Below are 55476 nucleotides of genomic sequence, written 5' to 3'. Positions count from 1 at the left end.
GGTCATGACGGAAATTCTTGTGCAGGTGGGTTCGGAGGAGCAGGTTCCTCCCGTGACCAGGGTGGTCGAGCACCCGGCGTGGCCCGTGCTCAAGGATTCCGTGGAGCGGATCCGGCCATGGCAGTCGAAGGACGGGGCGATCGACTTCGAGGCCGAGGACGCGCCCGCGCGGGCCGACGCCGAGGCGGCCGTACGGCGTGTCGTCGAGGCCGTGGAAGAGCTGTCCCCGCTGCTCCCGCACGACGCCGCCTACCACCGCGCGCTCGCGGCGGACCTGCGGCGCTGGGCCGACGGCGGCTTCCAGGTGCCCGACTTCCTCGACTCCCTGCTGGCCTTCCAGCCCGCCGCGGGCCGCGCGGACGGCCTCCAGCACCTGGTCGTCTTCCCGATGTACACGCAGAACGGCAACCCGGACCGCAACCTGGAGGCGGTCGTGCTGCGGATGGTCTGGCCGGACTGGCTGGCCGAGCTGGAGCGCACCCGCTACGACAACCCGCTGTTCTGCGGCATCAAGTTCGAGGACTTCACGGCCGGGTACGACACCAACTCCGCCGTCCTCTTCCCGGAGACCATCGCCGTACGCGAGGCGCCGGAACGATTCTCCTGGGGCGGCATCTTCTGTGACCGCGAAGCCGCCCGCTTCCGCCGGGTCACCGACGCGGCCGTCGGCATCCTCGGCCTGAACCTGCCCGCGGACATCGCCGCCATGGTCCACGACCAGAAGCGCTGCGAGGAGGCCTTCGTGCTGTGGGACATGGTCCACGACCGCACCCACAGCCACGGCGACCTGCCCTTCGACCCGTTCATGATCAAGCAGCGCCAGCCGTTCTGGATGTACGGCCTGGAGGAGCTGCGCTGCGACCTCACCGCCTTCAAGGAGGCCGTGAAGCTGGCGGCCGACGGCGTCCCGCAGGCCCGTGACGTGCAGTACGCGGTGCTCTTCGACCGCATGTTCCGGTTCCCGGTCACCGGCGACCGGGTCCGCAACTACGACGGGCTCGGCGGCCAGCTGCTCTTCGCCTACCTGCACAAGCACGACGTGGTCCGCTGGACCGACAACAAGCTCGCCATCGACTGGGAGCGCGCCCCGCAGGTCACCAACCAGCTGTGCGCCGAGATCGAGAAGCTGTACAAGGACGGCATCGACCGCCCGAAGCTCGTCCACTGGTTCGCCGGGTACGAGCTGGTCGCCACCTACCTCGCCCCGCACCCCGGCTCCAAGTGGGCCAAGGGTCCCGACGCCCTGGACCTGACCCTGCCGCCGCGCAAACTCGTGGACGACGTGCTTCCGGACGAGTTTCCGTTGAGCATGTTCTACGAGGCCCTGTCCAAGAGACTGAAGAACGTGATCGCCGAGACCAAGGGCATCACGGCGGACAGCGCCGAGCCGGTCGCCGCGTGAGCGACCGGCACCGGAACACGGCTCAAGAGGGGAACGACATGGTGGGCAACGGGGCTCTCAGCGGTTCGGTGATCGCGGTGGCGGGCGCGGGCGGACCCGCAGGGCGTGCGACGCTGATGCGGCTGGCCGAGGCCGGCGCGACCGTCGTCGGGGCGGACAACGATCCGCAGCGCCTGTCGGAGGCCGTGGACGCGGCCCGCTACGCCTCCGGCGGCGCGACCGTCACGGGTGACACGGTGGATCTGCTCGACCTCCAGTCCACCCGGGACTGGGCCACCCACGTCGAGAAGGACTTCGGCCGCGTCGACGGTCTCGTGCACCTCGTCGGTGGCTGGCGGGGCAGCGAGACCTTCACCAAGACCAGCCTGGACGACTGGGACTTCCTGGAGCTGCTGCTCGTCAAGACGGTGCAGCACACCTCCCTCGCCTTCCATGAGGCGCTGCAGCGCAGCGAGCGCGGCCGGTACGTCCTGATCAGCGCCTCCGCCGCGAGCAGGCCCACCGCGGGCAACGCCGCGTACGCCGCGGGCAAGGCCGCCGCCGAGGCATGGACGCTCGCCCTGGCCGACTACTTCCGCAAGGCCGGGGGCCCCGAGGGCCCGACCTCCGCCGCTGCCATCCTGGTGGTGAAGGCGTTGGTGCACGACGCGATGCGCGCCGAGCGGCCCAACGCGAAGTTCGCGGGCTTCACCGACGTCAAGGACCTGGCCGAGGCCATCGAGGGCGTCTGGCACAAGCCCGCCGCCGAAGTGAACGGAAACCGTCTGTGGCTGACCGAGAAGCCGTGAACCCTCCCAAGACCGACGCGCGTCGCCACCACGACCCGCAGGTCCGCGGTTTCGCCAGTGACAACTACGCCGGAGCCCACCCCGAGGTACTGGCCGCGCTGGCCCTTGCCAACGGCGGCCATCAGGTGGCGTACGGCGAGGACGAGTACACCGAGAACCTCCAGCGGATCGTCCGCAGCCACTTCGGGGGCACGGCGGAGGCCTTCCCGGTCTTCAACGGCACCGGCGCCAACGTCGTCGCGCTCCAGGCGGTCACCGACCGCTGGGGCGCGGTGATCTGCGCCGAGAGCGCGCACATCAACGTCGACGAGGGCGGCGCCCCCGAGCGCATGGGCGGGCTCAAGCTGCTCACCGTGCCCACCCCCGACGGCAAGCTCACCCCGGAGCTCATCGACCGGCAGGCGTACGGCTGGGACGACGAGCACCGTGCGATGCCGCAGGTGGTGTCGATCACCCAGAGCACCGAGCTGGGCACCCTCTACACGCCGGACGAGATCCGCGCGATCTGCGAGCACGCCCACGCGCACGGCATGAAGGTGCACCTGGACGGCTCCCGGATAGCCAACGCGGCGGCCTCCCTGGACGTCCCGATGCGCACCTTCACCAACGCCGTCGGCGTCGACATCCTCTCCCTGGGCGGCACCAAGAACGGCGCCGTGTTCGGCGAGGCGGTCGTGGTGATCAACCAGGACGCCGTCAGCCACATGAAGCACCTGCGCAAGCTGTCCATGCAGCTCGCCTCGAAGATGCGCTTCGTGTCCGTGCAGCTGGAGGCCCTGCTCGCCAGGGACCTGTGGCTGCGCAACGCCCGGCACGCCAACGAGATGGCCCAGCGGCTCGCCGAGGGCGTCCGGGCCGTGGACGGCGTGGAGATCCTCCACCCGGTGCAGGCCAACGGCGTCTTCGCCAGGCTCCCGCACGACGTGAGCCTGCGCCTGCAGAAGCGCTTCCGGTTCTACTTCTGGGACGAGGCGGCCGGGGACGTGCGCTGGATGTGCGCTTTCGACACGACCGAGGAGGACGTGGACGCCTTTGTGGCGGCGCTCAAGGAGGAGATGGCGCGCTGACTCCGCGTGATGCATAGGTATGCGGTCACCTGAAAAGTCATTGACGCTCGGGTGATCGCATTCCTATGCTCTGCGGGCATGGAGCTGATCCAGAACACCGCCGACCTGTCCGCCTACTTGGCCGCTGACGAGGCCATCGACCATCACCATCCCGTGGTCCGGGAGGTCGCTGCCCGACTGGTGGCGGGGGTCGAGGACTCGTATGCCTATGCGCGGGCCGCTTATGAATTCGTGCGGGACGCCATCCCGCACTCCCAGGACTCCGGCGACATGCGCGTGACCTGGCGCGCCTCGGACGTGCTGGAGCAGGGCACCGGCATCTGCCACGCCAAGGCCCACGCCCTGGCCGCCCTGCTGCGGGCCGAGGACATCCCCGCGGCCCTGTGCTACCAGCGGCTGGCGGACGACGACGGTCACGGCCATGTCGTGCACGGCCTGATCGCCGTCCGCTTCCACGGCGCCTGGCACCGGCAGGACCCGCGCGGCAACAAGCCGGGCGTGGCCGCCCGGTTCTCCCTCGACGGCGAGCGGCTGGCCTGGGTCCCCGACCCTCGGTCCAATGAGATGGACTATCCGGTCCTGTACGCTGAACCCCACCCGGTCGTGCTCGGCGTGCTCAAAGCGGCGCCCGACCGCCCGTACCTCTGGAAGACGCTCCCCACCGCACTCTGAGGCAAGGCAGATGACTCTCACACTCACCGTGTCCGACGAGGTACGCGCCCTCGCGCCCGGCTTCACGCACCTCGTGATCGAGGCCCACGGCCTGGTCAACGGGCCCAGCACCGAGGCGAGTTCGGCGCTCCTCGACGACGCGGCCCGCCGTCTGGCCGGACGCCTCGACGGGCGCGCTCCGCACGAGGACCCGCACATGGTGGCCTGGCGGGCGGCCTACACGGCCTTCGGCTCCAAGCCGTCCCGCACCCGCAACTCGGCCGAGGCGCTGGCCAAGCGGGCCCTCGCGGACGGCGGCCTGCCCCGCATCAACCTGCTCGTCGACCTCTACAACGCGATCAGCGTGGCCCACCTGATCCCGGTCGGCGGCGAGGACCTCGACCTGATCCAGGGCGGGATGCGCCTCGTACGTGCCACGGGGGAGGAGGACTTCGTGACCGTGGCCGGGGGCGAGGAGGCCGTCGAGCACCCCGACGCCGGCGAGGTCGTGTGGTGCGACGACGCCGGTGTCACCTGCCGTCGCTGGAACTGGCGCCAGGGTCCCCGCACCCGCCTCACCGAACGCACGACCTCGGCCGTCTTCCTGCTGGAGAGCCTCACCCCCATGCCGGTGCCGGAGGTGGCGTCGGCGGGCACCGAACTCGCCGAACTGCTGGAGAAGTTCAGCCCGGGCGCCCGCATCGAGGTGCGCGCGCCGGAGTCGGCGGGCTGAGGCTCGGGGCCTCGGCTCGGGGCCGAGGCTCAGATCGCCTCGGCGGCCTTCAGCTGGTCCAACGTGGGGGCCGTGCCGCCCAGGTGGGCCGGGAGCCACCAGGTGTCGGTCGCGTCCTTCGGGCGGGCGGGGTAGGCGCGCTGGGCGGCGTCGAGGAGCTCCTGGACGCGCTCGCGCAGCCGGCGGGTGATGGCGCCCGCGTACTGGTCCCGGGGCGCCTCGACCGGCTCGCCGACCCGGATGGTGACGGGCAGGTGGTTCCGCTTGAAGTTGCGCGGCTGGCCCTTGGTCCAGATGCGCTGGGTGCCCCACAGCGCCATCGGGACGAGCGGGACGCCGGCCTCCTGGGCGAGGCGCGCGGCACCCGACTTGAAGCTCTTCAGCGTGAAGGACTGGGAGATCGTGGCCTCCGGGAAGACACCCACGATCTCACCGGACTTCAGCGAGTCCAGCGCGTGCTGGTAGGCGGCCTCACCCTGCTTGCGGTCCACCGGGATGTGCTTCATCCCGCGCATCAGCGGGCCGGAGATCCGGTGCCGGAACACCGACTCCTTCGCCATGAACCGCACCAGGCGCTTCTGCGGCAGGGCCGCCAGGCCGTCGAAGACGAAGTCCAGGTAGCTGATGTGATTGCTCACCAGCACGGCGCCGCCCGAGCGCGGGATGTTCTCCGAACCCTGGCAGTCGATCTTGAGGTCCCAGACCTTGAACAGCGTCTTGGCGAAACCGATGACGGGACGGTAGACCAGCTCTGCCATGGGCGGGACGGACCCTTTCTGCTCTGCCTGGGAAAGGGGCTCCCGGCGGGAAAGTTACGCAGCCGTAGGTTTACGGCGTCTCGCAGATCGTGCCCGAAGAACGGACGGGGAGCCAGCCCTGGTGCCCGGGCGCGGCGAGATTCTCGTCACGTTCTTCCCTTGATCCACCTCGCGCTTTTAACCCGCCTTTACTCCGGGCGCGCCGTCAACCGCCGGATGAGCAGGAACATCTCGCAGCCCAGGCAGTACCCGAATGCCGCATTGAGGAAGGCCGCGGCGAGCGCGGCCCCGGTCGCCGCGAGGCCCAACCAGGCGGGCCCCAGCGTGAATCCGACCAGACCGAGCCCCGCGAAGACCAGTCCCACCGCCTGTGCGAACCGCGGGGGCTCCGGCGACTCGAACTCCGTCGGCGGGCCGAGCCGCGGTCGTACGGCCGTCCGGAACACCCAGCCGTACGGTGACCGGGTCACGCCCCCGGCCGCGCCGAGTGCGAACGCCAGCGTCTGCAGGGCGAGGATCCAGGGGTTCTGGGTGATCAGTGCGGCGGCCAGTACGACCGTCGTCACGGCCGCCGCGAACCGCGGCCCACGTGCGTCGATGTCCATGAACCAAGGATTCCGCCCCGCGGGCCGGTAGGGGAGCCGGGAATCTTTGCAGTCTCGTGAACGCTTTTCCGGGTGATGGGCGGCCTCGTGGATCCTTGTCCGGTGATGACCGGACTGGTGGTGTGCGCGGCGGTGCTCGCGGCGGCGAGTGTCTACGGAGTGCTGCACAGGCGGCGGAGCGGGAGGGTACGGGTGCGCGGGCGGGACGACGGCAAGCGGCTCGGGGCGGCCGAACTCGGCGGCGAACTGGGCGAACGGGCCACGCTGGTGCAGTTCTCCAGCGCCTTCTGCGCCCCCTGCCGGGCCACCCGGCGGGTGCTGGGCGAGGTCGCCGGGATGGTCCCCGGCGTCACCCACGTCGAGATCGACGCGGAGGCCCGCCTGGACCTCGTACGCGACCTGGAGATTCTCAAGACCCCCACCGTGCTGGTGCTCGACGCGGACGGCCGGGTGGTGCGCCGGGCCACCGGACAGCCCCGCAAGGCGGACGTCATCGCGGCGCTGGGAGAGGCGGTCTGACGGACATGCCGATGACGGTGAGGCACCTCCCATATACCGGAACGTACTTGACTGGGCGCACCACCTATCGTCAGCCTGACCGTATGCCTCAGGAACTCCTTCTCTACGGGCGGGTCCACGTGGACCTGGCCCGCACCGCGAGCGCGCGCTGTCCGGGCTGCTGAGCAGCCACGGACCCGAACGCCGCCCCTCGCAGAAGGACAACTCCATGACGGCCACGCCCGACCTCGGCACTCCTCAGCTCGCCTCGCCCGACCTGCTCCGCTCCGCCTTCCGGCGGCACGCGGCCGGTGTGGCGGTGATCACCGCGCGCGGCGCCGACGGCCCGGTCGGCTTCACCGCCACCTCCCTCACCTCGGTCTCCGCCGAGCCCCCGATGCTCTCCTTCGGTGTCGGCACGGGTGCCTCCAGCTGGCCCGCGATATCCACCGCCGAGCACATAGGCGTCCACATCCTCGGCGAGCACCAGGCGGAGCTCGCGGCCACCTTCGCGCGCAGTGGCGCCGACCGGTTCGGTGCGCCCACCGACTGGCACGACGGTCATGCGGGCGTCCCGGTCCTCGACGACGTACTGGTGTGGCTGGTGTGCCGGGTCGTCGCGCGTGTGCCGGCCGGTGACCACCGCATCGTGCTGGCCGAGGTGCTCGTCGGCGATCCCTCCCGCGCGGGCCGGCCGCTCCTGTACCACCAGGGCGGCTTCAACGGTCTGCGGGACTGATCACACGGCCCTGGTTCCACGGATCACACGCCCCTCGTTCTGCGAACGCGTCGAGTTCCGGTTACGCTGCGTTGCGAAGGTCACAGTTCAAAGCGCTTGCTTAGCGGGAATGAACTGGCTGTACTGGTGAGTAATATTTCGTTCGGAGCGCGCGGCCGCCCCGACCGGGATGAGCCGCTTGAGGCGCCTATGCTGCCTGCAAGAGGCAGCCCAGAAGAGACGATGCAGTAGGAGAGCCGGCGTGAGCCTGAGGATCGTTGTCACTGTGAAGTACGTGCCCGACGCCACTGGCGACCGGCACTTCGCCGATGACCTGACCGTCGACCGTGACGACGTGGACGGTCTGCTCTCCGAGCTCGACGAGTACGCGGTCGAACAGGCGCTGCAGATCTCGGAGAACTCGGACGACGATGTCGAGGTCACCGTTCTGACGGTGGGTCCGGAGGACGCCAAGGACGCGCTGCGCAAGGCGCTGTCGATGGGTGCGGACAAGGCGATCCACGTCGAGGACGACGACCTGCACGGCACCGACGCCATCGGCACCTCTCTGGTGCTGGCCAAGGCGATCGAGAAGGCCGGCTTCGACCTGGTGGTCTCCGGCATGGCCTCCACCGACGGCACCGCCGGCATCGTGCCCGCCCTGCTGGCCGAGCGGCTGGGCGTCCCGCAGGTCACCCTGCTCTCCGAGGTCTCCGTCGAGGACGGCACGGTCAAGGGCCGTCGCGACGGCGACGCCGCCAGCGAGCAGCTGGAGGCCTCCCTCCCGGCCGTCGTGTCGGTGACCGACCAGTCGGGCGAGGCGCGCTACCCGTCCTTCAAGGGCATCATGGCCGCCAAGAAGAAGCCGGTTCAGTCCTGGGACCTGTCCGACCTCGACATCGAGGCGGAGGAGGTCGGCCTGGAGGGTGCCTGGACCGCGGTCGAGAACGCCACCGCGCGTCCGGCCCGCACGGCAGGCACGATCGTCAAGGACGAGGGCGAGGGCGGCAAGCAGCTCGCCGAGTTCCTCGCGGGCCAGAAGTTCATCTGAGCCCCGCAGCCGCTGACCGCCCCTCAACTTTCGCAAGCAGGAGAGCATTCCCATGGCTGAAGTCCTCGTCTACGTCGACCACGTGGACGGTGCCGTCCGCAAGCCCACCCTGGAGCTGCTGACCCTGGCCCGCCGCATCGGCGAGCCCGTCGCCGTGGCGCTGGGCAACGGCGCCGCCGACACCGCCGCCGCGCTGGCCGAGCACGGTGCGGTGAAGGTCCTCACCCACGACGCGTCCGAGTACGCCGACTACCTCGTCGTCCCGAAGGTCGACGCCCTGCAGGCCGCCGTCGAGGCCGTCTCCCCGGCCGCCGTCCTGGTCCCCTCCTCCGCCGAGGGCAAGGAGATCGCCGCCCGCCTCGCGCTGCGCATCGGCTCGGGCATCATCACCGACGCCGTCGACCTGGAGGCCGGCGACGAGGGCCCCGTGGCCACCCAGTCGGTGTTCGCCGCGTCCTTCACCACCAAGTCCCGTGTCGCCAAGGGCACCCCGGTCATCACGGTCAAGCCCAACAGCGCCGCCGTCGAGGCCGCCCCGGCCGCCGGTGCGGTCGAGGCCCTCGCGGTGACCTTCTCGGCTGCGGCGACCGGCACCAAGGTGACCGGCCGTACCGCGCGTGAGTCGACCGGGCGTCCGGAGCTGACCGAGGCCGCGATCGTGGTCTCCGGCGGCCGCGGCGTCAACGGCGCCGAGAACTTCGCGATCATCGAGGCCCTCGCCGACTCCCTCGGTGCCGCTGTCGGTGCCTCGCGTGCCGCCGTCGACGCCGGCTGGTACCCGCACACCAACCAGGTGGGCCAGACCGGCAAGAGCGTGTCCCCGCAGCTGTACATCGCCAACGGCATCTCCGGTGCGATCCAGCACCGCGCGGGCATGCAGACCTCGAAGACCATCGTGGCCGTCAACAAGGACGCCGAGGCCCCGATCTTCGAGCTGGTCGACTTCGGTGTGGTCGGCGACCTCTTCGACGTCGTCCCGCAGCTGACCGAGGAGGTCAAGGCCCGCAAGGGCTGATCGCCGCCGGGCTGTCCGAGGCCCCCGTGACCGACACCGGTCACGGGGGCCTCGTCCTGTCGGTACAGGCTCGGTTCAGCGCAGGCTCAGTGTGGCCTGCACGGGCAGGTGGTCGCTCGGGAACTGGCCGTGCATCGAAAAGGTGTCCATCGTCGCCCGGTGCGTGGTCACACCCGGCGAGGTCAGGATCCAGTCGATACGGTCGCCGTCCGGCTTGAGGCGGTGGTAGCCGTGGAAGGTCGCGTACTGCGGGCCACGGTGCTCCGCCGCGTCCCAGGTGTCGACGAGCCCCGAACCCACCAGGGTGTCGTAGGCCGGGTTCTTGTGGGCGTAGGCGTTGAAGTCGCCGGTCACCACGACGGGCAGCGTCCGGCCGAACTCCGCGATCCGCTGCACCAGGAGCGTGGCGCTGCGCTCGCGGGCGTACTGGCTCTTCTGGTCGAAGTGGGTGTTGGCGACGTAGAACTCCCGTCCGTCGTCGGCGAGATCGCGGAAGCGGACCCAGGTGACGATACGGGGGAAGGCGGCGCCCCAGGTGTTGGAGCGGATGACCTCCGGGGTGTCGGAGAGCCAGAAGGTGTAGTGCTCGATCGGGGCCAGGCGCCGGATGTCGTAGTAGATGGCGGTGGACTCGTCCCGGCTGCCGCCCTCGCGGCCGGTGCCGATCCAGTCGTAGTGCGGTCCGAGGTCGCTGTCGATGTCGCGCAGCTGCTGGTAGAGACCCTCCTGGGTGCCCATGACCTGGGGCTGTGCGCGGCGCAGCAGTTCGGCCATCACCGGGCGGCGGTCGGCCCAGCTGTTGGGTTCGGCGGTGCTGGCGTACCGCAGGTTGAAGGTCATGACGTCGAGGCGGGGCGCCGGCCGGGCCGGTGCCGCGAGGGCGCTGACCCTGCGGACCCGCGCGGCGGAGGAGGCTGAGGAGGTGGTGATCGCGGCACTGGAGAGAGGCACGGTGACCGCTGCGGCCAGTAAGGCCTGCAGTCCCAGCCGGCGGGTGACTCGGCGCTGGTTCGGCACGACGGCTCCTTAGGGGGCACAAGCCGGACGGGCGGGCGTTGAGCAGTGTGATACCCAGGTGCGTGATGAGCGTGAACATGCCCAGATGGGGGCGTGTCGCCTGGTGGACACGGTGTTGACCACCCCGAAGGCGCCCGGATACCTTCATTCAACGGATTGTTGATTCCGTACAGTGGAAAACAGGAGGGTGTGGGATGGGCCAGAGTCGGCAGGAGAAGGTGGCGACGAGCCTCGCGGGCGCCGTCAGCGAGGAGATCAGTGCCTCCCTCGCACCCGTCGACGCCGAACTGGAGCGCCGCTATCCGGGTGATCCGGGGACCCGTCAGCCCGTCCACACCGTGTACGTCCCCGGCGACGCCTTCACGGCCGGCACCGTCCGCTCCTGGGGCGACCAGGCCCTCGCCGCCCTCGACGAACACGCCCCCGACGCCGCCGCCTTCGCCGCCGTACTCGGCCTGCCGGACGACCTAGCCGAGCCCGTGCACTCCCGGGTCCGCGCCAAGCTGGAGCAGGAACCCGTCGAGGACCTGCGCGTCGACTTCGAGGACGGCTACGGCCCCAGGCCCGACGCCGAGGAGGACGAGGCGGCCGCCCGCGCCGCCCGGCTGATCGCCGAGGCGTACGCCGAGGGCACGGCGGCGCCGTACATGGGCATCCGGATGAAGTGCATGGAGGCCGCGGTGCGCGACCGGGGCATCCGCACCCTCGACATCTTCCTCACCGGGCTGATGCAGGCGGGTGGCCTGCCCGACGGCCTTGTGCTGACCCTGCCCAAGGTCACCTACCCCGAACAGGTCACCGCGATGGTCCGGCTCCTGGAGGCCTTCGAGAAGGCGCACGGACTGGAGCCCGGCCGGATCGGGTTCGAGATCCAGATCGAGACCAGCCAGTCCATCCTCGCCACCGACGGCACCGCCACCGTCGCCCGGATGATCCAGGCCGCCGAGGGCCGTGCCACCGGACTGCACTACGGCACCTTCGACTACAGCGCCTGCCTCGGGGTCTCCGCCGCCTACCAGGCCAGCGACCACCCGGCCGCCGACCACGCCAAGGCGATCATGCAGGTCGCCGCCGCCGGCACGGGCGTACGCGTGTCGGACGGCTCCACCAACGTCCTGCCGGTCGGACCGACGGCCCAGGTGCACGACGCCTGGCGGCTGCACTACGGCCTCACCCGGCGCGCCCTGGCCCGCGCCTACTACCAGGGCTGGGACATGCACCCCGGCCACCTCCCGACCCGGTACGCGGCCGTGTTCGCCTTCTACCGCGAGGGCCTGGAGCAGGCGGCCGCCCGGCTCTCCCGGTACGCCAACCGCGCCGGCGGCGACGTCATGGACGAGCCCGCCACCGCCAAGGCCCTCAGCGGTTACCTGCTGCGCGGCCTCGACTGCGGCGCCCTCGACGACGCCGAGGTGGCCCGGCTGACCGGTCTGACCCGGGCGGGTCTGGAGGGCTTCGCGATGCCCCGGCGCGGCGGCCTGACGGCCTCCGGGAAGTAGCGCGTACCGGTCAAGTCACAGCTTTTCCAGCCGACTTGAACCGACCCTGTCATCTCCCCGTACTCTGGTGCGCCATTCACGGACGTGTCTTGAGGAACGGGGCTTTGGTGTCGGGTTCGTACGGACAGGCTGACGGGACCGGTCGCCTGCTGGCAGGGCGGTATCGGGTGGTGGCCCGGCTCGGGCGCGGTGGTATGGGTGTGGTGTGGCGCGCCGTCGACGAGGTCCTCGGCCGCGAGGTCGCCGTCAAGGAACTGCGTGCCTACACCGACAGTGCCGGACCCGAACTGGCCGACCTGCGGCTGCGGATGCAGCGCGAGGCGCGGGCCGCCGCCCGGGTGCGCCATCGCGGGGTGGTCGTCGTGCACGACATCGCCGAGGTCGACGGCCGCCCGCTGATCGTCATGGAACTGGTCGACGGCCCCTCCCTGGACGACCTGCTGCGCGAGCGCGGCACGCTCGGGGCGCAGGAGGCCGCCCGCGTCGGCGCCGAGGTCATGGACGCCCTGGCCGCGGCCCACCGGGCCGGCGTCCTGCACCGCGACGTCAAGCCCGGCAACATCCTCCTCGACCGCTCGGGCCGGGTCGTCCTCACCGACTTCGGCATCGCCACCATGGCCGATCCCGGCGACGGCTCCGCCACCCACCTGACCGGCAGCGGCGAACTCGTCGGTTCCCTCGACTACCTGGCCCCCGAACGGGCCAAGGGTGTCGCTCCCGGTCCGGCCTCCGACGTGTGGGCACTCGGTGCCGCCCTGTACGCGGCCGTGGAGGGCGCCTCGCCCTTCCACCGGACGTCCACGTTCTCGACGCTCACCGCGATCGTCGACGAGCCCCTCCCGGAGCCCCGCAGGGCCGGCCCGCTCGCCCCCGTCCTCCGGCGCCTGATGGACAAGCGGCCCGACGCCCGCCCGGACGCCGAGGAGGCCTGCGGACTGCTGCGGACCGTGGCGCGGGAACCCGTCGGGGACACTCCGACGACGGCCTTGCGGGAGCCCGCGCGGCCGGGGACCGACGCCGGTGCGCCGGTGGCATCTCCGGGACGCGGATCCGTCGGAGGGGCCGACAAGGGGTTGGACGAGGGGCCTGACGACGGGGCGGGCGAGGTTTCGGACGACGGGTTGGCTCAAGAGGCCGGCCAGGGAGCTGACCGCGAGCGCGTCCAAGGGGCTGTGGAGGGACCGGTTCACGGGCTCGCTCAAGGGTCTGCCCAGGGACCTGCTCCGGAGCCCGTCGGGCAGCTCGCCCCGGTGCCCGCCGCCGGACTCGCCCAGGGAGCCGGAACTCCGGGGTCCGGTCTCGTGGCCGCCCGAAGATTAGCCCCCGCGCCCCGACCGGGCGCCCCCGACAGCCCGATGAGCCCCACCGGGCCGATCCGCACCCGCCGCCGGGTCCGGACGCTCGTCGTGGTGGCCGTCGCCGTCGTCCTCACGGCGACCGGGCTGACCGTCGCCCTGCGCAACGACCGAGGACAGACGGCGAAGACGGACGCGGGGCCGCCCGCCCCGACCGTGGCCGGCGCCTCGGAGAGCGTCCGCGGCACCGGGGCCGGACGCACGGCCGACGCGGATCCCGTGGGGCAGGGCGAGGAGACGGGCGCCGTACCGGCCACCGGCGCCACGCACGCCGCCGGGGGCGATCCGGCGGACCCGGCCGAACGGGCCTCCGCCACACCGTCCTCGGCGCAGACCGCCGGCCACAGCCCCTCCGGCGGTTCCGGCAGCGTGGGTGCCACCGCCCCCGCGACCGCCACGGCCGACGCCCCCACCACCCCCGCCCCGGTCTGCCGGTCCGCGGGTGACGGCACGTACACCTGCCTGGTCCGGAACGGCGGCGCCAAGTCCTACACCGCCGACGGAGTCAAGGTCGGCAAGGTCCGCCAGGGCGCCCACTCCTTCTACTGCCAGGTCGACCTGGGCCGCCGGGAGACCCACGGCCAGCGGACCAACGTCTGGTGGGCCGAGACCGACGACGACAAGGGCAACACCGGCGTGTACATCAGCGACGTCTACATCAAGGGCGGCACCAACGACGAGCCGCTCCCCGGACTTCCCGTCTGCTGAGCACGGACGTACCGCTCCAGCCCCGACGCGACCGCCCACCTCCGCTCCGCGAACAGCCGGGTGCCCCGCCCGCACAGCGCGGAGTCGGCCCGCGCCCGCGCGCAGAACTGCTCCGGCGTGGCACCGAACAGCTCTCTCAACTCGGCCGACTCCGTGAGGAGTTCGGTGAGGAGGGCGCGCTCGCCGGGGTGGCGGCGGGGCGTGCCGGTGCCGTCGTGCAGCACGCCGTGCCGGTTGACGTAGGCGTGGACGCCGGGGAGGGTCGTACCGTCCGCGAGAGCGGCGCGTACGACCGGGGCGGGCAGCCAGGCCCGGTCGAAGTTGCCGTTCGGCAGCGGTACGCCCTCGCTCGCGTCGATCACCTGCAACTGCCGTCCGTCCAGCCAGAGGACGAACAACTCCCGCACCGCCGACGGGGATGCGACCGGGGACGCCGACACATAACCGAGCCGGCTGACGTGCGCGGAGACGCCCACGTCGAGGCCGGTCACCCGGGCGCGCACCATGGGGATCTGCCCGGTGACGCCGAACTCGGCCATCTTGTGCCGGAGTTGGGCGGGGGAGGCGTTGGAGCCGACCGCGAGCACCGGTACCCGGTCGCCGTCGTGCACCAGACGGCCGAGCGGCAGCAGCCGGTCACCGTCGAGGAGTCCGGAGTCGGCCGGCCAGACGCCGGGGTAGGTCAGCGGCCGGTCACGCGGTGCCTCGTCGAGGCCCAGCTCGGCGAGGGTACGGCCGGTCATGTGCGACTCGGTTCGACGGGCTTGCGGCCGGCCGTCGTACGGCTCGGTTCCGTGAGCGCCGGCAGGCGGCCGGGTTCCGCGTGCATAGGGCCGTTCATCCGGCGGCCGGCTCCCGCGAGCGTCCGGTCCGTCATGCGCGGCTCAGTCCGCCGGGGGCAGTTCGCCCGAGCCGCGGGTGATCAGCCGGGTCGGCAGCTCGATCCGCTCCGGCGCCAGGAGGGTGCCGTCCAGCTGGCGGAAGAGCCGCTCGGCGGCCGTGCGGCCGAGCAGGGCCGAGTCCTGGGCGACGACCGTGAGCCCGGGGTGCAGCAGATCGGCGAGTTCGATGTCGTCGAAGCCGACGAGCGCGACCGGGCGGGCCTGTTCGGCGAGGACGCGGATCACGGTGACGGTGACACGGTTGTTGCCCGCGAAGATCGCGGTGACCGGGTCAGGACCGGACAGCATCTCCTCGGCGGCCCGGCGCACCCGCTCCGGGTCCGTCACCCCGAGGGAGGTCCACGCCCCCTCGACGACTATCCCGGCGTCCTCCATAGCCGCCCGGTAGCCACGCAACCGCTCGGCCGCCGTGTGGATCCGGGGCATGTCGCCGATGAACCCGATCCGGCGGTGGCCGTGCGCGATCAGGTGGGCGACCCCGTCCCGGGCGCCGCCGTAGCTGTCGGACAGCACGACGTCGGCGTCGATCTTCCCGGCCGGACGGTCCACGAACACCGTCGCCACGCCCGCCCTGATCTCCGGCTCCAGATAGCGGTGGTCGTCCCCGGCCGGGATCACCACCAGACCGTCCACCCGCCGCGCGCACAGCGCCAGCGCCAGCTCCTGCTCCCGCTCCGGGTCCTCGGCGCTGGAGCCGTTGATGAGCAACGCCCCGTGCGCCCGGGCCACTTCCTCCACCGCGCGGCTCAGCGGGCCGTAGAACGGGTCCGCGAGGTCCTCCAGGACGAGGCCGATGCTCGCGGTGCGGCCCTTGCGCAGCACCCGCGCGCTGTCGTTGCGGCGGAAGCCCAGCGCGTCGATCGCCTCCTGGACCCGGCGCTCGGTGTCCGGGGTCACCCCGGGCTCGCCGTTGACCACCCGGGACACCGTCTTGAGGCCCACACCGGCCCGCGCCGCCACGTCCTTCATCGTCGGCCGGGTCCCGTAACGGGAGCCGGGGAGACGGTCTGCGCGGCGGGAGGTTTCGGGCACGATGCGGCGTCCTGTCCTGTCGTCCACGGGATGCATGGGCTCACGGGTTGTGTCTGGGCTCATGGGTTTGTATCAGGGATACACAGGCTCGTGGGTTTGTATGAGGATGTGGCGTCGAGCATAGAGCCTGGACAACGTTGTCAGATGCGAGGGAGACTGTCCACCGCAATCTCCGGCCTGCGCCCCCACCGCTTGACCGGCCTGTTGTTTCACTCGGCTACTCATGGTTGACGGGGAGAACTGACTCTGATGCACACCGACCTCGTGGCGGCCCTCGACATCGGCGGCACCAAGATCGCCGGCGCGCTGGTGGACGGCCACGGACGGATCCAGGCGCGCGCCCAGCGCGCGACACCCGCCCAGCAGGACGGCGAGACGGTCATGGGGGCCGTCGAGGAGGTGGTCGGCGAACTCGCCGGTTCACCCCTGTGGGGGCGTGCCCGCTCGCTCGGGATCGGCAGCGCGGGCCCGGTGGACGCCTCCGCCGGCACCGTGAGCCCGGTCAACGTGCCCGGCTGGCGGGACTATCCGCTCGTCGAGCGGGTGCGGGCGGCCGCCGGCGGGCTGCCGGTCGAGCTGATCGGCGACGGCGTCGCCATCACGGCCGCCGAACACTGGCAGGGCGCGGCCCGCGGCCACGACAACGCGCTGTGCATGGTGGTGTCGACGGGCGTCGGCGGCGGCCTCGTGCTCGGCGGCAGGCTGCACCCAGGTCCGACGGGCAACGCGGGCCACATCGGCCACATCAGCGTCGACCTCGACGGGGATCCCTGCCCGTGCGGGTCGCGCGGCTGTGTCGAGCGCATCGCGAGCGGCCCGAACATCGCCCGGCGTGCGCTGGAGGGCGGCTGGCAGCCGGGTCCCGACGGCGACACCTCGGCGGCGGCGGTGGCGGCCGCGGCCCGGGCCGGCGACCCGGTCGCGGTGGCCTCCTTCGAACGGGCCGCGCAGGCGCTCGCGGCCGGGATCGCGGCCACCGCGACCCTGGTCGAGATCGACATCGCGGTGATCGGCGGGGGTGTCGGCAAGGCGGGGGACATCCTCTTCACGCCCCTGCGCAAGGCCCTCACCGACTACGCCACCCTCTCCTTCGTCCAGCGGCTGACGGTCGTGCCGGCCCAGATGGGCACGGACGCGGGCCTGGTGGGCGCCGCGGCGGCCGCGCTGGCCGCCAGGCCGGACACGGAGGCGGCGGGGGTCTCGGGAGCCTCGGGGGGCTGACGGCGGTCGCAGGGCTGCGCAGGAACGTTAAGGCCCGGTCGGCCGGTGTTCAGGACCGTCCGACCGGGCCGCGGGCGAACGCGTGGGACCTCAGCAGGTGATCCGCGCGTCCGCCCAGTCCCCGTGGTCGGAGGTGATGCCGTCACCGCCGTCGGTGACGACGAGCCTGATCACCTCGGCGCCGGTCACGTCGGCGGTGAGCGGCTGGGCGGGCATGTCGGTGGTCAGCACGCCGGTCGAGGCGACCTTCGTGCCGTCCGCCCAGACCTCGAACGAGACGGTGCCGTTGGCGGCTTCCTCGTCGTCCACCCCGACGTCCGCGGTGACCTTCCCGCACGCCTTCCCGGCGTAGTAGTCGACCTCGCTCTGGGCATGGGTGCCGAGGCCCTTGGCGTAGACCACCCCGCCGATGGTGATCGGATGCCCGTCGCCCGCGGCGGTCTCCCCGTTGCTGGTGTCGCGCTCCACCGGTCCCCAGCCGTTGCCGGCCGACAGCCAGGGCAGGTCACTGAGGTAGGAGCTGCCGGCGGGCGGCGGGTCCACGACGGCCATCGTGACCGTCGTCGCGCTCTCCGCGCGCACTCCGGTCGGCGACCGGTAACTCGCCTTGAGTTCCAGGTCGTACGATCCCCTCGGCGTCCCCGCGGGAGCGGTCACCCGCCAACTGGTCTGCAGGGCACGGCCGGTCGGCAGGGTGGGGGTCTTCGTCGGAGAGGCCGCCCCGACGGTCCAGCCTGCCGGGCCGGTGAGCGACACGGAGACCTTCCCGGCCGTGGTGCGGCCCAGGTCGGTGACCGACGTGCTGAGCTCGGACGTCTTGCCCGGCTCGCTGAACCGGCTCCCGTCCGCGCCGAGTTCGACGGCCGGCGGGTTGGCCGCCCAGTGCCGGTCGGCGGCGACCCGCACCAGGACCGTGCCGTGCGCCGGGACGATCGCGGAGACGGTGCCCGCGGTGTTGTAGCTCCGGTGCTGCCACAGGTCCCGCAGGGTGTAGGCGGGGGCCTTCGGGAGGCCGACGGCCGTCGCCGAAGTCGCGATGCGCTGCGCCGAGCCGGACTCGTTGAACAGGGCGATCGCGCGGCTGCCGTCCGTCATCTCCTTGGCGACGACCCAGCGCCCGCCCTCCGAGGAGACCACCGTGCCCTGCTTGCCCAGCGGGTCCTGGTCGACGGCGATGACCTCCTTGTTGTCCAGGATGTCGAAGGTCGCCCGGGAGGCCTTGCGCAGGTCGGTGCCGATGAGCAGCGGGGCGGCCATGACCGACCACATCGAGAAGTGCGAGCGGTACTCGGTGTCGGTCATGCCGCCGTTGCCGACCTCCAGCATGTCCGGGTCGTTCCAGTGCCCTGGGCCGGCGTACGGCGCGAGCGGCAGGTTCTGCTTCAGGATCGACACCATCGAGCCCCAGCTGTCGCTGATGTCCCCGGTGGTACGCCAGAGTTGGCCGACCCCGGCGGCCCACTCCCAGGGCTTGTTCTCGCCCCATTCGCAGATGCTGAGGACGATGGGCCGGCCGGTCGCCTTCAGCGCGTCGCGCATGGTGGTGTACCGCTGCTTGGCGGCCACACCCTGGTTGTTGCAGTTGTCGTACTTGAGGTAGTCGACGCCCCAGTCGGCGAACTGCCGAGCGTCGCTGTACTCGTGGCCGAGGGCGCCCGGGAAGCCTGCGTCGTTGCAGGTCTTGGTGCCGGCGCTGGTGTAGATGCCGAGCTTCAGGCCCTTGGCGTGCACGTAGTCGGCGACGGCCTTGATCCCGCCCGGGAACCGGGCCGGGTCGGGGACCAGCTCGCCGTCCGCGTCCCGTTCGGGCAGGGCCCAGCAGTCGTCGAGATTGACGTACTGGTAGCCGGCGTCCTTGAGGCCCTTCGCCACGAAGAGGTCGGCGATGCCCTTGACCATCGCCTCGTTGAAGTCCGCGCCGCAGTGCGTGGAGTTCCAGTTGTTGAAGCCCATCGGCGGGGTCGGCGCGAGACCGTCGGCCAGGGCGGGGGAGGCGGCCTTCGCGTCGGCGACGGCGGGTGCGGCGAGGCCCGCCGTACACAACAGGGCCGCAGCCAGTGCTCCGACCACTCTTCGGCGGGTCGTGCGGGTGTGAGGGTGACGCATCGTTACGTTCCTCCGACTCGCGAAAGGTACGATGACGGCATGTACGCGTCATCGCTCTGTGCGGTTACGTTAGAACCCGTCGGAGTGTGTTGGATAGAGAGCGGTGATGATGGTTCGACGCGTCGTTCGAGATCTGCCTGGTCCAGACCGGAACGAATAGGGTCATCCGATGTTCTGGTCGACCGACGGTGGTGGCGTCGTGATCGCCCGGCCGCTCGGTTTCCGCTCCGACGTGCCCCGTTGCTCTCCTCGCGGGTACGCCCGTGACCCCCGGCCGTCCGCGTAGTTGAACCGGGCATGAAGAAGCGCAGCATGCTCGCCATCGCCAGCCTGGCCACCGGATTCGTCGTGGCCGCCATCACCCCGTCCCACGCGGCCGACGAACGTCCGCTCGGCGACCTGAACGTCTCGGGCACCCTGGAGCACGTCGACCACATCGTCAGCCAGGACAGTTTCCAGGCCGATCAGAGTCTCCTGGACCAGGAGTAGCCCGGCGAAGCGGGAGCGGGCAACGGTGCCGGTGTTCCAGGCAGGGGACGCCGGCACTCCGTTTGCGCGCCCTCAACGGGAGCTGGTTTCCGTGGCAGTGTGGAGCGGGCAAGCCACAGGGGCCAACAGAAGAGGGGGAGTCCGTGATCGTCTGGGTCAACGGGGCGTTCGGTGCGGGTAAGACCACCACCGCACGTGAACTCATCGAACTGATCCCGAACAGCACGCTCTTCGACCCCGAGGTCATCGGCGGGGCACTGACACACCTGCTGCCGGCCAAGCACCTCGCCGACGTCGGCGACTTCCAGGATCTGCCGATCTGGCGACGCCTGGTGATCGACACGGCGGCCGCGATGCTCGCCGAGCTGGGCGGAACCCTGGTGGTTCCGATGACGCTGCTGCGCCAGGAGTACCGGGACGAGATCTTCGGCGGCCTCGCCGCCCGCCGGATCGCCGTCCGGCACCTGTGTCTCACCCCGGCCGAAACGATCCTGCGCGAGCGAATAGCCGGGCGGGAGATCCCGCCCGACCTGCCCGACGGCGAGATGCGGATCCGGCAGTGGTCGTACGACCGCATCGAGCCCTACCGTGCCGCCCTCGCCTCCTGGATCAGCGCCGACGCCCATCTCGTCGACACCAGCGCGCTCAGTCCCCATGAGGCGGCGGTGCGGATCGCGGGGGCGGTCGGCAGCGGCGAAGCTGCGGTATGTGACATAGTACAAACCCCTGAACCCACCGCCGAAACCCTCGCCGCAGGCGTCCTCCTCTTCGACGAACAGAACCGCGTCCTCCTCGTGGACCCCACCTACAAGGCCGGCTGGGAGTTTCCGGGCGGTGTCGTCGAGCCCGGTGAGGCCCCCGCCCGGGCGGGGGTGCGGGAGGTCGAGGAGGAGACCGGGATACGGCTGGAGGAGCTGCCGGGGCTGCTCGTCGTCGACTGGGAACAGCCCGCGCCGCCCCGCTACGGCGGCCTGCGGCTGCTCTTCGACGGCGGCCGGCTGGACTCCGCCGAGGCCGGGCGGCTGGTGCTGCCGGGACCGGAGCTGCGCGACTGGCGCTTCGTCACCGAGCAGGAGGCCGCCGAGCTGCTTCCGCCGGTGCGCTACGAACGGCTGCGCTGGGCCCTGCGCGCCCGCGAGCGCGGTGCCGCGCTCTATCTGGAGGCCGGCGTCCCGGTCGGTTGACATTCCCTGATGGATCGTCAAGTCCCCGCCGCACGCCCGGTGTTGGCGGGGACTTTGGCATTTCCGGGGTGTGTGTAGGGGACTTTGCGCGGGGCGGAAGGTTCCTGGGGGAAAACGAGGGTGAATTGTCGCCGTCCCGGTATGAACAAGAACGTGAAGGAGGTACACAGACGTTCTACCGTCGGTGCGCAGCTCAACTTCCTCGCGGCCGCTGGCCGCCATGCACAGGCCGGACAACAGCCGGCTGAAGGAGGGACATGCGCGCGCACTCTTCGGCCCTCACAAGGGGACTCGCACTGACCGCCGGGCTCGTTCTGGCGCTCGCCGCCTGCAGCAGCGGGGGAGGCGGCGGGGGCAGTGGCGGGAAGGGCACCTCGGCCGGCCTCACGTCCTGCGCCACCCAGGGCAAGGCAGACACCTGCAACTCCGGCACCACCAAGGCCGGCGGCACGTTCACCTACGTCATCGAGAAGAACATCCAGCAGTGGAACGTACAGGACACCAACGGGAACACCTTCGAGAACGCCGAAGCGCTGAGCCCCGTGCTGCCCCAGGTCTTCATCCCGCAGCCGGACTTCAGCGTCAAGCTCAACACCGATCTGGTGAGCTCGGCGACCCAGACGAGTACCAGCCCCCAGACCCTCGTCTACAAGATCAATCCCAAGGCGTCCTGGAACGACGGCACCGCGATCACCGCCGACGACTTCGTCTACTACTGGCGCACCAACGACGGCAAGGACTGCCCGCCGCCGCCCGCCGGCGACTCCACCCAGACCAAGGGCTGTCTGCCGCAGAGCACCGCCGGCTACGACCGCATCAAGTCGGTCACGGGCTCCGACAACGGCAAGACCGTCACCGTCGTGATGTCCAAGCCGTACTCGGACTGGAAGTCACTGTTCGGCGCGGGCTATCCGCTCTACCCGGCGCATGTCGCCGAGAAGATCTCCGGAGCCATGGCGGGCGACGCGGCCCATATGACGGCCGCCCAGATGACCCAGGGCTGGCAGTACTTCCAGAAGAACCCGCCCACCAAGTACGCGACCGCGGGCCCGTACAAGATGACCGAGTGGGTCGACAACGACCACGCCACCTATGAGCCCGACCCGAAGTGGTCGGGCAAGAAGGCCACCCTGCAACGGCTGATCTTCAAGGTGATCTCGGACGCCACCCAGGAGCCGATCGCACTGCGCAACAACGAGGTCCAGGGCATCTACCCGCAGCCCGAGGTAGACCTCGTCAACCAGGTGAAGGCCATCCCCAACGTCACCTACACCGTCGGCAACGGACTCACCTGGGAGCACTTCGACCTCAACCTGCACAACCCCGTGATCGGCAAGTACCTGGCCCTCCGGCAGGCGATGTTCACCGCCGTCAGCGTCAAGGACATCCTGGCCAAGACGGTCGCCCAGTTCGATCCCGCGGTGAAGCAGCTCTACAGCCACAACTACGTGCCGGGCGAGGCGGGTTACCAGGACGTGGCCAGCGCGAGCGGTCAGGGCTCGGGCGACCTCGCCAAGGCCAGGAAGTACCTCACCGACGCCAAGTTCACCGGAGTCGGCACCGCCCTGAAGACACCGGACGGCAAGGCCGTCGGACCCTTCGACTGCCGTTACACCACCGGCAACCAGATCCGGCAGAGCGAGTGCCAGATCCTCCAGAGCGACCTCGCCAGTCTGGGGATCAAGGTCACGATCAAGCCGATCGGCGCCGCCGACCTCGGCACGGTCCTGGCCGGCCACCAGTACGACATCATCGTCTTCGCCTGGGTCGCCTCGCCGTTCCCGACCAGCAACGCCCAGTCGACCTGGTCGACCGGGGGCGGCGGCAACTTCGGCGGCTACAGCAACAAGAGGGTCGACTCCCTGATCAACACGGCCATCGGTGAGACGGACCAGACCAAGGCCGCCGCGCTGCTCAACCAGGCCGACCAGATCGTGACGGGCGACGCCTACGTGCTGCCGCTCTACCAGAAGCCGACCTTCCTCGCGGTGCAGACGCGGTTCGTCAACATGCGCAACAACTCCACCATCGCCGGACCGCCGTACAACGTCGGCGAGTGGGGTCTCGAGAAGTAGCCCCAGCGACCGGTCGGTTCCGAATCCCGGCCCCGGCGACCCCGGGGCCGGGCCTCCGCGAGAGAAGACCGCATGCTCGCCTACACCGTGCGCCGCATCCTCGTCTCCATACCCGTCCTGATCGTCTCGACGTTCATCGTCTTCCTGGTCGTCGTCAACTCCGGGGACCCGGTGGCCAACTTCGCCACCTCCCGGCAGCCACCGCCCAGCAAGGCCGCGGTGACCGCCTTCGCCCGGCACATCCACGCCGACCAGCCCGCCGTGGAACGCTACTGGAACTGGATCACCGGGGTCCTGCACGGCGACTGGGGACCGTCCGTCCAGACCAACCTCGACATCGGCCACGACCTGTTCACCCGCTTCCGGGTCACCGTCACCCTGGTCGCCGCCGCGATGCTGCTGGCCCTCGTGATGTCCGTCGTCTTCGGGGTGTTCAGCGCGATCCGCCAGTACAGCGCCGCCGACTACACCATCACCTTCCTCGGCTTCCTGTTCCTCGCCATGCCCGTGTTCTGGTTCGCGGTGCTGCTCAAGCAGGCCGGGGTCTGGTTCAACCAGGAGACCGGCAGCCAGTTCCTCGGCACCATCGGCGAGAAGTCCCCGTACCTCGAAGTCGACACCACCTGGAACGAGTTCACCGACCGCGTCGGCCATCTCATCCTGCCCACCATCACCCTGGCCCTGGTCTCCTTCGCCTCCTGGACCCGCTACACCCGCGCCTCCATGCTCGAGGTCATGGACAGCGACTACGTCCGGCTCGCCCGCGGCAAGGGGCTGCGCCGCGGCCGGGTGCTCGTCCGGCACGCCCTGCGCACCGCGCTGATACCGCTCGCCACCGTCACCGCCCTCGACGTCGCGATCATCCTCGGCGGCGCGGTCATCACAGAGACGATCTTCCAGTGGCACGGCATGGGCGAGATGCTCGTGCAGGCCGCCACCACCCTCGACGTCTACCGGACCATGGCCTGGCTGCTGCTGTCCGCCGTCGTCGTCATCGTCTTCAACCTCTTCGCCGACCTCCTCTACGCCGTACTCGACCCGAGGATCCGCTATGACTGACATCGGGGCACTCGGGCCTGCCGGCACGCAAACACCGCGCACCGACCACGAGTTCACCGTCGTGCAGCGCAGCCAGACCCGGCTCGTCCTGCGCCGCTTCCTGCGCCACCGGGCCGCGATGATCAGCCTGGTCGTCTTCGTGCTGATCGTGCTGTGGGCCTTCGCCGGCCCGCACTTCTGGCACTACTCGTACACCAGGTTCACGCCGGACAACTCCCAACCACCCTCCTGGAAGCATCCGTTCGGCACCGACTCCTCGGGGTACGACGCCTACGCACAGGTGATGCGCGGCACCCAGACCTCGCTGAAGATCGCCATCCTGATCGCGCTCGGCTCGACTCTGGTCGGAGCCGTGTGGGGGGCCGTCGCCGGCTTCTACCGGGGGTTCGTCGACGCGCTGATGATGCGCGTCGCCGATCTCGTGCTGACCCTCCCGCTGTTCGCGATCGCGCTGGTCATCTCCTCGCGCAGCGGCGGCTCCTGGTACTGGATCGCCGCGGTGATCGCCGGACTCACCTGGGCGTACGTGTCCCGGGTGGTGCGCTCGTCCGTACTCTCCCTGCGCGAGAAGGAGTTCGTGGAGGCCGCCCGGGCGCTCGGCGCCTCCGACACCCGGATCATCTTCCGGCACCTGCTGCCCAACGCGCTCGGCCCGATCATCGTGAACGCCACGATCCTGGTCGCCACCGGCATCCTCACCGAGACCGCCCTGTCCTTCCTCGGGTTCGGCGTCCAGCCGCCCGACACCTCCCTCGGGTTGCTGGTCGCCCAGGCACAGACCGCGGTCGACACCCGGCCCTGGCTCTTCTACATCCCCGGCGCCTTCATCATCGCCATCGCCCTCACCATCAACTTCATCGGCGACGGGCTGCGTGACGCCTTCGACCCCCGGCAGCAAAGGGTGCGACAGTGACGGCCAACGACAGGGACGACGGCCACACCGCGAGCGACGGCAGGGCCACGGGCACGGCCGCGGGCGCGGGTGCGGTCGTCGGCAAGGGGGAGGAGTCCGGCGCGGTCCTCGAAGTCGAGGACCTGAGCGTGGAGTTCCCCACCGAGGACGGGACCGTACGCGCGGTGCGCGGCGTCGGCTACCGGCTGGAGCGGGGCGAGGCGCTGGGCATCGTCGGCGAGTCCGGCTCCGGCAAGTCCGTCACCGCGCTGGCCGTGATGGGGCTGCTGCCGGGCTCGGCCCGGGTGCGCGGCTCGGTGCGGTTCGAGGGCACGGAACTGCTCGGGATGTCCGACGCCCGCCTCTCGGACGTACGGGGCAGCGGCATCGCCATGGTCTTCCAGGACCCGATGACCTCCCTCAACCCCGTCTACACGATCGGCTACCAGATCGCCGAGACCCTGCTCAGACACAACCCGAGGCTCGGCAGACGCCCGGCACGTGCCCGCGCCGTGGAACTCCTCGGCACGGTCGGCATCCCGAGCCCCGAGCGGCGCGTCGACAGCTACCCGCACGAACTCTCCGGCGGCATGCGCCAGCGGGTCGTCATCGCCATCGCGATCGCCAACGACCCGGACGTGATCATCGCCGACGAGCCCACCACCGCCCTCGACGTCACCGTCCAGGCCCAGATCCTGGAGGCACTGGAGGCCGCCCGCGCCGAGACCGGCGCCGCCCTCGTCCTGATCACCCACGATCTGGGCGTGGTCGCCGGCCACACCGACCGGGTCGCCGTCATGTACGCCGGGCGGATCGTCGAGACCGGCTCGGTCGAGGACATCTTCTACACCCCGCGCATGCCCTACACCCTGGGCCTGCTCGGCTCCCTGCCCCGCCTCGACCGCGAGGAGGACCGCCTGACCCCCATCACCGGCTCCCCGCCCTCGCTGCTCAACCTGCCCCCGGGCTGCCCCTTCGCCCCGCGCTGCCCGATGCGCCGGGAGCCCTGCGACACCACGGAACCCGCCCTGCGCCCCGTCGGATCCGACGCCCACCGCAGCGCCTGCCACTTCGCCGACGAACTCGTGGACACGGCCGCCGGCGAGCTCTTCGACGCCGTCGGCGCCGACACCGAGGCCCTGGCCCGGTTCGCGGACCTGGAGGACGACGCCCGATGACCGACTCCCTGCCTCCGCTGCCCGGCCACGGCGGCACCGGCGAACCCGTCCTCCAGGTCCGCGACCTCGTCAAACACTTCCCGGTGATGTCGAAGGGCGTGGTCCGCCGCCGGGTCGGCGACGTGCACGCCGTCTGCGGGGTCTCCTTCGACCTGTACGAGAACGAGACGCTCGGCCTGGTCGGCGAGTCCGGCTCCGGCAAGACGACCGTGTCCCGGACCCTGCTCAACCTGGAGACGGCCACCTCGGGCTCAGTCCACTACCGGGGCCGGCTGCTGACCGACCTGAGCAGACGTCAGATGCGGCCGCTGCGCCGTGAGTTGCAGATCGTCTTCCAGGACCCGTACGCCTCCCTCGACCCCCGGATCTCCGTCCACGAGATCGTCGCCGAACCCCTGCGCATCCACGGCCGCTACGGCCCCGGCGCCGCCGACGAGGTACGCGAACTGCTGCGTCTGGTCGGCCTCAACCCCGAGCACGGCAATCGTTTCGCGCACGAGTTCTCCGGCGGACAGCGCCAACGCATCGGCATCGCACGGGCGTTGGCACTGCGCCCCAAGGTGATCGTGCTGGACGAGCCGGTCTCCGCGCTGGACGTGTCGATCCAGGCGGGCATCCTCAACCTGCTGATGGACCTCCAGAGCGAACTGGGCCTGTCCTTCCTGTTCGTGGCGCACGACCTCTCCGTGATGCGCCATGTCGCCGGCCGGGTCGCGGTGATGTACCTGGGCCGCCTGGTGGAGATCGCCCCCGCCCGGCAGCTCTTCGCCCGCCCCGCCCACCCCTACACCCAGGCCCTGGTCTCCGCGATCCCGCTGCCCGACCCGCGCAAGGAACGCGCCCGGAAACGGATCACCGTCCAGGGCGACGTCCCGAGCCCGGTCCGCCCGCCCAGCGGCTGCCGCTTCCGCACCCGCTGCCCCAAGTTCGCGAACCAGCTCACCGACAGCGAGCGCACGGCCTGTGTCGAGCAGGTGCCGGACCTGGTCGACCGGGGCGGCGGCAACCCGGTCGCCTGCCACTACGCGGAGAGCGTGCAGTTGCTGTGACCGTCCGGGTACGGAAACGGCGTCAGCCGGCTCTCCCGCTCCAGCCGCCGGCAGAAGGCCTCCATACCGACGGCGAGCGGGGCGTGCCGTAACAGCAGTTCGGCGGCGGCCCGGGGGACGCCCTCGGGCCGTACCCCGCCGGCACAGGCCCGCACGAACTCCGCGCGTTCCTCGCCCCGGTACCCGTACAGGGCGGTGACCAGCCAGATCACCAAGTAGTAGAGGGTGTACACACGGTCGTAGTGCCGATGCCGGTCGAAGAACTCCCCTTCGTCGGAGGCCAGTCGGAAGCGGGAGCTGAGGGAGAGCCCGAAGTCGGTGAGGTACAGCTGCCGGCCGTCGGTGAGGATGTTGCCGAAGTGGGCGTCGAGGTGCAGGAGATGGGTGCCCGAGAGGAACGCGGTGCTGTCCTCCAGCCCTCGGGCCGTGAGGGTGCAGGCCGAGTCCGCCCGGTCCGTGCGCAGTTCGGCGTCCAGCCAGTCATGCAGGGTGTACGGGATGTGCTCCAGGAACAGGGTGAGGCTCGCGGAGGCGTCCCGCAGTGCCTCGACGCGCTCCCGTACACCCGCGGAGTCGCCCCAGTAGGCCACCGCCCTTTCGACGTCCGCGAGTTCGCCGGGCAGCGGGGCGGACGCCCCGGGCAGCACCCGCCAGTGGTGCAGCAGCGGGAAACCGGGGAACCGGCCCGCCAGCACCCAGTCGGTCGTCACCCGGTGCGCGGCCAGCTCCCGCCAGCCGCCGAACCCCGGGCTGCCGATCGCGCCGATGCCGTAGTGGCAGTACGACGGCAGGCCGAAGAGGTTCTCGGTGGAGCGGGCGTGCCGAGGCTCCCGTTCCCGGTCGGTCAGGGGGATCCGCTTCACGAACACCGGCCCGCCGTCCACCGTGAGCCGGACCGCTCTCCCGCCGATCCCGGCTCCGAGCGGCTCGCCGTCCGCGACCAGTCCAGCCAGCTCGACGTCGCTCAACAGGGCCAGGGAGTTCGCGATGCCCGTGTGGGCGGCGACACGGCGCGCGATGTCGGTCATGCACCCATGGTCACAGCGGCGGACCGTAGGTGTCCGCGGATTCCCGCAGCCTCCGTGCCGCGTCGGCGGTCACCGGATCACCGTGGCCGAAACACGCCGTTTCCGTGTCCAGGGCGGCCAACCGCCGGAAGGACGCGACGGCCCGGTCCCGGTCGAGGTTGAACACCCCGAGCATCACCGCACCGGTGCCCGGCGCGGCCGCCACCGCGTCTCCGGTGAACAGCACACCGTACGAAGGGAGATGGAGGGCGATGCTGCCGTGCGTGTGCCCGGGGACGTGGACGACCCCGGCACCGCCGCCGAAGTCCAGGACGTCCCCGTCGGACAACTCCGTCACCTCGTCCGGAGGGACCGGCTGCTCGGCAGGCAGCAGCTTGGCCGCGGCCGCATGGATCGGCAGCTCCCAGTCCTCGAACACCGGCGGCGGACCCGGGAGTTCGCCCCGGATCACCGGCGCGTCCAGCCGGTGGGCCAGCACCTCGGCTCCGCTCAGCGCGGCGAACTCGGCGGCCCCGCCGACGTGGTCCACATGGAAATGGGTGAGGACGATCCGTCGTACCGCCGAAGGGGACCGCCCCAGCGCGGCCAGCGCGTCGGCGATCGCCCGGCCCGAGCCGGGCGGACCGGTGTCGACCAGGGTCGAGGCACCGGTGTCCGGGTCGTGCCAGAGGTAGGCCTGGCCCACCGGAAAGCGCAGCAGGTGCAGCCGGGGGAGCAGCTCGATGACGTCCATGTCCCGACCGTAGGGAGGACCCCCGTCCACGACGGGGGTCCTCCGCTGTGGGCCGAGCGATTCAGCCCACCGCGTACTCCGATGGACCGTGGCTGCCGGCCGCCCCGGGCGCGTCAGCCCGCCGCGTAGTTCCGCAGGAACAGCGCCTCCGCCACCGACAGGCGCTCCAGCTCCTCTGGCGACACGCTCTCGTTGACGGCGTGGATCTGCGCCTCCGGCTCGCTCAGGCCGATCAGCAGGATCTCGGCCTGCGGGTAGAGGCCGGCAAGGGTGTTGCACAGCGGGATGGAGCCGCCCTGGCCGGCGTACTGCATCGTCTCGTCCGGGTAGGCGACCGCCATCGCGTCGGCCATCGCCCGGTACGCCGGGCTGGTGGGGTCCGCGCGGAACGGCTGCCCCTGGCCGACCGCCTCGGTCCGCACCCGCGCACCCCACGGCGTGTGCGCCTCCAGATGGGCCTGGAGCAGCTTGCCCGCCTCGACCGCGTCCACGCCCGGCGGCACCCGGAGGCTGACCAGGGCGCGGGCGCCGGCCTGCACCGACGGGGTGGCGCCGACCACCGGCGGGCAGTCGATGCCGAGCACCGTGACCGCCGGACGGGCCCAGATGCGGTCCGCGACCGAACCGTCGCCGATCAGACCGACACCGTCCAGCACCTTCGCGTCCGTACGGAACTGCTCCTCGTCGTACTCCAGACCCTCCCAGCGCGTCTCCGGCGCCAGCCCGTCGACCGTCGTGGAACCGTCCTCGGCGCGCAGCGAGTCCAGGACGCGGATCAGCGCGGCCAGGGCGTCGGGTGCGGCACCGCCGAACTGGCCCGAGTGCAGATTGCCCCGCAGCGTGTCGATCTGGATGCGGACCATGGTCATGCCCCGAAGCGTGGTGGTCACCGTCGGCAGCCCCACCCGGAAGTTGCCCGCGTCGCCGATGACGATCGCGTCCGCCGCCAGCAGCTCGGGGTGCTGCTCGGCGTACCGCTCCAGGCCGCCGGTGCCCATCTCCTCCGAGCCCTCGGCGATGACCTTGACGTTGACCGGGACGCCGCCGTTCGCCTTCAGCGCACGCAGCGCCAGCAGGTGCATGATCACGCCGCCCTTGCAGTCAGCGGCACCGCGCCCGTACCAGCGGCCGTCCCGCTCGGTCAGCTCGAACGGCGGGGTGGTCCAGGCGGCCTCGTCCAGCGGCGGCTGCACATCGTAGTGCGCGTACAGCAGGACCGTTTTGGCACCCGCCGGGCCCGGCAGATAGCCGTACACCGACTGCGTGCCGTCCGGGGTGTCCAGTACGGCGACGTCCGTGAAGTCCTCGGCGCGCAGCGCGTCGGCCACCCAGTTCGCGGCGCCCTCGCTCTCGCTCTTCGGGAACTGGGCGAAGTCCGCCACCGACTTGAAGGCCACCAGCTCGGCGAGCTCCGCCTTGGCCCTGGGCAGCAGGGCGGCGACGGTCTCGGCGACCGGATTGGACGACATGGGCACGCTCCTCGTGGGTGCGACGTTGAACTGGTGAGTGGACCGATCCTCCCACAGTGGCCTGCGGCGATCTCCGCCGTAGGATGCGGAGGGACAGGTGACAGGTGTCGGCCTACGGACGGACAGGGCCTGACCCACGGCTTGACGGCTTGACGGCTTGATACGGCTTCTACGGCTTGATCGGAGCAGCGGACCATCGTGAGCGGCGAGAATTCTTCGGCGGACGACGTGCAGGCGGACGACGTACAGCGGGTGTGGGACGTCGTCGTGGTGGGCGCTGGACCCGCGGGGGCCTCGGCCGCCTACGCGGCGGCGGTCGCGGGACGGAGCGTGCTGTTGCTGGAGAAGGCGGAGCTACCCCGCTACAAGACCTGCGGCGGCGGCATCATCGGCCCCTCCCGCGACGCGCTGCCGCCCGGCTTCGAGCTGCCCCTCAAGGACCGGGTACACGCGGTCACCTTCTCCAACAACGGACGGTTCACCCGCACCCGTCGCTCCAAGCAGATGATGTTCGGGCTGATCAACCGTCCCGAGTTCGACCAGCAGCTGGTCGAGCACGCCCAGAAGGCGGGCGCCGAGCTGCGCACGGGCGCTGCCGTGCAGCGCGTCGAGCAGCACGGCTCGGCGGTCCCGGACCGGCGGACGGTCGCGGTCGTGCTCCAGGGCGGCGAGACCCTGCTGGCCCGCGCGGTGGTCGGCGCCGACGGCAGCGCCAGCCGCATAGGCGCCCACGTCGGGGTGAAGGTCGACCAGGTGGACCTCGGCCTGGAGGCGGAGATCCCGGTGCCGGAGACGGTCGCCGAGGACTGGAAGGGCCGGGTCCTCATCGACTGGGGCCCGATGCCGGGAAGCTACGGCTGGGTCTTCCCCAAGGGCGACACGCTTACGGTCGGCGTGATCTCGGCGCGCGGCGAAGGCGCCGCCACCAAGCGGTACTTGGAGGACTTCATCGCCCGGCTCGGCCTCGCCGGCTTCGAACCGAGCATCTCCTCCGGCCACTTGACCCGCTGCCGCACCGACGACTCACCGCTGTCCCGGGGCCGGGTGCTGGTCTGCGGTGACGCGGCGGGCCTGCTCGAACCGTGGACCCGTGAGGGCATCTCCTTCGCGCTGCGTTCGGGGCGCCTCGCCGGGGAGTGGGCGGTGCGGATCGCCGAGGCCCACGACGCCGTCGACACCCGCCGCCAGGCGCTGAACTACGCCTTCGCCGTCAAGGCGGGCCTCGGCGTCGAGATGAGCGTCGGCAAGCGGATGCTCGCGGTGTTCGAGCGCCGTCCCGGACTCTTCCACGCGGTCCTGACCGGGTTCCGTCCCGCCTGGCGGGCGTTCAAGGAGATCACCCAGGGCCGGACCTCCCTCGGTGAGCTCGTCCGCTCGCATCCGCTCGCCCAGCGCGCCCTCACCGCCTTCGGCCCGGAGCCGACGGCGAAGGAGAGCACGCCCACGGAGGACACGGCCGACGAGGAAACCGTCACTTCGTGACGGTGACCCGGAAGACGGGGTGGTCGGCGCCGGCCGCGACGAGTTCGTCGTCGGAGGACTTGGCCGTCACCCCGGGGAAGTACTGCTTGACCTCCCAGCCCCACTTCTCCAGGTAGGTCCGCAGCACCGGGAGCTTCTCGGCATCGGGAAGCTCCACCACGGTGAACTCCCGCACCTTCCGCCCCACCCGCAGCTCCCCGCCGCCGGCCACGCGCATGTTCCGCACCCACTGGGAGTTGCCGCGCGCCGAGACCAGGTACTGGGTGCCGTCGTACGTGTGCGGGTTGACCGGGACGCGCTGCAGCCTGCCGCTCTTGCGGCCGGGCACGGACAGCTCCGCGCTGCCCGCGAGGCTGATCCCGCGCCGGGCGAGCCACCCGACGAGGCCGTTCATCCGGACGGCCATCGGGTTGGCCTTGGCGTAGTACGGCTCGGGCGACGGCTGCGGCTGCGGCTCAGACTGAGACTGTGACGACGACATGATGACCCCCACGTGCTTGGGAGAGCAGTGCTCTCGCTTGAGGAACAGTGTGGGGGAGATCGGTGATCCACTGCAAGAGCAGTGCTCTCTTTTTTGAGCGGTGCACTTGCGTGTGTGCACCGATCTCATCTGTGATCGCTGATCCAAATCAAGTGCACTGCTCCAAAACGTGTGCACCGCTCTGCAAACATGGCAAACTGCTCCCCATGACCACCCCACAGGGCGCCCGCGCGCGAGCCAGGATGGAAGTCACCACGGCCATCAAGGACGAGGCGCGCAGACAGCTCGCGGCCGAGGGTGCGGCCAAGCTGTCGCTGCGGGCCGTCGCGCGCGAACTCGGCATGGTCTCCTCCGCGCTCTACCGCTACTTCCCCAGCCGCGACGACCTGCTCACCGCGCTGATCATCGACGCCTACGACTCCCTCGGTGAGGCCGCCGAGACCGCCCACGTCGCTGTCGCCGGCGCGGCCCCGGCGCAGCGCTGGGTCGTGGTGTGCGAGGCGGTGCGCGGCTGGGCGCTGACCCATCCCCACGAGTACGCGCTGATCTACGGCTCGCCGGTGCCCGGCTACTCGGCGCCGGACACGACCATTCCGCCGGCGGCCCGGGTGGCCCTCGTCCTCATCGGGATCCTGCGCGAGGCGTTCGAACGGCGTGGTCTGGCCCGTACCCCCGTACCCGCCGAACTCGCCCCCGAGGCCCGCCGGATGGCCGACGAGCTGATGCCCGGCCTCCCGCCGGAGGTGGCGGTGGCCATGGCCGCGGCCTGGGCCCAGCTGTTCGGGCTGGTGGGGTTCGAACTGTTCGGCCAGTTCAAGGGGGTCGTGGAGGAGCGGGAGCGGTTCTTCCGGCACGCGGCCGCGCAGCTCGCCCATGGGGTGGGGCTGGTCTTCCCCTAGCGGAGCCCGTCGGGTGAGGTGGCGGAGACGCCGTCGCCTCGGCTCACGCCGTGACCTTGTCCAGGAAGGCGGCGAGGTTCGTCACGGTCCGCCGTATCTTCTCCTCCAGCGTGAGCGACTCCGGCATGCGCCCGCCCGCGCCCGCGTCCCGCTTGCCCCGCACGTACAGCGAGCAGGCGAGGTCGCTGCAGAGGTAGGCGCCCACGGAGTTGCCCTGCTGCCCGGCCTTCCCCGCCTTGGCGGCGACCATCAGGGAGACGCCTCCGGTGTGCGTGGTCAGGCAGATCGAGCACATGCTGCGCCGGGTCTGCCAGGAGGAGGGGCTCGGGCAGCGCAGTGCCACCGCCCGCGCGCGGCCGTCGTCCAGCTCGGCCACCAGGTAGGCGCGATCGGGTGCCTGGGGGTCGCGCCAGCCGAAGTAGTCCAGGTCGGCCCATGGTCGTTCGTCCAGGTCGTGAGGGATGTTCAGGCGTTTCGCCGCGCCCTTGGTGCAGTTCACGAACGCGGCACGGATCTCTTGCTCGGTCAGCTGTCTCATGCGGTGCACGCTAATTTGCCTAAATGGTTTAGGCAAATGCATAATCGGTTCAGGTGAGAGGTGAAGGCGAGGAGCGGGTGTGGCGCGAGCGGGACTGAGCACGGAACGACTGGTCCGGGCCGGAGCCGAGCTGGCCGACGAGGTCGGCTTCGACCAGGTGACCGTCTCGGCGCTGGCCAGACGGTTCGACGTGAAGGTCGCGAGCCTGTACTCGCACGTCAAGAGCTCCCAGGACCTGAAGACGAGGATCGCGCTGCTGGCGCTGGAGGAGCTCGCCGACCGGGCCGCCGACGCGCTGGCCGGACGGGCCGGCAAGGACGCCCTCATCGCGTTCGCCGACGTCTACCGCGACTACGCCCGCGCCCACCCCGGCCGCTACGCGGCGGCCCGGCTGCGCCTCGACCCGGAGACGGCGGCAGGCAGCGCCGGCGTGCGGCACGCCCAGATGACCCGGGCGATCCTGCGCGGCTACGACCTGTCCGAACCGGACGAGACCCATGCCGTCCGGATGCTCGGCAGCGTCTTCCACGGCTTCGTCGATCTGGAACTGAGCGGCGGCTTCAGCCACAGCGCCCCCGACAGTCAGCAGTCCTGGACCCGCGTCCTCGATGCCCTCGACGCACTGCTGCGCAACTGGCCCGCCCCGACCTGACCCCCCCTTTTTCTTTCTTCGTACGGAACCCAGAGGCCATGAACACCCACCCCCGCCGGATCGGGATCACCACTCCGATCACCGCCGATCTCCTGCGCGGTGCCCTCGACCTGGAGCACACGGAGCACGGCATCCTGCCGCACCGGCTCCCGGCCCGGGCCCGCGCCCAGTGCGCCGACCCACAGCTCGCCATGGTCGAGTCCCAGCCCTCCGGCGTACGGCTGGTGTTCCACACCCGCGCCACCGCCGTGGAACTGGACACCCTGCCCACCAAGCGCCTCTACGTCGGCGCGCCACCTCGCCCGGACGGCGTCTACGACCTACTCGTCGACGGCATCCTGGCCGGCCAGGGCACTGTGCTCGGCGGCCGGGTGCAGGTCGTCGACATGAGCGCCGGGACCATGGAGCTGCGCCCCGGACCGGTAGGCACCCTCCGCTTCACCGGCCTGCCCGAGCGCGAGAAGGTCGTCGAGATCTGGCTGCCGCACAACGAGACCACCGAACTGGTCGCGCTGCGCACCGACGCCCCGCTCGCCGCCGCACCCGACCACGGCCGCAGGGTCTGGCTGCATCACGGCAGTTCCATCAGCCATGGCTCCGACGCCGCGAGCCCCACCGCCATCTGGCCCGCACTCGCGGCCGCGCTCGCCGGTGTGGAGCTGGTCAACCTGGGGCTGGGCGGCAGCGCCCTGCTCGACCCGTTCACCGCCCGCGCCGTGCGGGACACCCCTGCCGACCTGATCAGCCTCAAGCTCGGCATCAACGTCGTCAACACCGACCTGATGCGGCTGCGGGCCTTCGGTCCCGCCGTGCACGGCTTCCTCGACACTGTCCGCGAGGGGCACCCCACCACTCCGCTGCTGGTCGTGTCGCCGATCCTGTGCCCGATGCACGAGGACACGCCGGGCCCCACCGCCATGGACCTGAGCGCCCTCGGCGAGGGCCGGCTCGCCTTCACGGCGGCGGGCGACCCGGCCGAGCGCGCGAGCGGCAAGCTCACCCTCAACGTCATCCGGGACGAGCTGTCCCGGGTCGTCGCCCAGCGCGCGGCCGAGGACCCGCACCTCCACTACCTCGACGGCCGCGCCCTCTACGGCGGAGCCGACTCCGCCGAACTCCCGCTGCCCGACGGACTCCATCCGGACGCGGCCACCCACCGCCGTATCGGCGAACGCTTCGCCGGGCTGGCCTTCGCGGACGACGGCGCGTTCGCGTTCCCGGGGAGCGGCGGCGACCGCCGAGCCGGAGCCCGCTGAACCTGGGCCCGTTGAACCTGGGCCCGCTGAATGTGGGCCCGCTGAGCCTGCGCCTGCTGATGAGCCGGCGGTCGTCATCGTGCCGAGTCGGACGACGCCTCGTCGTCGCTGTCCGGGACCAGTACGACCTTCCCCGCGACCGTCCCCGACTCGGCGAGCCGCAGAGCCTCGGCGGCCTGGGTCAGGGGCAGCCGGGCGGCGATGCGCGCGGTGACCTCGCCGCGCTGGAGAGCCTGGAACACCTGGGTGAGGTCGGCGCTCAGCCGGGCCCGGAAGCGGTCCTTGCCGAGGGCGCGGCCCTCCCAGACGTTGAAGAAGTAGGCGTGCCGGCCGTTGGGCAGCGTGTTCCACAGCCACACCCGGCCGAGGATCTTCAGCACGGGGAGCTGCTTGGAGCCGGAGTCGTCCCGGGTGGTGGCGCTGCCGTAGGCGACGAGGGTGCCGCTCGGGGCGAGGAGCCGCCAGGAATCGATGACGCTGCGGCCGCCGAGGTGGTCGAAGACGGCGTCCACACCGCCGGGGGCCAGTTCCCGGACCCGGGCCGGGACGTCCTCGGTGCGGTAGTCGACGGGGGTCACGCCCAGCTCCCGCAGCGCGTCGTGGTGACGGGCGGAAGCCGTGCCGATCACCTGCAGGCCGGCCGCCCGCGCCAGCTGGACGAGGACCGTGCCGACGCCGCCGTTGGCGCCGTGCACCAGGATCGTGCCGCCGTTGCGCACCCTGGCCTTGCGGTGCAGCATCTGCCAGGCCGTGATGCCGTTGACTACCAGCGTCTCCGCCTCCGCCGCGCCGACACCGGCGGGCACCTGCACGGCGTCGGCCGCGTCGAGCACGACATGACTGGCCCAGCCGCCGACCTTCACCAGTGACGCCACCCGCTTGCCGACGAGCCCGGGCTCGACGCCCGCGCCGGCCGTGAGCACCGTGCCGACCAGGTCGTAGCCGGGGACGAAGGGGAAGGGCGGCTGGTCGTAGTAGCGGCCGCGGCGCATCTGCTGCTCCGCGAAGGAGACACCGGTCGCCTCCACGCGGACGACGATCTGACCGGCCGCCGGGGCCGGGATCTCCCGGCGCTCGATGCGGAGGCCCTCCGGCTCCACGACGCCCGGCAGGACGACCTCGATGAGCTGGGTGTTTCCGGCGGTTCCTGCAGTTCCCATGACGACGGCCTCCGCGTGTGGACGGTGAGTAGATGTGCTCGCAAGCGAGATAGGTTCTCGCTTGCGTTAGAAGCTATAACAAACATGACTGGTGCTCGCCTGAGTGTCAAGCCCTCGCGTTGGATGCAGCCATCGCTCCTGTTAGATCCACTGCCGAAAGTGATAACTTGAAACAAAGATGAGAATCCGAAGCCATCGAGCCCTGAGGTGCCGAGACGACGACGTGCCGAGCCGAGGCGCCCGGGCATCGGAAGCGAGAGAGGAGCGTGACGGCCATGGCCGCAGACGCGGACGCGGTGAGCCCCCGCGAGCGGTACCGGAGTCAGGTGCGGGCGGACATCAAGGCGCGCGCGTGGGAGCAGATCGCCAAGGCAGGCGCGTCGGGCCTGTCCCTGAACGCGATCGCCAAGGAACTGGGCATGAGCGGCCCGGCCCTCTACCGCTACTTCGGCAGCCGCGACGAGCTGATCACCGAGCTGATCCGGGACGCCTACCGCAGTCTGGCCGACACCTTCCGTGCCGCCGCCGGCTCCGGGGCCGGTATCGGCGGCCTGGCTCACGCCCTGCGCCGCTGGGCGCTCGACGACCCCCAGCGGTACTTCCTCGTCTACGGCACGCCGGTCCCCGGCTACCAGGCGCCCGACGACATCACCGGAATCGCCCAGGAGATCATGGCGGCCCTGCTCGACGTCTGCGCGGCGGCCGAGCCCGAGGCGCCCGCGCCGGCCTCCGCCGGTTTCACCGCGCACCTCTCCCAGCACCGTGACTGGGCCGGCGGCCACCCCGCGCCGCCGGGAGTGCTACGGCGGGCGCTGGCGTTCTGGACCCGGATGCACGGAGTGCTCTCCCTCGAACTCGCCGGTCACTTCACGGGCATGGGCTTCGAACCGGACCGGCTGTTCGACGCCGAGGCGGCGGAGCTGACGCCCGGCCGCTGACCAGGCCCGGCGGCCTACTTCCCGGGGAGTACGCGTGATCACCTCGCCGGGCTGACGCTCGCGCGCTCCGGCTGCGTCTAGCGTGGCGGTCATGGACGAACGGCGGGTACGGGAGCGCGGCCCCGCGCAGTGGTGGCACTACGGACCCCCGTGGTGGAACCTCCCCGAGGCCACCGGCACCAGAGCCGATGCCGATGCCGGCACCAGTGTCGGCGCCGGCGCCGGGACCCACCGCCCCCGCCCGCCGTGGCGCTCCACCGTGCTGCTCACCGTCCTCGTGCTGGTGGTCTCGAACTTCGCCGCCCATGCGCAGCCTCACCGCGAGCCCCTCGACCCGTACGCCCGCCTGCTGCTCCTCGCCACCTGCGCCCTGCTGCTGTGGCGGCACCGGTACCCGGTGATCGTGGCGTTCGGCACGGCCGCGCTCGCCCTGGTCTACCTCGGTGCCGGCTACCCGTACGGACCGGTCTTCGCGGCCGTCGCCGTGGCCTGCTTCAGTGCCGTCGTCGCCGGGCGCCGCCGGGCCGCCTGGGCGGCGCTCGGGATGCTGTGGGCCGGGCATCTGCTGATCTCGCTCTGGCTGTACCGCCGGCTGCCGCCGCCGGGCGACACAGGTGCGAACCTCGGCCAGGAGGTGATCATCGCCACCTGGGTGCTGATCATCGTCGCCGTGGCCGAACTGGTCCGGCTGCGGCGCGAGCAGTGGGCACGCGAGCGGGCCGACCGGGCCCAGGCGGCCCGGCGGCGCGCGGACGAGGAACGGCTGCGGATCGCCCGGGAGTTGCACGACGTCCTGGCGCACAGCATCTCGGTCATCAACGTCCAGGCGGGCATGGGTCTCGCGCTTCTCGACTCCGACCCCGAGCAGGCCAGGGCCGCGCTCACCACCATCAAGGCGGCCAGCAAGGAGGCGCTCGGCGAGGTGCGTCAGGTGCTCGACACCCTGCGCGCCCCGGGCCACGCGCCGCGGGCGCCGGCGCCCGGTCTCGGGCGGCTGCCGGAGCTGGTGGAACAGGCGGCGGGCGCCGGACTCGCCGTGGCCGTGACGGGGGAGCCGCCGAGCCTTCCGCCCGGCGCCGACCTGGCCGCCTTCCGCATCGTGCAGGAGGCCCTCACCAACGTCGTACGCCACTCGGGTTCGCGGCATGCGCGCGTGCGGCTCGAACACGGGGGAGGGGAGCTGCGGTTGCGGATCGACGACGACGGTCCGGCGACCGGGGCGGACGCGGGCGGCAGTGGGAACGGGCTGGCCGGGATGCGGGAGCGGGCGGCCGCCCTGGGTGGCACGATCGAGGCGGGACCGCGCGCCGACGGCGGCTTCCGGGTGCTGGCCGTACTGCCCTTGGACGACCGGGAGGACCGATGATCCGGGTGCTGCTCGCCGACGACCAGTCGCTGGTGCGGGCCGGTTTCCGGGCGCTGCTCGACGCGCAGCCGGACATCGAGGTGACCGGTGAGGCGGCGGATGGCGAGGAGGCGCTGCGCAAGGTGCGTGAACTGCGCCCCGACGTCGTCCTGATGGACATCCGCATGCCGAGACTGGACGGCCTGGCCGCGACCCGCCGGCTCACCGGAGAGCCGGAGCTGACGGACGTCAAGGTGGTCATGCTGACGACCTTCGAGCTCGACGAGTACGTCTTCGAGGCGATCCGTTCCGGCGCCTCGGGCTTCCTGGTCAAGGACGCCGAGCCGGACGAACTCGTGCGGGCGGTCAGGGCGGTGGTGGCCGGGGACGCGCTGCTGTCGCCGGGGGTGACGCGCCGGCTGATCGCGGAGTTCGCGGCCCGTTCCAAGGAACCGGCCGCCGCCGACGACCTCGCCCGGCTCACCGAGCGGGAGCGGGAGGTGATGGCCCTGGTCGGCATCGGCCTGTCCAACGAGGAGATCGCCCGCCGCCTGGTCGTCAGCCCCCTCACCGCCAAGACCCACGTGAGCCGCACCATGATCAAGCTGGGCGCCCGCGACCGCGCCCAACTGGTCGTCCTGGCCTATGAGTCGGGGCTGGTGCGGCCGGGCTGGCTGGGCTGAGCCGAGCGCTGGAAACGGACCAGCACGCTGACGACCCGGACGACGAACAGCACGGCGGCGAGCACCGCGCCCGCGACGGGCAGAGTGCGTTCCAGGCCGCGGGGCAGGTCGAACAGCAGCGCCGGACCGGCCACCGCCCCGAAGCCGACCACGGCCGCGAACACCGCGCTGCACAGCGCGTATCCGATCTCGACGGTGATCGCGTCCCGCTCGGCCTGACCGCGCCGTCCCCCGTGCATCGTCATCCCGGCAGTCTCACAGCCGTGCGCCCGGCGGGGCAACGGGCCCCGCCGGGCGCACGGCTGTGAGACTGCCCGTTCATCGGACGCGTCCCCGTTCAGTCGCGGGCGGACACGCGCTCCGCCTCCAGGGATGCGGACTTGGCGATCACGACGGTCTGCTGCGGACGGGGGGCACGCAGCCCCGTGAGCGTGATCAGCAGCCCGGCGAGGGCCACACCCGTGACCACCACGAATCCGGGACGGTAGCTGTCGAGCACCGCCTGCGGGGTCGCGTGGGCGGGCGCGCCCGCGGTGACCACGGCCGTGACGATCGCCAGGAAGATCGCACCGCCCACCTGCACCGAGGTGTTGAGGAGCCCGGAGACCATGCCCTGCTCGTGGTCGTCGACGCCGTTGGTGGCCTGGATGTTGAGGGAGGGGAAGACCAGGGCGCAGGCCGCGCCGATCAGCAGCATCGACGGCAGGATCACCGCCGCGTAGACCGGGTCCAGGTCGACGCGCAGGAACAGGGCGTATCCGAGGGCCATGAACGCGAAGCCGGCCGCTATCAGCCGCGGGGTGCCGAAGCGGTCCACGACCGCTCCGACCCTGGTCGACGACACCGCCACCAGCGCGCCCGCCGGCAGGAAGGCCAGGGCGGTGTGCAGCGCCGACCAGCCGAGCACGGACTGCATGTACAGGGTGGTGAGGAACTGGAAGCCGACGTACGAGCCGAAGAAGGCGATCGCGCCGAGCTGGGCGCGGACCTGGTTGCCCGAGCGCAGCACGCCGAGGCGGATGAGCGGGCCGGGGGAGCGGCGTTCGACCTGGACGAAGACGGTGAGCAGGACGGCGACCGCGAGGAAGGAGAGCAGGGTGCGGGCCGACGCCCAGCCGACCTGCGGGGCCTCCACGACGGTGAAGACCAGGAGCAGCATGGAGGCGGTGCCGAGGATCGCGCCGGGGATGTCGTAGCCGTTGTGGTCGCGTTCGCGGGAGCTGCGCGGCAGCAGCCGGAGGCCGGCGATGAGCGCGATCAGGGCGATGGGGGCGGGCAGCAGCATGGTGAAGCGCCAGCTCGCCTCGGTGAGCAGGCCGGACAGCACCAGGCCCATGGAGAAGCCGGTGGCCGCGCAGGTGGTGTAGATGGAGAGGGCGCGGTTGCGCAGCGGGCCCTCCGGGAAGGTGGTCGTGATGATCGAGAGCCCGGCCGGCGCGGTGAAGGCCGCGCTGAGTCCCTTGATGAAGCGGCTGGCGATCAGCAGCGGGCCCGAGTCGACCAGGCCGCCGAGGAGCGAGGCGAGCGCGAAGATGCCGAGGGCGACGAGGAACACCTGGCGTCGGCCGAGGAGGTCGGCGGTGCGGCCGCCGAGCAGGAGCAGGCCGCCGTATCCCAGGATGTAGCCGCTGACGATCCATTGCAGCGTCGAGGTGGAGAGGTGCAGGTCGGAGCCGATCGACGGCAGGGCGACGCCGACCATCGACACATCCAGCGCGTCCAGGAACATGGCGGCGCAGAGCACCAGCAGCGTGCCCCAGAGCCGGGGGGTCCAGCGTCCCTCGGAAGCGGGGGCGGTGAGCGGAGAGGTCATGACCCCAGACACTACATGCACATGCATCGAATGCAAACGCATTTAATTACGATGCAACAATCTGGTTTCTCTGCTACGGTGCCGGGATGGCGGCGACGAAGCCCGAGCGGGCGCTCGTGGAGCAATGGCGGGGCATCCTGGCCCTGCACGCCCGCACCCAGTGCGAGCTCGACCGTGTCCTGCACGGCCACGGCCTGTGCGCCAGTGACTTCGAGGTCCTCGACCTGCTCTCCGACGGTCCGGCGGCGGACGGCGCCTGCAGCTTCCGTGTGCAGGAGATCGCCGAGCGGGTGCATCTCAGCCAGAGCGCGCTGTCCCGGCTGATCGCCCGCCTGGAGAAGGACGGCCTGGTCGAGCGGGCCATGTGCCCGGAGGACCGGCGGGGCGTGCGGGTGGCGCTCACCGGCAAGGGGCGCGCGCTGCACGGCGAGGTGCTGCCGGTGCAGCGCGCGGTGCTCACCCGGATGCTGGCCGCCGAATCCGGCTGAGCCCGGCCGGTCGCCGCGGAGCGCCGGGCAGTTGCTGAACCAGGCGGTCAGATACCGGAGTTCGTCAGCCACAGGCCGGCCACTTCCGGGTCGCCGGTCACCGTCGGCACCGGCACCCGGTTCCACAGGGCCAGGTACAACTGATCGGCGGGACCGGAGAGTTCGGCCGCCGAGCCATAGGGTGCGCCGTCATAGGGTGTGCCGCCATGGGGTGTGCCGCCATGGGGCGCGCCGAGTTCCGTGACCGGCGGTCGTGTCGACAGCCGTACCGTCCATGCCCCGTCCGCGTCCACCGTGCGCACCCGCAGCACCCGCGGGTGCTCGCTGCGGACCCGGCTGCGTGCGCGGGCGTGGAAGCCGCGCAGCAGTTCGTCGATGCCGTCCACCGCGAAGTCCGTGCCGACCGGGGACGCCGGGCCGCCCCGTGCGGCCTCGGCGTCGTACCGGTGGACGGTCGTCTCATGGGCCTGCCGGCGGAGCCAGAAGGCCAGCGGTGAGGAGACCGGGGCGGGGTGGAAGGTCCAGCACGTCATGTCCTGCGGTGCGCCGCCCAGGGTGTCGACGAGCCGGCGGTGGCCCTCCCGGTACCAGGCGGTCAGCTCGGTGCCGTCGATGTCCGGCGGGTCCGGGATGGCGCGGGGCGAGGTTTCGGCGTCGGCGACGACACCGGCGGCCCACCGGTGGATGACACCGGTGTGCCGCAGCAGGTCGCGCACCTGCCAGTCAGGGCAGGCGGGCACCGGGGCGTCGAGCCCCGCCTCCTCGGCGGCCGCGGCCAGCAACCGGCCCTCCCGGTCGAGGATCTCGAGGAACTCGGCAGTCTCCATGCCGCGAGTCTGCCGGATGCGCCGCCGATCCCGGAGCTAGCGCAGCAGGAACCCCACCGCGTACCCCAGGGCGTTGACCGCCCAGTGCAGGGCCATCGGCGCCAGCAGGGAGCCGCTGCGATCACGCAGCCAGCACAGCAGACAGCCCGCCACGGCCGTGAACAGCACGGCGCCGACGTCCACCAGGACCGCCCCGGCGACCGAGTGCCCGAAGAGCGAACCCAGCGTCGGCTTGTCCTTGTTGAGGTTCAGCGAGGGCAGGATGTGCCAGAGGCCGAAGAGCACGGAGGAGAGGACGGCCGCCGTCGTGGCCGTGCGCAGGCGGCACAGCAGCGCGAACAGCACCCCGCGGAAGGCCGTCTCCTCCAGCAGCACCGTCCCCACGGGTACCGCGACCAGCGCCTTGAAGGCGATCTCCGAGCCGCTCAGCGCGTCCGTACGCTGGTCCGCGAACAGCCCGCGGGTGACCGGCAGCAGGGCCGCGCACAGATAGACCGCCGCGACGATCCCGATCAGGGCCGCCGCCCAACGCACCCCGTCCGCAAGGGTGTTCCGGCCCAGCCCCAGCTCCGACCAGCTGCCCCCGGCCCAGAACAGCAGCCCCACCAGAACGGCCGAGGCGACGACCGCGGTGAGCAGGATCCAGGACCCGGCCCAACGGTTGTCCAGCAGATTCGCCGGCACCAGGACGGCCACCACCGCCGCCACGGCGGTACGGGTGGGGAGCCGGGGGAGCGGCATGCCGGGCGGGGTGTCAGAACCCGACCAGGGCGCGCGGCGGCGGGCAGCACGTGCACCGCCCGCCGTCGCGTCCCCGGCCCGGTTCGGCGCCGACGACGGTGACGACCTCGATGCCCGGCTTCCGAAGGAGGGTGTTGGTCCGGATGGTGCGGTCGTGGCGGACGGCCACGCCCGGATCCGGCCCGTGGAAGGCGAACACCCCGGCACCGGCCGTCGAGCCGGCCACCAGCGCGGTCCGCGTGGGCGGCCTCAGCCCGGCCGCAGGCGGTGTGGAGCAGGGGTTCTCGGTCGTCCGGGCCTCGGCCATGTCCACCACGATGGGATACCCCGCGAGGCTTCGCACCTTTTCCCGGACGGAGTGCGGCCCTGAAGGATCTTCCGGATGCGGCGGCCGGTGCGGTGGCCGATCGTGGTTCCGAGGTGGCCAAGTGAGTGGTGCGGGCAGGGCTCTGAATCGTACGAAGGAATGGACCCGGCGGACGGCGGAGCGGATGCGCCGGTATGCGGGGCCCGACCGGGTGGTCCGGCGGCGGCCGTGCTGGGGCGGGACCGGGGTGGCGGTCCTGTGCTACTGCCTGTCCCTCACCCCGTCCCTGCTCCCACGGGCCTGGTGGCTCCAGGGACTCGCGGCCGGCGTCTCGGCGGCCGTCGGCTACGCCGTCGGTGCGGTCGTGGAGACCCTCGCCCGGCTGCTGCTCCGCTGGGCCGGCGCCCGCATCCGCCCGCGGGCCCGCCGTACCCTCTGGGCCGCCCGGGGCGTGCTCGGCGCCGCCGCGGTGGTCACCGCCACCGCCTGGAGCGTCCGCTGGGAGGGCCAGGTCCGCCGGGCGGTCACCCTGCCCCCGCACATCGTCTGGTGGCAGTGGGCGCTCGTCCCGGTGGTGGCCGCGTTCGTCGGGACGCTGCTGCTCCTGGCCGGCCGTACGGTACGGCTCGGCACCCGCCTCGCCGCCCGCGCGTTCGGCGCCCACCTGCCACGCCCCGTCGCGTACGCCACTGGGGTCGCCCTCGCCGCGTTCGTGATCGTCGGAGTCGTCCAGGGCTTCCTGCTGCGCGCGGCACTGGACGCGATCGAGAGCGCCGCGTCCCTCGCCGACCAGGGCACCACCGAGGGCGTCCACCAGCCCGGCCTGCCCACCCTTTCCGGCAGCCCGGAGTCCGCCGCACCCTGGGACACGCTGGGCGCAAAGGGCCGCGACTTCGTCGGCACGGCCACACCCCGCACCGACATCGCGGCCTTCACCGGCCGCCCGGCCGAGGATCCGGTACGGGTCTACGTCGGCCTGCGCTCCGCCGACAGCCTCGACGAACGCGCAGCCCTCGCCGTACGCGAACTCGAACGCACCGGCGGCTTCTCCCGCAGCATCCTCGCCGTCATGGGCACCACCGGCACCGGCTGGATCAACGACCAGGGCAGCAAGCCCCTGGAGTACATGTGGGGCGGCGACACCGCGCAGGTCGCCATGCAGTACTCCTACCTCCCCAGCTGGGTCTCCGCGCTCACCGAGGACGAGGCCGCCGACACCGGACGTGCCCTCTTCGACGCCGTCTACGCCAAGTGGCGAACGCTCCCCGCCGGCTCCCGTCCCCGACTCCTCGTCTACGGGGAGAGCCTCGGCTCCTTCTCCATGGAGTCCGCCATGAACGGCTCCCTGTCCACGCTCGTCGCGGAGACCGGGGGCGCGCTGTTCGTCGGGCCGACCTACGACAACCCGCTGTGGAAGACGGTCACCGCTCAACGGCAGCCGGGCAGCCCCGAATGGCGGCCGGTGGTCGACGACGGGGCGCATGTGCGCTTCGCGCAGGTGCCGGCCGACTACGGCATCCCGGCCGCGCCCTGGGGCGAGCCCCGCGCGGTCTACCTCCAGAACGGCTCCGACCCGGTCGTCTGGTGGTCGCCCGGCCTCGCCTTCCGCAAGCCGGACTGGCTGGACCGGCCGCGGGCCCGGGACGTCTCACCGGCGATGCAGTGGTATCCGCTGCTGACGTTCTGGCAGGTGGCGTGCGACCTGGCCGGCGCCGACAGCGTGCCGGACGGATTCGGCCACCGGTACGGGACCCTGCCGACGAGCGCGTGGGCCGAGATCACGAGTCCACCTGGATGGACGGCAGCCGACACGGCGAGACTCGCCGGGGTTCTGGAGTCGGTACGGGAGCCGGGGCTGCTGGACTGAGGCGACACGACGGATCGGGCGGAGACGTCGGTCAGTGCCCTGCCGTGCGCCGGGTCAGGAGTGCGATGGCCGCGGCGGTGGCGGCGAGGGCGGCGACGGTGGTGAGGGCGGTGGGCAGCGAGATCCAGTCCGCCATGAAACCGATGGCGGGCGGCCCCAGGAGCATGCCGCCGTAGCCGAAGGTGGAGGCGATGGCGACTCCTTCGGGGCCGGCCAGCCTGCCCGCGCGCTCCACGGCGACGGGGAAGAGGTTGGCGAGGCCGAGTCCGGTGATCGCGAATCCGAGGAGGGCCGCCCACAGGGCCGGGGCGAGTGCGCCGAGCAGCATGCCGATCGCGGCGGTCGTGCCGCCGAACACCAGGGTCCGTGTCTGTCCCAGGACCTCGAGCAGTCTGGTGCCGCTGAGGCGGCCGACGGTCATGGCGAGGGCGAAGCAGGAGTAGCCGATGGCGGCCGCGCCGGGAGCGGCGCCGAGGTCCTGCTCCAGGTGCAGGGCGCTCCAGTCGGCCATGGCCCCCTCGCCGTAGGCCGTGCACAGGGCGATCAGACCGAACGTGACGACGAGCAGACGGGTGCGGGGTGCCGGGCGGTGCGGTGCGGACGCCGCCTGCGGTGCGTTGTCCTCGGGCGTGCCGGGAGGGGGAGTGCGGAGGAGAGTGCGGCCCGCCAGGAGGGTGACCAGCAGGCCGATCGCGGTGAGGCAGAGCAGGTGTTGGGTGGGGGACAGTACTCCGGCGATCAGCGAACCCAGGCCGGCGCCGATCATGCCGCCCAGGCTGAAAGCGGCGTGGAAACTGGGCATGACCGGGCGGCGGAGGGCTCGTACCAGGTCGACCGCGGCGCTGTTGAACGCCACGTTGATGCCGCCGTAGGCGCTGCCGAAGACGAGCAGTACGGCGCCGAGGGCCAGGACCGAGTGGGTGAGCGGGGGCAGGGCGATGCTGAGGGAGAGCAGGACGGCGCAGACGACGGTCACGGGGTGGGCGCCGTAGCGGCGGCACAGCCGTCCGGTGAACATCATCGTGATGACGGCTCCGGCCGAGACGCCGAGCAGGGCGAGTCCCAGGGCGCTGGCCGAGGCGCCGGTCTGTTCCTTGATGGCCGGGATGCGGACGACCCATCCGGCGAAGACGAAGCCGTCCATGGCGAAGAAGACGGTCAGGGCGATGCGGAGCCGGGTGAGGGTGTTGCCGGGCACGGCGTTGTGCGTCCGGGTTTTGTTTATCAGCGGCACAAACTCAGGCTAGGTGAGTACTGCCGACTCGGGCAAGGGTGTCGGCCCCGGGGGTGAGGTGGGCCGGACCTGTCGCACATCTGGGTCTGTATCCCGATCGAGGTGCCGTTTACCGGCTTGCTTCACCGGCTGGCAGGCGCGGCACGAGGTGGCTGACGAAGCCCGCGGTGTCACAGGGGGCGAACCGGGGCCTGGAAAGCCACCTCATAGGAGAAGGACCCCCGGCATGCGGCTGGGACTGCAGTCGTCGATGCACAGGTCCAGGCCGTCCTGGCCGACCTTGCCTAGATCGACTCGGGTCGTCGTTGGGTTTTCGCGACCGCAGTCTTTGTGCATGTCGGAGCAAAATCGCAACAGTTCCCGGCAGGACAGTTCGTTCGTTCCCGTGGCATCCTGGGCCTGACCTGCACTGCCGCTGACCTGGGCATATGTTCTGGCGCACCGTCAGGAGCTCCCTCGAGTTCTCTCGATTTCCCGGGATTTCCCGCGTGAAGGGCCCGGCGAGCGTCAGATCGCTCGCCGGGCCCTCGATGCCGAGGCGTGGGTGCGGCCGCTGTGCGCGCTGGTCGTGGCAGGATTCACGGCTTATGCGTCGTATATCCAGCAGAGGTCGTTCGCTCTACCAGGCGGGGCGGGGCGGGGCGGATGGCTGGCGGTCAGCAGGTGAGGTTGGAGCCTGCGGGGACGCCGAGGATGGAGGTGAAGGAGAGGTAGTCGTTGACGCGGTCCTGCATCTCGGCGGTGTTGCCGCCGTTGCACTCGATGCTGCCGTTGATGCTGCGGATGGTCTCGCCGAAGCCCGCGCCGTTGACCATGGCGTTGTGTCCGGTCATCGTGCCGGGGCCGGTCTGGGTGTTCCAGTACCACAGGCCGGTCTTCCAGGAGATCGCCGAGTCGGAGGCAACCAGGCCGGGGTTGTCCAGCAGGTCGACGCCGAGGGCGTCGCCGGCGGCCTTGTAGTTGAAGTTCCAGCTGAGCTGCATCGGGCCGCGCCCGTAGTAGGCGTAGGTCCCGGCGGGGCAGCCGTAGGGCTCACTCGCGCAGTAGTTCCCGGACTGGTCGACCTCGTTGATGTAGACGAGGCCGCCGGTCTCGTGGTCGACGTTGGCCAGGAACGCCGCGGCCTCCTGCTTCTGCACGGTGGTGCTGCCGGTGGTGGCGAAGCCGGGGTAGGCGCTGAGCGCGGCCGTCAGGCCGCTGTAGGTGTAGAAGGAGTTCCGGTTCGGGAACATCTGGTTGAACTGGGCTTCGCTGACCACGAATCCGCCGGTGCCGCCGCCCGTGCCTCCTCCACCGGAGCCTCCGGTGCAGCTGTAGGGGGACCAGTACCAGGTGCTGATGGTGGGGTCGTATCCGGGGTTGTCGTGGGTGGCGATGTAGTACTGGCCATTGGGGGTGTACTTCACGATGGCGCCGGTCGCATAGGACTGTCCGGCCACCCAGGCGGGGTAGTTGCAGCTGCCGCCGGTGCCTCCTCCGCTGGAGCCACCGCAGGCTCCTTGGTCGGCCCAGACTGCGGCGACGCCGGGCGTCTCGCCCTGTGTCCACCACTTGGCCTGCCAGTTGTCGCCGTTGTAGGAGGCGGTCATGCCGCCGGTGTAGACCGCGGCGGAGCTCCAGGCCGCGGCGCAGTCCGCCGCCGCCGCGGGGCTCGCGGCGCCGAGGACGGTGAACGTGCCGAGGAGGCTGGCCAGGACGGCCAGCAGCGCTGTCATGCACCTGCCATATATGGGTCTGCGAAGTCCGCCGGGCATGGTTGCGCTCATGTGCCACTCCAGAGGTAGGGGGCGAGTGGTGACCCCAGCAGCAAAGCGTGATTGGTCCAGACCAGTCAAGGGTCAGGTAAGGACTTTTGTCAGGACAGACCACCGTGTGTCGCACCGATGCCGTCCTCGTCGGCGACCAGGAGAAGGCCGTCCGGGGCCGTCCGGGCCCACCTGCGCGCCCTGGCCGACGGAATCGCCCGGCCCGCCGCGGACAGAGCCTCCACTGAGGAGGTCGAGGACGGCTCCGATCCCACCCCGACGCCCCCACTCGCGGCCGTGCCCCGGGCGAGGTTGGGGGAGGGGACGCCGCCGCCGAACCCCTGGGCTTGGCCGGGGCACCACCGGAGAGATGCCCGTCGAGGACCTCCAGGCGGTGGTCGGCGCGCTCGTCGCGCACGGCGATGGGGGTGGCTCTCCTCGCGGGACGCGTTGAGCTGCCGGTTTGTTGGTGGGGAACCTGTTCGAATCTCTACTGCGTTCCCCGCCGCAGCAACCGCCGACCGCGGCTCCCAGGGGTTCCGGCTTCACTCGTGCGTGAGCACGCGGAACTCGTTGCCGTCGGGGTCGGCCAGCAGCACCGCGCCGTCCTCGCCGTGGGCTGAGTCGAGACGCTTCGCGCCGAGGGAGAGCAGGCGTTCGACCTCCGCCTGCTGATCGCCGTCCGGTGCGAGGTCGAAGTGCAGGTCCTTGCCGGGGTCCGGCATCAATGGCGGACCGCCCCACGTGATCTTCGTACCGCCGTTCGGCGACTGGATGGCGGTCTCCTCGTCCTGGTCCCAGACCAGCGGCCAGCCCAGCGCCTTGCTCCAGAAGTAGCCCACGGCCTGCGAACCATCGCAGGCGAGCGCTCCGATGGAGCCACATCCGGCGAGGAAACCGTTGCCCGGCTCGATGACACAGAACTCGTTGCCCTCGGGGTCGGCGAGCACCACGTGGGACGCGTCCGGTCCCTGGCCGACGTCGGCGTGCCGCGCGCCGAGGTCGAGCGCTCGGGCCACAGTCTCCCGTTGGTCCTCCAGGGAGGAGCTGGTCAGGTCGAAGTGCAGCCGGTTCTGGGCGACCTTCTGCGCCTGGGTGAGACGGAAGCCGAGGCGGTATCCGGCGTCATTACCGGACATCAGGGCGACGCCGTTGTAGGAATCGTCGGCTCTCTCCAAGCGCAGGACCCCTGACCAGAAATGCGCCAGGCGGTCCGGCTGGTGCGCGTCGAAGGAGAGTGCGATGAGTCGGCTGGTCATTGCCTCACGCTTCCTCGGTCCGTTGAGTGCCAACTGTCGGCAGGGCGCCATGTCAGCGCCTCGAACGAGGATAAGTACAGCTCTCCTGCGCGGAAGTGCTGAGCTGCCGATTTGTTGATCGGGGCTGTTGTCGGATCGCTGTCCTCCTACCGTGACGGTGGAGGAGGCGGTGTCGATGGTGTCGTTGATCGAGGAGTTGGAGGCGCGGGAGGCTGGGGCCCGGGTGCGGGTCGAGGAATTCGAGTTCCAGATCGCGGAGTTGACGGTGCGCCTGGATGAAGATCGGGATGCGTGATCCCGGTTGCGGGTGACACGGGTGACGCGGGTGACGGTGGCCGAGGTGGTCGCGGAGATGTCCGGTTCGGACGGGGAGCCGGTCGCGGAGTAGCCGTTGGGGCCGACGGCCGACGGCCGGCCGGTGCGGGTGGTCGGGGCGATCGTGGTGCCGCACTGGCGGGGAGGGGCTGTCGGTGGACGCACCCTAGTCAGAAGGAGCCAAGGCGGCGAGCAGTCCTGCTCCGACTCCCAGGACAATCAACTGCATGATGCCCGGAATGCGCCACCGCAGGGCAAGGAGGCCGCCGCCGGTGACGACCGCACCGCCGACCAGGAGCCACATTCCCTGCCACGCCATCTCGGGCGCACGGGGCAAGTTGCCCTGGTCGTAGCTGTCGGCCCAGCCCGTCATCCCATAGCGGAACACCAACCAGGCAATGACCATCAAGTCGAGGATGAGTAGAGCCAGGCTGACCCCAACCTGCTGACCGGTCGACGGTTCACTTCCGCGTTCCATACTCACCCCCGGCGCCCATGACAGCCTGTCAACCACATGAGGTCAGCATGCGGCTGTGACGGGCTCTGCACATGAGTACGGCTACTCACCACAGGCCCGTACTCGCTGCGGGAGGTGTTGGCCCACTGCCTGTCCGAACCTTCGCTCAGCGTGGCCACACCACAAGAAATGGACCAGAGCCTCAGCGCGGGAGTCGTTTCGAGGTGATGGGGGCCTTATGGAGACGTCGCAATCGAAGATCGATCTGTGCACAGCGATCCGCCGTGACCATCAAGGCGGCATGTCGCAGCGGGCGTTGCAGCGCAAGCACAACGTCACGCAGCGGCTGGCATCTCTGGAGCGTCTGGTGATCACGGGCGTCTCCGACTCGCTCTGGGCCCGCCAACTGTCGTCAGCAGGGCGCTGCGAGGTGATGTCGAGCGATAGGCCCGTGATCGCCACGTCCGAGGTTGCGAAATCCCTGGACAGCCGGTGTGTCCAGGGCGCTTCTGGCGAATCCTGGCGCCGTCCTCGGGCCGGAGCGGGTGGGCCTGACGAGGCGGTCGACGTCTCACGGGACGCCCGGCGTCGGGCGGACCGGTCGCCAGGCGCCCGACCAAGAGCCATCAGAATGGCCCTGGGCGGCGGCCTCACGCAGGGAGGCGCGGGGTTGGGACCGTTGCGCAGCCGGGCGGGCCTGTCGCAGCGTCGCGGACTGTCCGTCGGGGGCTGTTCGGCCGCCTACTGGCCGCCGAGCAGCCCCAGGATCCGGTTCACCGCCTCCAGCGTCGGCTGGCCCACCGCGCCGACCGTCGCCGCGATTCCCGCTACGGCCATCAGCGCGCGGTGCCGCTCCTGCGGGGCGGTGCCGGGGTCCGTGGTGAGGGCCGGCAGGGAGCCGTCGATGGCCTGCGCGCTCGCGGCCGGGACCTGCTCACGCAGCGTCCCGACCAGTCGGCGAAGTTCCTCGACGGCGGCTTGGAGGGCGGGGTCGACGGGGGGCGGCCCGGCCGGTGTCTGGTGCTTGGCAATGCCGGTGTTCCCGGTGCCGCCGTGCATGGTCACGTTGTCGCCGAAGTAGAAGTTGTTGCCGCTCATGCCGCTCATGCGTGATCCACTCCCACGTTGCCCGTACCGCCGTGTTGACGTTGTCGCCGAAGTAGTAGTTCTTCGGGTTGACCATGAGACGGTCCACCGTGACGTGGAACTCCGTCTCCGGGTGCTCGATCGCGTGCACGATGGAGCCCACCAGCTGGTCGAGCCGGCGCGGGTCCGCGCTCGTCACCACGGCCATGGGCGGGCCGGACGTCTCCACGGCCAGGACGTACAGTGGCGTCGCCGACAGCACCTGCAGCCACTCCACCGTGCAGAGGAGCAGCGCGGCCGTCGAGCTCAGCCACACCCACATGATGAGCGTGCTCGCCGTGTCCCGGCTGGCGATCCCGGTGATGCCGCCGAGGATGGTCAGTGCGAACGCCACCGACAGGATGATCCCGAGACGCTTCAGGAAGAGCCTCGTGGCCTGCCAGCGCCTCGGCGTGAGCATGTACGTGTGCACCCGGGCGATGTTCTCCAGCGGGTACGCGGCCCCGCCGACCCACAACAGCCGCTTGCCGACACGCAGGTCGATCGCGCGGAACGCCTGCGGCGGGGTGGCGGGCGGCGGCGGGATGTCCGGGAACCCGGACGCTTCGGTTCTCTCCACTAGGGTGCGTATCGAGGCGTGATCAATCTGTGGGATTCGCCCCTCTCGGTGGGGCTGGACTGGGTCCTGTGACAGTGGCCTTGCCTGATTGCCACTGAAGTTGGGTCACCGGGAGGCGTTTACCAGCGGACCGCCGAGATCAGTCCGCCGGGCCGCTCCTCGCGCTGCGGCGGGGTGCTGATCGGGCGGCCGTAGGCGGCAGCGCGCTCGCGCAGTGTGTGGCTGTCGGCTTCCCAGCCGTGCCCGGCCAGCCAGCCCACCGGGTCGTCGGGCATCTCCGAGACCCACATGGATGCCGCCGATCCCGGCACGGCGTCCGCGCCGAAGCGCTCGATCACGCCGCGCGAGCCCAATGTCAGCCCCATCCGACTGCCTGCCGCCGACTGCGCGCTGATCCGGGCCAGCAGCAGCTCCACCGCGTCCTCGGGCAGATAGATCAGCAGTCCTTCGGCGATCCACGCGGTCGGCGCGGTCGGGTCGTGCCCTGCCGCGGCCAGTGCGCCTGGCCAGTCCTCACGCAGATCCACCGCGACGGTGACCCGCTCGCAGCGTGCGACGGCCCGCTGCTGGCGCAGCACCGAAGCCTTGAAGTCCAGTGGTGCGGCGGTGTCGACCTCGAACAGTCGGGTGCCTTCGGGCCAGTCCATCCGGAAGGCCCGGCTGTCCATGCCGGCGCCGAGCAGCACGACCTGCCGGACCCCGGACGCGGAGGCCTGTTGCAACAGGTCGTCGAGGAACTTCGTCCTGATGACGATGGAGAACGCCACGGCCAGTCGACGGCGGCGCGCGGCCTCGTCATCGGGTAGCGGCGGCGAGGAGGGCCATAGGCCACCGGCGGTGGCGAAGGCCTGTGCCAGTGGGTCGCGGAACAGCGCGTTCTCCCGCTCGGTCTCCAGCGCCCGCACCCTGGCCACCCCGACCGCTGTGGCCCACACTCCCGACGGCTGCACCCGCTCCTGCTCATCAGTCACCGCGTCAGCCTAGATGTATGAGGCCAGGACGTTGGTGACGGTCTGGCCGAGTGTTGCTGCGGGTGGTTGTCCGCCGAGGGCGGTGTGGGGTCGGTGGTAGTTGTAGTGGATGTTCCACACTGCCAGCGCCTGGGCTCGCTGTGTTTCGGAGGTCCAGGTGCGCGCGTACAGGAACTCTTCTGACAGGATCCGCTTGTATCGTTCCACTTTCCCGTTGTGCCGGGGCGTGTACGGTCGGATCCGTTGGTGCCGTGAGCCGAGTAGGGCGCGGGTGAATGCGTCGGCGCGGTAGCAGGCGCCATTGTCGGTGACGAACCGTTCGATGTGGGTGATGCCGTGTGCGGCAAACCACGCCCTGGCTCGGTGCAGGAACGCGATCGCCGTCGAGGCTTTCTCATCCGGCAAGGGCTCGGTGTAGGCGAGGCGGGTGTGCCCGTCGATCGCGGAGTGTAGGTACACGTACCCTCCACGGCCGGTCTTCTTCTTGTTCCGGCTGACTGCCCGGGAGTGGTCGCTGTTTCGGCCGTGGGCTCGCCATCCGCCGCCGTCAGGTATCCGTCCGACCTTCTTCACGTCGATGTGCACCATGTGTCCCGGCCGGCGAGCGGTGATTGTGCGTGGTTTCCGCGTGGTATAGCCGTCGGGGTCGATGAATCGTCGCCTGCTCAGACCGAGATGGGCGAGGTGCCGGGTGATGGTGCGACGGCTCACAGCGGGCCCGGTTTGGCTGAGTTCGAAGGCGATACGTCCTGCGGACCACTTGTGGTTTCGGCGCATCGGCTCGATCCGCTCCACTACCTCGCCCGGTATGGCTGAGGGTTGACGGTGGGGTGTAGAGGACCGGTCGTGCAGGCCGAGCTCACCATGACGACGGTACCGGTTGACTCACTTGGACGCGCATGCCCTGGAGATGCCCATCTCCGCAGCAACGTGGGCGATCGGACGTGACACGCATCGCTCGACGAGTCGCCTGCGGCCCTCAATGGAGAGCGGCGCGTTGGCATGGGTGCCCATCAGACGGCGGCGAGGCTGTTGAGCAGGTGGCCAAGCTCTGCCGGCGCCTGAATGTGGGCCAGGTGGCCCTGGCCGGGGAGTTCGTGGACTCCGGCGTGAGCGACGTGCTGCCGCACGTGGTCGAACGACGTTCCGTAGGGGGCCGTTCCGCGGTTGCTTTGCCCGATGATCAGGTCGACTTGATCTGCCTGTCGCGCCGTCACCTCCGGAGGCGGTGTCGTGTTGAGCGCGCCGAGTTCGGCGTACAGCGGTCCGCTCAAGCGGCGCAAGATCGCCCAACCGTGCCGATCGGCCCGGAGATCCTCGACATGCGCAGCGGAGAAGCCGGAGATCTGCCGATTGACGATCTCGACGCAGCGATCCCAGTCCGCCGTCTCCGCCGCGTTCTTCAGGTCCGGCAGTGCATGGCGTCCGAATGGCTGCATCACCGGCTCGTAGGCGATCACCTGGGGAATCGGGCGATCGTTGGCGGCCATCAAACTGATCAAGCCGCCGTAGCTCCAGCCGAAGAGGGCCCTCGCGTTGTCGAACTCGTCAAGGACCACGCAGAGGTCCCCAACTTCTGTCCGCAGCGAGTAGGAATTGGTCAACGGCCCTGAGGAGGCACGTCCCCGACGGTTTACGACTACCACTGAGGGCCAAGCGTCGATGGCGCCCGCAACGTGGCGCCACGTATGCGCATCGCTCATCACGCCCGGGACGACGACGAGGCCCGGGGCATCCGGCTCCCCGTACACATCGACCATGACCCAGCTGCCCCCGCTGACTGCAAGCTTCTTCTGAATCGTTCGCTCCATAAATCTATTATGGAGCGAACGATCTACAATGCAAGCGTGACCGAACGCAACCGTGGACGCCCCCGAGCCTTCGACCGCGACCGTGCGGTCCTTGACGCCGCTCGCCTCTTCTGGCGACGCGGCTACTCCGGCACCTCGACCCGCACCTTGACCGCGGCCCTCGGGCTTTCCACCTCTAGCCTCTACGCTGCCTTCGGCAGCAAGGCCGGACTGTTCGAGG

Annotated in this window: 54 protein-coding genes and 2 pseudogenes; 30 read left to right on the top strand and 26 right to left on the bottom strand. The window is 71.0% G+C overall.

The features are described from left to right. Positions 1–4: 4 nt before the first annotated feature. The 5 genes from KVT45_RS44365 to KVT45_RS44345 all read left to right on the top strand — a co-directional run bounded on the left by KVT45_RS44365 (position 5) and on the right by KVT45_RS44345 (position 4641). On the top strand, positions 5–1402 hold the full coding sequence (locus KVT45_RS44365; protein ID WP_217555297.1) for a DUF6421 family protein: 1398 nt from the start codon (positions 5–7) through the stop codon (positions 1400–1402). A 41-nt stretch (positions 1403–1443) separates the two neighbouring features. After that, positions 1444–2190 carry an SDR family NAD(P)-dependent oxidoreductase gene (locus KVT45_RS44360; protein ID WP_217555315.1) on the top strand — a complete coding sequence of 249 codons (747 nt, stop codon included), beginning with the start codon at positions 1444–1446 and terminating at the stop codon, positions 2188–2190. Next, positions 2187–3257, top strand: coding sequence for a low specificity L-threonine aldolase (locus KVT45_RS44355; protein WP_217555295.1), 1071 nt, complete (start codon positions 2187–2189; stop codon positions 3255–3257). The genes KVT45_RS44360 and KVT45_RS44355 overlap by 4 nt, the downstream gene beginning before the upstream one ends. A gap of 78 nt (positions 3258–3335) precedes the next feature. Next, the gene (locus tag KVT45_RS44350; RefSeq protein ID WP_217555293.1) at positions 3336–3929 is read left to right on the top strand and encodes a transglutaminase family protein; all 594 of its coding nucleotides are present in this window, start codon (positions 3336–3338) and stop codon (positions 3927–3929) included. Positions 3930–3939: 10 nt separating this feature from the next. Next, positions 3940–4641: a B3/4 domain-containing protein gene (locus KVT45_RS44345; RefSeq protein ID WP_217555292.1), complete on the top strand. Its 702-nt coding sequence runs from the start codon at positions 3940–3942 to the stop codon at positions 4639–4641. 29 nt (positions 4642–4670) lie between these two features. Here KVT45_RS44345 and KVT45_RS44340 read toward each other — a convergent pair whose 3' ends face one another. Further along, the gene (locus KVT45_RS44340) at positions 4671–5399 is read right to left on the bottom strand and encodes a 1-acyl-sn-glycerol-3-phosphate acyltransferase (RefSeq protein WP_217555290.1); all 729 of its coding nucleotides are present in this window, start codon (positions 5397–5399) and stop codon (positions 4671–4673) included. A gap of 188 nt (positions 5400–5587) precedes the next feature. Beyond that, entirely contained in the window at positions 5588–6004 is a 417-nt protein-coding gene (locus KVT45_RS44335; protein WP_217555288.1) for a DUF4395 domain-containing protein, read from the bottom strand. A 105-nt stretch (positions 6005–6109) separates the two neighbouring features. Between KVT45_RS44335 and KVT45_RS44330 the strand changes: the two genes are divergently transcribed. The 4 genes from KVT45_RS44330 (at position 6110) to KVT45_RS44315 (ending at position 9286) form a co-directional block, all read left to right on the top strand. Beyond that, positions 6110–6523: a thioredoxin family protein gene (locus tag KVT45_RS44330; protein ID WP_217555313.1), complete on the top strand. Its 414-nt coding sequence runs from the start codon at positions 6110–6112 to the stop codon at positions 6521–6523. Between the two features lie 208 nt (positions 6524–6731). Next, positions 6732–7241: a flavin reductase family protein gene (locus KVT45_RS44325; protein ID WP_217555286.1), complete on the top strand. Its 510-nt coding sequence runs from the start codon at positions 6732–6734 to the stop codon at positions 7239–7241. Positions 7242–7482: 241 nt separating this feature from the next. After that, entirely contained in the window at positions 7483–8271 is a 789-nt protein-coding gene (locus KVT45_RS44320; RefSeq protein WP_217555284.1) for an electron transfer flavoprotein subunit beta/FixA family protein, read from the top strand. A 52-nt stretch (positions 8272–8323) separates the two neighbouring features. Then, on the top strand, positions 8324–9286 hold the full coding sequence (locus KVT45_RS44315) for an electron transfer flavoprotein subunit alpha/FixB family protein (protein WP_089105868.1): 963 nt from the start codon (positions 8324–8326) through the stop codon (positions 9284–9286). Between the two features lie 75 nt (positions 9287–9361). Here KVT45_RS44315 and KVT45_RS44310 read toward each other — a convergent pair whose 3' ends face one another. Beyond that, the gene (locus KVT45_RS44310) at positions 9362–10303 is read right to left on the bottom strand and encodes an endonuclease/exonuclease/phosphatase family protein (protein ID WP_217555282.1); all 942 of its coding nucleotides are present in this window, start codon (positions 10301–10303) and stop codon (positions 9362–9364) included. A 194-nt stretch (positions 10304–10497) separates the two neighbouring features. On the opposite strand from KVT45_RS44310, the gene KVT45_RS44305 reads away from it, so the two are divergent. Together KVT45_RS44305 and KVT45_RS44300 are read left to right on the top strand one after the other, a co-directional pair. After that, entirely contained in the window at positions 10498–11802 is a 1305-nt protein-coding gene (locus tag KVT45_RS44305) for an aldolase/citrate lyase family protein (RefSeq protein WP_217555280.1), read from the top strand. A 104-nt stretch (positions 11803–11906) separates the two neighbouring features. Next, on the top strand, positions 11907–13865 hold the full coding sequence (locus tag KVT45_RS44300) for a serine/threonine-protein kinase (protein ID WP_217555278.1): 1959 nt from the start codon (positions 11907–11909) through the stop codon (positions 13863–13865). On the opposite strand, the gene KVT45_RS44295 is transcribed toward KVT45_RS44300, so the two are convergent. Both KVT45_RS44295 and KVT45_RS44290 read right to left on the bottom strand, forming a co-directional pair. Beyond that, entirely contained in the window at positions 13811–14608 is a 798-nt protein-coding gene (locus KVT45_RS44295; RefSeq protein ID WP_217555276.1) for a hypothetical protein, read from the bottom strand. The two genes, KVT45_RS44300 and KVT45_RS44295, sit on opposite strands and share 55 nt — an antisense overlap. Before the next feature lie 141 nt (positions 14609–14749). Continuing rightward, positions 14750–15835 carry a LacI family DNA-binding transcriptional regulator gene (locus KVT45_RS44290; RefSeq protein WP_217555311.1) on the bottom strand — a complete coding sequence of 362 codons (1086 nt, stop codon included), beginning with the start codon at positions 15833–15835 and terminating at the stop codon, positions 14750–14752. 213 nt (positions 15836–16048) lie between these two features. Here KVT45_RS44290 and KVT45_RS44285 point away from each other — a divergent pair, with 213 nt between their 5' ends. Further along, positions 16049–17020 (top strand): ROK family protein, encoded by a 972-nt coding sequence (locus tag KVT45_RS44285; protein WP_217555274.1) that lies wholly within the window; start codon positions 16049–16051, stop codon positions 17018–17020. Positions 17021–17110: 90 nt separating this feature from the next. Here the strand turns inward: KVT45_RS44285 and KVT45_RS44280 are convergent, their stop codons facing one another. Next, a complete protein-coding gene (locus KVT45_RS44280) occupies positions 17111–19126 on the bottom strand; it encodes an NPCBM/NEW2 domain-containing protein (RefSeq protein ID WP_217555273.1) in 2016 nt (671 codons plus the stop codon). A gap of 297 nt (positions 19127–19423) precedes the next feature. Between KVT45_RS44280 and KVT45_RS44275 the strand changes: the two genes are divergently transcribed. The 7 genes from KVT45_RS44275 to KVT45_RS44245 all read left to right on the top strand — a co-directional run bounded on the left by KVT45_RS44275 (position 19424) and on the right by KVT45_RS44245 (position 27052). Continuing rightward, complete coding sequence (locus KVT45_RS44275; protein ID WP_217555271.1) at positions 19424–19615, top strand: hypothetical protein; 192 nt, start codon at positions 19424–19426, stop codon at positions 19613–19615. A 143-nt stretch (positions 19616–19758) separates the two neighbouring features. Further along, complete coding sequence (locus tag KVT45_RS44270) at positions 19759–20799, top strand: NUDIX hydrolase (RefSeq protein WP_217555269.1); 1041 nt, start codon at positions 19759–19761, stop codon at positions 20797–20799. Between the two features lie 257 nt (positions 20800–21056). After that, the gene (locus KVT45_RS44265; protein ID WP_217555267.1) at positions 21057–22874 is read left to right on the top strand and encodes an ABC transporter family substrate-binding protein; all 1818 of its coding nucleotides are present in this window, start codon (positions 21057–21059) and stop codon (positions 22872–22874) included. A gap of 72 nt (positions 22875–22946) precedes the next feature. Then, positions 22947–23933, top strand: coding sequence for an ABC transporter permease (locus KVT45_RS44260; RefSeq protein WP_217555265.1), 987 nt, complete (start codon positions 22947–22949; stop codon positions 23931–23933). Next, the gene (locus KVT45_RS44255; RefSeq protein ID WP_217555263.1) at positions 23926–24846 is read left to right on the top strand and encodes an ABC transporter permease; all 921 of its coding nucleotides are present in this window, start codon (positions 23926–23928) and stop codon (positions 24844–24846) included. Before KVT45_RS44260 ends, KVT45_RS44255 begins: the two co-directional genes overlap by 8 nt. Next, positions 24843–26003: an ABC transporter ATP-binding protein gene (locus KVT45_RS44250; protein ID WP_217555261.1), complete on the top strand. Its 1161-nt coding sequence runs from the start codon at positions 24843–24845 to the stop codon at positions 26001–26003. Before KVT45_RS44255 ends, KVT45_RS44250 begins: the two co-directional genes overlap by 4 nt. Further along, the gene (locus tag KVT45_RS44245; RefSeq protein WP_217555259.1) at positions 26000–27052 is read left to right on the top strand and encodes an ABC transporter ATP-binding protein; all 1053 of its coding nucleotides are present in this window, start codon (positions 26000–26002) and stop codon (positions 27050–27052) included. The genes KVT45_RS44250 and KVT45_RS44245 overlap by 4 nt, the downstream gene beginning before the upstream one ends. Here the strand turns inward: KVT45_RS44245 and KVT45_RS44240 are convergent. The 3 genes from KVT45_RS44240 to KVT45_RS44230 form a co-directional block, all read right to left on the bottom strand. Then, a complete protein-coding gene (locus KVT45_RS44240) occupies positions 27025–28080 on the bottom strand; it encodes a protein kinase family protein (RefSeq protein WP_217555257.1) in 1056 nt (351 codons plus the stop codon). The genes KVT45_RS44245 and KVT45_RS44240 overlap by 28 nt on opposite strands. 10 nt (positions 28081–28090) lie before the next feature. Then, entirely contained in the window at positions 28091–28813 is a 723-nt protein-coding gene (locus KVT45_RS44235) for an MBL fold metallo-hydrolase (protein WP_217555255.1), read from the bottom strand. 113 nt (positions 28814–28926) lie between these two features. Then, positions 28927–30282, bottom strand: coding sequence for a dipeptidase (locus tag KVT45_RS44230; RefSeq protein ID WP_217555254.1), 1356 nt, complete (start codon positions 30280–30282; stop codon positions 28927–28929). Positions 30283–30480: 198 nt separating this feature from the next. On the opposite strand from KVT45_RS44230, the gene KVT45_RS44225 reads away from it, so the two are divergent. Next, positions 30481–31764 (top strand): geranylgeranyl reductase family protein, encoded by a 1284-nt coding sequence (locus KVT45_RS44225; RefSeq protein ID WP_217555252.1) that lies wholly within the window; start codon positions 30481–30483, stop codon positions 31762–31764. Here the strand turns inward: KVT45_RS44225 and KVT45_RS44220 are convergent. After that, the gene (locus tag KVT45_RS44220; RefSeq protein WP_217555250.1) at positions 31754–32245 is read right to left on the bottom strand and encodes a nitroreductase/quinone reductase family protein; all 492 of its coding nucleotides are present in this window, start codon (positions 32243–32245) and stop codon (positions 31754–31756) included. The two genes, KVT45_RS44225 and KVT45_RS44220, sit on opposite strands and share 11 nt — an antisense overlap. A gap of 206 nt (positions 32246–32451) precedes the next feature. Here KVT45_RS44220 and KVT45_RS44215 point away from each other — a divergent pair, with 206 nt between their 5' ends. Continuing rightward, complete coding sequence (locus tag KVT45_RS44215; protein WP_217555249.1) at positions 32452–33144, top strand: TetR/AcrR family transcriptional regulator; 693 nt, start codon at positions 32452–32454, stop codon at positions 33142–33144. Between the two features lie 43 nt (positions 33145–33187). Here the strand turns inward: KVT45_RS44215 and KVT45_RS44210 are convergent, their stop codons facing one another. Beyond that, entirely contained in the window at positions 33188–33682 is a 495-nt protein-coding gene (locus tag KVT45_RS44210; RefSeq protein ID WP_217555248.1) for an FBP domain-containing protein, read from the bottom strand. A 79-nt stretch (positions 33683–33761) separates the two neighbouring features. Between KVT45_RS44210 and KVT45_RS44205 the strand changes: the two genes are divergently transcribed. Both KVT45_RS44205 and KVT45_RS44200 read left to right on the top strand, forming a co-directional pair. Beyond that, positions 33762–34334, top strand: a complete 573-nt coding sequence (locus KVT45_RS44205) for a TetR/AcrR family transcriptional regulator (protein WP_217555246.1) — start codon at positions 33762–33764, stop codon at positions 34332–34334. Between the two features lie 38 nt (positions 34335–34372). Further along, positions 34373–35590, top strand: coding sequence for a GDSL-type esterase/lipase family protein (locus tag KVT45_RS44200; protein WP_217555244.1), 1218 nt, complete (start codon positions 34373–34375; stop codon positions 35588–35590). A 74-nt stretch (positions 35591–35664) separates the two neighbouring features. Here the strand turns inward: KVT45_RS44200 and KVT45_RS44195 are convergent, their stop codons facing one another. Then, on the bottom strand, positions 35665–36750 hold the full coding sequence (locus tag KVT45_RS44195) for a medium chain dehydrogenase/reductase family protein (protein WP_217555242.1): 1086 nt from the start codon (positions 36748–36750) through the stop codon (positions 35665–35667). A 275-nt stretch (positions 36751–37025) separates the two neighbouring features. Between KVT45_RS44195 and KVT45_RS44190 the strand changes: the two genes are divergently transcribed. The 3 genes from KVT45_RS44190 to KVT45_RS44180 all read left to right on the top strand — a co-directional run bounded on the left by KVT45_RS44190 (position 37026) and on the right by KVT45_RS44180 (position 39716). Next, positions 37026–37688, top strand: coding sequence for a TetR/AcrR family transcriptional regulator (locus tag KVT45_RS44190; protein ID WP_217555240.1), 663 nt, complete (start codon positions 37026–37028; stop codon positions 37686–37688). A gap of 91 nt (positions 37689–37779) precedes the next feature. Then, the gene (locus tag KVT45_RS44185) at positions 37780–39054 is read left to right on the top strand and encodes a sensor histidine kinase (RefSeq protein WP_217555239.1); all 1275 of its coding nucleotides are present in this window, start codon (positions 37780–37782) and stop codon (positions 39052–39054) included. Then, positions 39051–39716 (top strand): response regulator transcription factor, encoded by a 666-nt coding sequence (locus KVT45_RS44180; protein WP_217555237.1) that lies wholly within the window; start codon positions 39051–39053, stop codon positions 39714–39716. The genes KVT45_RS44185 and KVT45_RS44180 overlap by 4 nt, the downstream gene beginning before the upstream one ends. Here the strand turns inward: KVT45_RS44180 and KVT45_RS44175 are convergent. After that, positions 39677–39961 carry a DUF6332 family protein gene (locus tag KVT45_RS44175; protein ID WP_217555236.1) on the bottom strand — a complete coding sequence of 95 codons (285 nt, stop codon included), beginning with the start codon at positions 39959–39961 and terminating at the stop codon, positions 39677–39679. The two genes, KVT45_RS44180 and KVT45_RS44175, sit on opposite strands and share 40 nt — an antisense overlap. A gap of 92 nt (positions 39962–40053) precedes the next feature. Next, positions 40054–41529: an MFS transporter gene (locus tag KVT45_RS44170; protein ID WP_217555233.1), complete on the bottom strand. Its 1476-nt coding sequence runs from the start codon at positions 41527–41529 to the stop codon at positions 40054–40056. Between the two features lie 86 nt (positions 41530–41615). Between KVT45_RS44170 and KVT45_RS44165 the strand changes: the two genes are divergently transcribed. Continuing rightward, a complete protein-coding gene (locus KVT45_RS44165; RefSeq protein WP_217555231.1) occupies positions 41616–42017 on the top strand; it encodes a MarR family winged helix-turn-helix transcriptional regulator in 402 nt (133 codons plus the stop codon). Positions 42018–42064: 47 nt separating this feature from the next. Here KVT45_RS44165 and KVT45_RS44160 read toward each other — a convergent pair whose 3' ends face one another. Genes KVT45_RS44160 through KVT45_RS58235 form a run of 3 tightly spaced genes read right to left on the bottom strand, consistent with a single transcriptional unit; the run spans position 42065 to position 43892 of the window. Beyond that, positions 42065–42844, bottom strand: a complete 780-nt coding sequence (locus KVT45_RS44160) for a maleylpyruvate isomerase family mycothiol-dependent enzyme (protein ID WP_217555229.1) — start codon at positions 42842–42844, stop codon at positions 42065–42067. A 36-nt stretch (positions 42845–42880) separates the two neighbouring features. Beyond that, positions 42881–43585 carry a CPBP family intramembrane glutamic endopeptidase gene (locus KVT45_RS44155; RefSeq protein WP_217555227.1) on the bottom strand — a complete coding sequence of 235 codons (705 nt, stop codon included), beginning with the start codon at positions 43583–43585 and terminating at the stop codon, positions 42881–42883. Positions 43586–43598: 13 nt separating this feature from the next. Further along, positions 43599–43892 carry an arginine deiminase family protein gene (locus tag KVT45_RS58235; protein WP_217555226.1) on the bottom strand — a complete coding sequence of 98 codons (294 nt, stop codon included), beginning with the start codon at positions 43890–43892 and terminating at the stop codon, positions 43599–43601. A 184-nt stretch (positions 43893–44076) separates the two neighbouring features. Between KVT45_RS58235 and KVT45_RS44145 the strand changes: the two genes are divergently transcribed. Beyond that, positions 44077–45759: an alpha/beta-hydrolase family protein gene (locus KVT45_RS44145; protein WP_217555224.1), complete on the top strand. Its 1683-nt coding sequence runs from the start codon at positions 44077–44079 to the stop codon at positions 45757–45759. A gap of 31 nt (positions 45760–45790) precedes the next feature. Here KVT45_RS44145 and KVT45_RS44140 read toward each other — a convergent pair whose 3' ends face one another. The 3 genes from KVT45_RS44140 to KVT45_RS44130 form a co-directional block, all read right to left on the bottom strand. Next, positions 45791–46957 carry an MFS transporter gene (locus KVT45_RS44140; RefSeq protein ID WP_217555222.1) on the bottom strand — a complete coding sequence of 389 codons (1167 nt, stop codon included), beginning with the start codon at positions 46955–46957 and terminating at the stop codon, positions 45791–45793. A gap of 692 nt (positions 46958–47649) precedes the next feature. Further along, the gene (locus KVT45_RS44135; RefSeq protein WP_217555220.1) at positions 47650–48708 is read right to left on the bottom strand and encodes a glycoside hydrolase family 19 protein; all 1059 of its coding nucleotides are present in this window, start codon (positions 48706–48708) and stop codon (positions 47650–47652) included. Positions 48709–49283: 575 nt separating this feature from the next. Beyond that, positions 49284–49997, bottom strand: a complete 714-nt coding sequence (locus tag KVT45_RS44130) for a VOC family protein (RefSeq protein ID WP_217555218.1) — start codon at positions 49995–49997, stop codon at positions 49284–49286. A 151-nt stretch (positions 49998–50148) separates the two neighbouring features. Here KVT45_RS44130 and KVT45_RS44125 point away from each other — a divergent pair, with 151 nt between their 5' ends. Continuing rightward, on the top strand, positions 50149–50292 hold the full coding sequence (locus KVT45_RS44125; RefSeq protein WP_217555216.1) for a hypothetical protein: 144 nt from the start codon (positions 50149–50151) through the stop codon (positions 50290–50292). A gap of 186 nt (positions 50293–50478) precedes the next feature. Here the strand turns inward: KVT45_RS44125 and KVT45_RS44120 are convergent, their stop codons facing one another. The 6 genes and pseudogenes from KVT45_RS44120 to KVT45_RS44095 all read right to left on the bottom strand — a co-directional run bounded on the left by KVT45_RS44120 (position 50479) and on the right by KVT45_RS44095 (position 55256). Then, positions 50479–50790: a DUF6234 family protein gene (locus KVT45_RS44120; protein ID WP_254648245.1), complete on the bottom strand. Its 312-nt coding sequence runs from the start codon at positions 50788–50790 to the stop codon at positions 50479–50481. A gap of 720 nt (positions 50791–51510) precedes the next feature. Further along, complete coding sequence (locus KVT45_RS44115; protein WP_308311048.1) at positions 51511–51876, bottom strand: hypothetical protein; 366 nt, start codon at positions 51874–51876, stop codon at positions 51511–51513. A gap of 178 nt (positions 51877–52054) precedes the next feature. Further along, positions 52055–52474: pseudogene (locus KVT45_RS56980) on the bottom strand (DUF6232 family protein); the annotation flags it as partial. A gap of 119 nt (positions 52475–52593) precedes the next feature. Then, complete coding sequence (locus KVT45_RS44105; RefSeq protein ID WP_308311047.1) at positions 52594–53445, bottom strand: class I SAM-dependent methyltransferase; 852 nt, start codon at positions 53443–53445, stop codon at positions 52594–52596. A gap of 9 nt (positions 53446–53454) precedes the next feature. After that, positions 53455–54459: pseudogene (locus KVT45_RS44100) on the bottom strand (IS481 family transposase). Next, positions 54459–55256 (bottom strand): alpha/beta fold hydrolase, encoded by a 798-nt coding sequence (locus tag KVT45_RS44095; protein ID WP_217555210.1) that lies wholly within the window; start codon positions 55254–55256, stop codon positions 54459–54461. The pseudogene KVT45_RS44100 and the gene KVT45_RS44095 overlap by 1 nt, the downstream one beginning before the upstream one ends. 36 nt (positions 55257–55292) lie before the next feature. On the opposite strand from KVT45_RS44095, the gene KVT45_RS44090 reads away from it, so the two are divergent. After that, positions 55293–55476 (top strand): helix-turn-helix domain-containing protein (locus tag KVT45_RS44090; protein WP_217555208.1); only part of this gene is annotated, 184 nt, incomplete at its 3' end.

It is taken from the genome of Streptomyces sp. GbtcB6, assembly GCF_019091475.1.
Lineage (GTDB): Bacteria > Actinomycetota > Actinomycetes > Streptomycetales > Streptomycetaceae > Streptomyces > Streptomyces hyaluromycini.
This window is presented reverse-complemented; position numbering and strand designations above follow the sequence as displayed.

Coding starts and splice junctions, on each gene's coding strand:
- KVT45_RS44245 (WP_217555259.1), top strand. CDS start 26,000: ATGACCGACTCCCTGCCTCCGCTGCCCGGCCACGGCGGCACCGGCGAA.
- KVT45_RS44315 (WP_089105868.1), top strand. CDS start 8,324: ATGGCTGAAGTCCTCGTCTACGTCGACCACGTGGACGGTGCCGTCCGC.
- KVT45_RS44215 (WP_217555249.1), top strand. CDS start 32,452: ATGACCACCCCACAGGGCGCCCGCGCGCGAGCCAGGATGGAAGTCACC.
- KVT45_RS44220 (WP_217555250.1), bottom strand. CDS start 32,245: ATGTCGTCGTCACAGTCTCAGTCTGAGCCGCAGCCGCAGCCGTCGCCC.
- KVT45_RS44350 (WP_217555293.1), top strand. CDS start 3,336: ATGGAGCTGATCCAGAACACCGCCGACCTGTCCGCCTACTTGGCCGCT.
- KVT45_RS44290 (WP_217555311.1), bottom strand. CDS start 15,835: ATGCATCCCGTGGACGACAGGACAGGACGCCGCATCGTGCCCGAAACC.
- KVT45_RS58235 (WP_217555226.1), bottom strand. CDS start 43,892: ATGGCCGAGGCCCGGACGACCGAGAACCCCTGCTCCACACCGCCTGCG.
- KVT45_RS44235 (WP_217555255.1), bottom strand. CDS start 28,813: ATGGACGTCATCGAGCTGCTCCCCCGGCTGCACCTGCTGCGCTTTCCG.
- KVT45_RS44340 (WP_217555290.1), bottom strand. CDS start 5,399: ATGGCAGAGCTGGTCTACCGTCCCGTCATCGGTTTCGCCAAGACGCTG.
- KVT45_RS44240 (WP_217555257.1), bottom strand. CDS start 28,080: ATGACCGACATCGCGCGCCGTGTCGCCGCCCACACGGGCATCGCGAAC.
- KVT45_RS44260 (WP_217555265.1), top strand. CDS start 22,947: ATGCTCGCCTACACCGTGCGCCGCATCCTCGTCTCCATACCCGTCCTG.
- KVT45_RS44305 (WP_217555280.1), top strand. CDS start 10,498: ATGGGCCAGAGTCGGCAGGAGAAGGTGGCGACGAGCCTCGCGGGCGCC.
- KVT45_RS44195 (WP_217555242.1), bottom strand. CDS start 36,750: ATGGGAACTGCAGGAACCGCCGGAAACACCCAGCTCATCGAGGTCGTC.
- KVT45_RS44120 (WP_254648245.1), bottom strand. CDS start 50,790: ATGGAACGCGGAAGTGAACCGTCGACCGGTCAGCAGGTTGGGGTCAGC.
- KVT45_RS44280 (WP_217555273.1), bottom strand. CDS start 19,126: ATGCGTCACCCTCACACCCGCACGACCCGCCGAAGAGTGGTCGGAGCA.
- KVT45_RS44095 (WP_217555210.1), bottom strand. CDS start 55,256: ATGGAGCGAACGATTCAGAAGAAGCTTGCAGTCAGCGGGGGCAGCTGG.
- KVT45_RS44165 (WP_217555231.1), top strand. CDS start 41,616: ATGGCGGCGACGAAGCCCGAGCGGGCGCTCGTGGAGCAATGGCGGGGC.
- KVT45_RS44190 (WP_217555240.1), top strand. CDS start 37,026: ATGGCCGCAGACGCGGACGCGGTGAGCCCCCGCGAGCGGTACCGGAGT.
- KVT45_RS44145 (WP_217555224.1), top strand. CDS start 44,077: ATGCGCCGGTATGCGGGGCCCGACCGGGTGGTCCGGCGGCGGCCGTGC.
- KVT45_RS44135 (WP_217555220.1), bottom strand. CDS start 48,708: ATGACAGCGCTGCTGGCCGTCCTGGCCAGCCTCCTCGGCACGTTCACC.
- KVT45_RS44335 (WP_217555288.1), bottom strand. CDS start 6,004: ATGGACATCGACGCACGTGGGCCGCGGTTCGCGGCGGCCGTGACGACG.
- KVT45_RS44130 (WP_217555218.1), bottom strand. CDS start 49,997: ATGACCAGCCGACTCATCGCACTCTCCTTCGACGCGCACCAGCCGGAC.
- KVT45_RS44185 (WP_217555239.1), top strand. CDS start 37,780: ATGGACGAACGGCGGGTACGGGAGCGCGGCCCCGCGCAGTGGTGGCAC.
- KVT45_RS44325 (WP_217555286.1), top strand. CDS start 6,732: ATGACGGCCACGCCCGACCTCGGCACTCCTCAGCTCGCCTCGCCCGAC.
- KVT45_RS44330 (WP_217555313.1), top strand. CDS start 6,110: ATGACCGGACTGGTGGTGTGCGCGGCGGTGCTCGCGGCGGCGAGTGTC.
- KVT45_RS44155 (WP_217555227.1), bottom strand. CDS start 43,585: ATGCCGCTCCCCCGGCTCCCCACCCGTACCGCCGTGGCGGCGGTGGTG.
- KVT45_RS44200 (WP_217555244.1), top strand. CDS start 34,373: ATGAACACCCACCCCCGCCGGATCGGGATCACCACTCCGATCACCGCC.
- KVT45_RS44345 (WP_217555292.1), top strand. CDS start 3,940: ATGACTCTCACACTCACCGTGTCCGACGAGGTACGCGCCCTCGCGCCC.
- KVT45_RS44275 (WP_217555271.1), top strand. CDS start 19,424: ATGAAGAAGCGCAGCATGCTCGCCATCGCCAGCCTGGCCACCGGATTC.
- KVT45_RS44230 (WP_217555254.1), bottom strand. CDS start 30,282: ATGTCGTCCAATCCGGTCGCCGAGACCGTCGCCGCCCTGCTGCCCAGG.
- KVT45_RS44160 (WP_217555229.1), bottom strand. CDS start 42,844: ATGGAGACTGCCGAGTTCCTCGAGATCCTCGACCGGGAGGGCCGGTTG.
- KVT45_RS44180 (WP_217555237.1), top strand. CDS start 39,051: ATGATCCGGGTGCTGCTCGCCGACGACCAGTCGCTGGTGCGGGCCGGT.
- KVT45_RS44210 (WP_217555248.1), bottom strand. CDS start 33,682: ATGAGACAGCTGACCGAGCAAGAGATCCGTGCCGCGTTCGTGAACTGC.
- KVT45_RS44265 (WP_217555267.1), top strand. CDS start 21,057: ATGCGCGCGCACTCTTCGGCCCTCACAAGGGGACTCGCACTGACCGCC.
- KVT45_RS44365 (WP_217555297.1), top strand. CDS start 5: ATGACGGAAATTCTTGTGCAGGTGGGTTCGGAGGAGCAGGTTCCTCCC.
- KVT45_RS44285 (WP_217555274.1), top strand. CDS start 16,049: ATGCACACCGACCTCGTGGCGGCCCTCGACATCGGCGGCACCAAGATC.
- KVT45_RS44295 (WP_217555276.1), bottom strand. CDS start 14,608: ATGACCGGCCGTACCCTCGCCGAGCTGGGCCTCGACGAGGCACCGCGT.
- KVT45_RS44115 (WP_308311048.1), bottom strand. CDS start 51,876: ATGAGCGGCATGAGCGGCAACAACTTCTACTTCGGCGACAACGTGACC.
- KVT45_RS44255 (WP_217555263.1), top strand. CDS start 23,926: ATGACTGACATCGGGGCACTCGGGCCTGCCGGCACGCAAACACCGCGC.
- KVT45_RS44175 (WP_217555236.1), bottom strand. CDS start 39,961: ATGACGATGCACGGGGGACGGCGCGGTCAGGCCGAGCGGGACGCGATC.
- KVT45_RS44170 (WP_217555233.1), bottom strand. CDS start 41,529: ATGACCTCTCCGCTCACCGCCCCCGCTTCCGAGGGACGCTGGACCCCC.